Here is a 41,156-nt window from a genome sequence, read left to right as displayed (position 1 = left end):
TCTGGTACCGGCGCGGTTTCTGGCTGAGTCGTTGTGGCTGGTGCAACGGTTTCTGGTTTTGCCTCTGGTACCGGAGCTGTTTCTGGCTGAGCCGTTGTGGCTGGTACAACGGTTTCTGGTTTTGCCTCTGGTACCGGAGCTGTTTCTGGCTGAGTCGTTGTGGCTGGTGCAACAGTTTCCGGTTTTGCCTCTGGAGCCGGCGCGGTTTCTGGCTGAGCCGTTGTTGCTGGTGCAACAGTTTCAGGTTTTGCTTCTGGTACTGGCGCGGTTTCTGATTGAGTCGTTGTAGCTGGTGCAACAGTTTCCGGTTTTGCCTCTGGTACCGGCGCGGTTTCTGGCTGAGTCGTTGTTGCTGGTGCAACAGTTTCCGGTTTCGCCTCTAGAGCCGGCGTGGTTTCTGGCTGAGTCGTTGTTGCTGGTGCAACAGGTTCAGGTTTCACCTCTGGTATCGGCGTGGTTTCTGGCTGAGTCGTTGTGGCTGGTGCAACAGTTTCAGATTTCGCCTCTAGTACCGGCGCGGTTTCTGGCTGAGTCGTTGTGGCTGGCGCAACAGTTTCAGGTTTTGCTTCTGGTACTGGCGCGGTCTCTGATTGAGTCGTTGTGGCTGGTGCAACAGGTTCAGGTTTCACCTCTGGAACCGGTGCGGTTTCTGATTGAGTCGTTGTGGCTGGCGCAACAGTTTCAGATTTCGCCTCTAGTACCGGCGCGGTTTCTGATTGAGGATTTGATACTGGTTCAGTTTTAGGCTTAGATTTATTGTCTAAATTACTAAGATATACTGCTACTCGTGCATAATCATTGGCAAAATTCTCACCAGATGTCCTATCTAGCGCTGGTCCATTAATAAAATACTTACGATTTACAATAACAAGAGGCACAGAGTCGGGTTGCATCTCATTAATTGCATCAACTTGTTGAGCCATAAAGGCTTTTGCCAAAAAACTATCTACAGTTTTATCATACGTTTCTCCATTTACACCTAACGTTTCAAAAACGGCTTTAATATCCTCTAAAGATTTAATTTTGCGATCTTTTTGTACGGCTGTATAAAGTGCTTCTGATACCTCATCTTGCATATTTAAGACATTAGCAACAGCCCAAGCTTGTGATAAATCCAAACCTAAGGAACCATAATCAATTATATGATAACGCTTAAAGGTTACCCCTTCTGGCATAGCTTTACTTAGCACTTGAGAAAAATGATATTGTGTTTCGAATCTAAAACTGCTAGGACTATTAAATGAGAAGAACTCAATAACTTCTTTATTTGGTGATGGATAAGTTGGTAATGCGAAGTATTGTTTCCCAACTTCAATCGGCGCGGGTGCATTGCTTTCAGTTGCTACTTGTGCTGCATTATTTGGTTCATCAGCCAAACAATTTATAGAAAATAACAATGCACTTATAGCAAAAAATGTCTTCTTCATATATCCTTTCTCCCTATTCTTTAATAATCCCGCGTGCTTTTAAGAGGGCGGTTTTAAAATCTTCTTCGTAATCTTTTTTTAGTCCCGGAATAGCTTCATTTTTATCTGAATCACGCATTTTTAAATGATAAATTAAAATTTCATCACTTAAATCTTTTAATTCACCTTCGAAACCTGCTTCTTGACCTAATTTAATCAAAAATTGTAATAAGTTGAGATCAGACTCTTTTTCCCAAGCAGTTTGTAACAACTCCATTAACTCATCAATTCGATGACATTTCATAATTAATACCTTTTTTTAAATCTTCAACGCAATTGAAGATGATGATATAAAGTTTAATTTAGAGTTTACTCCAACCTAGAGCTTTTGGGGAGTAAAATATAATCCACTAAACCCCTTTCCCAACTTACAAAAACAAAGCAATAATAAATAATTAATTTTTTGAATATATACTTTTTTAAAAAATATAACCTATTACATTCACTATAAAATAAACAAACAACCCTACATAATCTAAACAATCGTGATTGTATTTTAAATGCTCTATCCTGCAAATTAAAATAATTTTGGTATATAGTAATGTTATTTTGTATTTTCGCAATGTAAAAGAGAAATAATTTATGGAAAAGCTATCTATTACAGCTATCGTTTTAGCTGGAGGCTTAAGCTCTCGCATGAATGGTAATGATAAAGGTTTATTATTATTAAACAATAAACCACTTTTTCAACATGTAATTGATAGTGTTAAACATCAGGTTGATTCAATTATGATTAATTGTAATCGAAATCTTGATCAATACCGCCTCGCTGGTTATCCCATATTTTCCGATGATTTCAAGGGTTATCTAGGCCCACTTTCAGGTATCTATAGTGGACTGCTACGCAGTACAACTCATTGGAACTTATTTGTGAGTTGTGACACCCCCTTTTTACCCAGTAATTTAATTACTCGTTTATCAATGTACACCACATCCAATACCGCTATTTACCCTTTTGATGGTAAACATGACCACCCGACAATTCTCCTTATCAATAAAAGGGTTATCCAACAACTTAAAGCTTACTTAGAACAAGGTGATCGAAAATTAATGCTATTTTTACAACAAATCGATGCAATTCCGGTTGATTGTAGTGATCTCTCATCCTGTTTTATTAATATTAATACCCCAGAAATTCTTAATAAAATTAATCAAATAAAAAATAAAAACTAATATCATTATATAGATTCAATAGTATTTGATTTTTACACGACATAATCTCAATAGCAGCTATATGGTGGTATTATTATCACTATTAGTAATGCTTTGTATCTGAACATAAAATATGATTAAAGCCACTTTTGAAATTGCTTAGCAAAACTATTTATCTCTTCCTCTTTAGTTGCCCAGGAAGTACAAAATCGTAAACAGGTATGCTGTGAATCAGTTTGCCCGAGACAATCCACTACATAATGATCTTGAATTTTTTTAGCCAGTTTATTAGGAAAATTAACAAAAAGTTGATTACTTTGTGGTTTGGCTAAAAAGGTTAATTTAGCCTTTTCAAAAATCATTTTTAGTTTATTGGCCATATGATTACTATGTTGACCTAGTGTTAAGTAAAGGTTATTTTGCATTAACGCATTCATTTGTACAGCAACAATCCAACTTTTAGCTAATATTGCACCTTTTTGCTTCATACTAAACCGGAAATCCTTATTTAGTTTAGTATTATTAAAAATCACGGTCTCACCAGCAAAAGCACCAACTTTAGTCCCACCGATATAAAATACATCGGTATACTTTGCTAAATCAGGAAAGGTTATATTATTTTCTTGTGCCGCTAATGCCATAGCTAAACGCGCACCATCTAAATAGAGATATAAATCATTTTTTTGACAAAATTGATATAACTTTTTAAGTTCTTGTTGAGTATATATAGTACCAAGCTCTGTAGTATTTGAAATATACACGAGCTTTGGTTGTACCATGTGTTCATCACTATGAAAGGTTAAAATTGGTTTAATCAGTTCTGGGGTTAATTTCCCATCGGTTGTTGTTGCTGTTAAAACTTTATGGCCGGTTGCTTCAATTGCGCCTGTTTCATGGACATTCACATGCCCACTATCGGCCGCAATAACGGCTTGATAAGGTTTTAAAATATGTGAAATTACTGTTAAATTGGTAATCGTTCCACCTGGCATGAAATGAATATCGGCGTTAGGTGACTTTAATTGTTTTCTTATATTTTCTTTGGCGTTATTACAATATTCATCGAAGCCATAACCAGTTAATTTTTGATTAGCTGTTTCACAAAATACTTTCAGTAATTCAGGGTGAGCGGTTTCATTGTAATCATTAGTAAAATTGTACATATTTATACCTTTATCTCTTATAATGAATATCATCATAATATAATCAATTATAAATAATGAGTATCTTATTTTGATGCTTTTAAGAGTTAACCATAATGATTAATAATAAACTACTTGCCTTCAGTGGTTACAGTAATAGTGGTAAAACAACACTACTTAAAACAATTATTCCACTACTATGTGAGCAAAACTTTAAAGTAGCGATGTTAAAACATGCCCATCATGATATTGAAATAGATATACCGGGTAAAGATAGCTATGAACTACGAAAAGCTGGCGCATTACAAACAATTATTGCATGTGATAAGCGTTATGCCATGATTTGTGAAACCCCGAATGAACCTGCCGACTTGAAATCATTGGTGAATAAATTTACCAATATAGATCTGGTGTTAGTGGAAGGATTTAAAGATGAAAAAATCCCTAAAATCATCTGTCATAGAAGCGAGACTAAAAAACCGCTTTTCATTGATGAATTTACAATTGCTGTGGCTTCTAATATAAAATTGGAAACGGCAGTTCCTCAATTAAATATCGATAAACCAAATCAAATTGTTGAGTTTATAAAAAATTATTTATTTAATAAATAATATATCGTATCTTGATTACTTACTTTTTACATTTACTTAACCAATATGAAACTACTATCAAAGAAGACTTTAAAAATAACTGCAAAAGTAATTATTGCACTTATGCTATTGTCGATTTTGTCAGTTTTAATTATGCGCTGGGTTAATCCATTTGGTTCGATGTTAATGTTAGAAAGAAAAATCAGCAATTGGAGTATTACCCAACAACGGATCTGGAAAGATTGGGATGAAATTTCGGATAATATAAAAGTTGCAGTTATTGCTTCAGAAGATCAAAACTTCCCAAACCATTGGGGATTCGATTTTGAAGCTATTAATAGAGCCATTAAGTATAATAAAAAAAATAAGAAACTACGTGGCGCTAGCACAATTTCTCAACAAGTCGCTAAGAATATTTTTTTATGGCCAGCGCGTAGTTGGGTACGTAAGGGATTTGAATCTTGGTTTACTATCTGGATCGAACTTATGTGGTCAAAAAAGCGTACCCTTGAAATCTATCTTAATAGTGTAGAATGGGGAGAGGGTATCTTTGGTATTGAAGCCGCATCGCAATACTACTTTAATGTCAGCGCCGATCAGCTAACAACTTATCAGGCAAGCTTACTGGCCGCCACTTTACCTAATCCAAGAAAATGGAATCCCGCCAAACCCAATTCTTATATAGGAACTAAAGCAGAATGGATCCGTACTCAAATGCAAAATTTGGGTAACAAAACTTATTTAGAGCAACTGAAATAACTGTTGCTAGTTATTAAATTAACGTGGTAATAAATTCTGGTACAATCTTACTTGCTGGCCCATATATTTTAGTTTGAAACAAACTTTGTCCTAGACTTGGTTCTAAATTAAGCTCAACCGTTTTCGCGCTAACTTGATTTGCTATTTTAACAAAGCCTGCTGCTGGATATACATTTCCCGATGTACCAATTGAAATAAAGAGATCCGCTTGTTCAAGCGCATCATAAATTTCGTCCATTTGTAACGGTACTTCACCAAACCAAACAATATGAGGGCGAAGTAATCTATTTTGATTATAGTCAATATCATTATAACAATCGATAATTTGCCCTGTTTGTTCATTACGAACCTTTAGCAATTCACCATGCATGTGAATAATATTCTTTGAACCCGCCTGTTCATGCAAGTTATCCACATTTTGTGTTACAATTAATACATTATCTGATCCTAACTTTTGTTCTAACTCAGCTAACGCATAATGAGCAGCATTTGGACGTACTTTAGGATCTTGCAATTTATTGCGCAACATATTATAAAATTTATGCACGCCAATAGGATCTCGACTATATCCTTCATAGGTCGCCACATCATTTACATCATATCCTTCCCATAAACCATTTTGAGCGCGAAAGGTAGATAATCCTGATTCAGCTGAAATGCCTGCACCAGTTAAAATTACTATTTTGGGTATTGCCATAATGGGTATTCACCTTTTCTTAAAACATCCATAAAAGAAGATAAAAATAGAAAAATAGTGTTTTAAAACCTATGTTACTTTTAATAATAAAACCATTTTTCTAAAACGATAAATCTATTATTGACTATATTCTGTTACAAACATTTGTAAAGCTGGTTTACTCAATTTTTGATATTTACTATATGCAGTCGCAACCTTTGATCTGATGCTAGACTTTGATTCATTTTTTAACCAAGCATCAATCATCGCATATATACTATAAGCTTCCGGAGCCATAAGTTGTGTCGTCAAAATAAGCGGGGTAATACCTAATCGAGATAATGCCGGTGAAAAATATTTCTGACTTTTACAAGCAAACACAGCTGCGTAACGAGATTTTTGTTGCTCTTGCTTCTCCTTTGATAAGGTTTCCCAACGCCAACTATCTGGTAAATATTTACTCCATGACCATTCCATTAAATAATCATGGCCAATATAAATAACCAGATCAGCCTTTCCTCCAGCATTTATTTTTACTTTACCAACCTCAAAAGTTTGTATATCTTTAGCTGCTGAATAAGTGAGAAAATCCTTAACTGTATCACCAATGTATTTACCATTATATGCTTGGGCAACTATATAGACATCTTGATTTTGATGTTTGTAAATTATTTCTTCTAATATTTTATCGTCATCTGGTTTATTGATCTGGACAACTTGCCACTCTTTTTGTTTTGCAAAATAAGTTTTAAAACCAAAACCAGCTCCCCAATAAAGATTGTTTTTAGGATCTTGACCATTACCAATTGCTTTTGGAACAGGAGCTATTGCTTGATATTTATTATCACATAATGCAACCAGTACATGAATCACTTTTGTTTCAGCCAAACATGAAAAAGAAAATAGCAAGAAGATAATTGGCATAAAAAAGAAAAATTTACTTGTTTTATTTATCAGAACTTTGTTTTTCATCCACATAATATTTCACAACCAATTAATTTTTATATATTATTTTTAATTAATCTAACCACATATTTTATTTCGCTAATAATATCGCGACAGATCACACTTTTTTACAAATTAAATCATGTTTTCTCACAAATGTTTACTTTTTTCATAAAAAAGGGATCTAGACTTTAAGCGCGAAGTGTAAATTGTAATTAAAATAAAGGATGATAACTAAAAAGTGGCTTATCCATAAAACAATATATTTTCCTATATATTATATAGTATTAAGGATAATACGGCTTATTGAACTAATGTTGATAAAGATAGTTAACGATGTTGAAAAAAATTAAGGCTTATATGTATGTAGTTATTTTAGCAATGTATTAATTTGCTTAAATTAAATATGGTTTTTACTCAATTGACTGAAAATAACTTTACATGTTTTAAAATAAAATTAACAATAAAAAAGTTTTTCACCACAAATATAAATTTTTAAGGGATTAATGATATGAAAACAATCGGTTTAATTGGTGGTATGAGTTGGGAAAGTACAGTTACTTATTATCAAGTTATTAACCAAATTGTTGCTAAATCACTGGGTGGTTTGCATTCAGCAAAAAGTATTTTATATAGTGTCGATTTTCAAGAGATAGAAAGTTGTCAAGCTAATAACCAATGGGATAAAAGTGCCACAATTTTAATTGATGCTGCCAAAAGATTAGCGTTGGCTGGTGCAGATTTTATCGTAATCTGTACAAATACTATGCATAAAGTTGCAGATCAAATTCAAAAAGCCATTACGATTCCAATTATTCATATTGCGGATGTCACCGCTAAGCATTTACTGAATCAAAATATTAAATCTGTTGCATTATTGGGTACTAAATATACTATGGAGCAAGATTTTTATAAATCAAAACTGATCGACAAAGGCTTAAATGTAATCATCCCCGATGAACAAGATAGAATTGTAATTAATAACATTATTTATGATGAACTTTGTAGGGGTGTAATTAAATCGTCATCTAAACAAGCCTATCTTACTATTATTGAAAAACTAGTTAAACAAGGTGCGGAAGGCGTTATTTTAGGCTGTACTGAAATCGGATTATTAATTACACAACAAGATTGTAGTATTCCTTTTTTTGATACAGCTTTTTTACATGCTCAAGAAGCAGCAATGTTATCAATCAGTTAATAGAGTTTATTCTTTTTTATTAATATACTCTAATATATCTCCAGGTTGGCAATCTAAATGTTCACAGATTGCCTCCAATGTAGCTAGCCTGAATCCTTTAACTTTTCCTTGTTTAAGTAATGACAGATTTTGTTCAGTAATACCTATTGCTAAGGCTAAATCTTTTGACTTAACCTTACGCTTAGCCAGCATCACATCTAAGTTTATAATAATCGGCATACTCAACTCCTTTTATATAAATTGTTTATTTTCTTCTGCAATTTGGCATGCTTTTTTCAAAATTTGACCAATAAGCATAATACTGATAGCCGGAAACAATGTCATAACATCATCGCCAGTAAATGAAAAAGAAATATAACGTTCTGCAGGATCTCTATTAAAAGTTAAAATAAAAGTTAATAATGGTTCAGACAAAATACCAAATATTGACCATATAACTAACATTTTCCCAAAAATATAACAATGATTAGACGACTTTTCTGAAAAATATTCAGATTGACTGTAGTTTAAAAAGAGTAATCTAAGTTGATAAAAAGCATAAGCTAAAATGAGTATCGATAAGGTATCGATCAATGTGGCCAACGTCGCTTGCCATAGGGATAATGTTTTAGGATCTACATCATCAAGCGCCCCGGAAATAAAGAAAGAGTATCCTCCAGAATCAAGTCCAATATTGGTAATATCGAAAAAATAAAACAGTAATGGGGATAAAGAGCCAATTAACATAGCTAAAATAGGAATAGCCGTTAACAATGCCATAAATTTACAATATAGATTTAATCGAGAGTAACTTTTAGTCATATCTGTGTTCATATTCATTTCCTTTCTTTTTATAAAAACTGAACACAGTTTATTCCTATTAAAAAATAAAAACAATAATTAATTAAAATAAAACGATAATAAATTATTTTATTATATTAACTTTAGTTGCTATATATTTTTTATATCATCAATTTAATATAATTAAAATCCTAATCTTAGTTAAGATAATTTAAGCTTATGCTTTCATGCTAAAAAATACATTATCTCTTATATTTTCAATGAATTAACTTGTCATATGATAAATTATAATATGAGCAGATTTGATAATAAAAAAAGCCTTACTTTTACGTAAGGCTTTGGGGTTTAGGAGTTAACAAGAAAAATAATTTATGCTTCAATTGCAACACGCAATTTTTTCATCGCATTTTTTTCTAACTGACGAATACGTTCAGCAGAAACACTGTATTTATCAGCTAAAACCTGTAGTGTTGATTTACTATCATCAGAATCTAACCAACGTGCTTTGATAATATCTTGGCTACGTTCATCTAATTGTGATAGTGCATCATGTAACTTATCTGTTGCATCTGTTTCCCAATTATCATTTTCAATTGATTTAGAAAAATCAGAATTATTATCTTCTAAATATAAAGCAGGTGCGACAACAGCATTATCATCATCATCGCTATCTACATCAAATGACATATCTTGTGCAGACATACGTGATTCCATTTCAAGGACATCTTTACGACTTACACCTAATTCGTCTGCCACCATATCTACTTCAGCATTATTAAACCAACCTAAGCGTTGTTTATTTTTTCTTAGATTAAAAAATAACTTCCTTTGAGCTTTAGTCGTTGCAACTTTAACAATACGCCAGTTTTTTAATACATATTCATGTATTTCAGCTTTTATCCAGTGAACAGCAAATGAAACTAGACGTACACCTAATTCTGGATTAAAACGACGCACTGCTTTCATTAAGCCGATATTACCTTCTTGGATCAAGTCAGCTTGTGGTAAACCATAGCCTGAATATCCTCGTGCAATGTGTGCTACAAATCGTAAGTGAGACAATATTAATTGTCGTGCTGCATCAACATCATCATTATAATAAAGTTTTTCGCCTAAAGATTGTTCTTCCTCTGCAGTTAACATCGGATAAGTATTAATCATGCGAAGATATGACTCAATATTTCCTTGTGGGATTAAAGCAACTGCTTGCATTTTCATTTCAGTACTCATTTAATTCCCCTTAAATTAAACTCATTTTGTTGCAATTTAAGTAACTGCAACAATTTAAAACTTACTGAGCATTTTAGTTATAGAGTTAGACCATTAAAAAGTGATTTAGTTCACACTTTTTAATTTTATTTGTAAATATAATATTATATTAAAAAAAATAATCTATTTATATATCATTAAATAGTTAAGCAATTCGCGCTATTTCTAAATATTTCTTTGTAGCAACTAATGCCGAAAGCCAGCCGATGATCATTGACAATAGAACAATCAGTATACTTTCGTCCCATAACAGTCCTTTAAGTGTAAACATTGTTCCAAAAATAGCTGAAACATTCAATATGATTGAATCTATTTGTAGGATAAATACTTCCGATAAAACTAAAGCTAAAATGGCACTGACAAAACCTATAAAAATACCATTATATAAAAAAGGACGTAATATAAAACCTTCAGTTGCACCTATCAATTGCATAACAACAATAGTCTGTCTACGTGCAAAGATATTCAATCTAATGCTATTACCAATAACAAGTGAAACAGCAATTATCATAAAGATAGAAATAACCCATACAATAGATTTTACCATATCAGTCAATGCGGTTAAGCGTGTAAACCAACTATCATCCAAATGAACATCATCAACTCCGTCAATTTTAGTTAGTTTTGTTTGTAACCCGTGTAGTATATCGGTTCGTTTCGCATTCTCTTTAGGAATAATAATTGCCACTGCTGGTAATGGATTTTCTTCTAACAAATCCAATGCACTTCCAAAACCTGACCACGATTTAAATTCTTCTTTAGTTTCGTCTCGAGAAAGATAATCCACCCTATCAATTTCGGAATAAGATTTAAATTTATTGATCAGTTCATTAGTCTGCTCGGGAGTTAATGTTTTATTGATATAAACAGTTAAATTAGGTGTAGGATCCCATTGCTGGGTAGCTTGATTAGCATTTTTCCACAACAAATAACCAATGGTTGGCAAAGTAATTGATATTGCGATAACAAAGATTGTTAATAATGACGCTAAAATATGCTGGCTAAAATTATTAAATACATTGTACCAAGCATAACCTATTTGCCTTTTCCAACGACCTAAAAAGCTGTTTCCATTTATAGTTTTTGATTTAGTCTGTTTGACATTAGAGTAGTTCATTAATTTTTATTCCTCTAAACGCCCTTGATTTAAATGCAGTATACGATGATGCTTGCGACGTATAAGAGCCATATTATGAGTTGCCATCAATACTGTTACACCAGCTTGATTAAATTCTTCAAATAGCTTTAGAATATCTTTAGAAAGTTTATCATCTAAATTACCTGTCGGTTCGTCTGCAAGCAATACACTTGGATGATTAACTATCGCACGCGCTATCCCTACACGTTGTTGTTCGCCACCTGATAACTGAATCGGGTAAAATTTCATTTTATCGATTAATCCCACTTTATCAAGTGAAGCTGAAACGCGCCGACGAATTTCCTCGGCGGGTTTACCTAAAATAATTAATGGAATTGCAACGTTATCATAAACAGTATGATCCATAAGCAGTTGATGATCTTGAAAAATCATACCAATTGAACGACGTAGAAAAGGCATATCTTGTTTGCGTAACCGCGAAACATCGATATTATCTAGCAAAATTTTACCATCATTGGCTTTTTCTAAACCACAAATTAAACGTAATAGCGTACTTTTACCTGCGCCTGAATGCCCTGTTAAAAAAGCCATTTCACCAGATTGCAAAGTAAAACTTATATTTTGTAAAGCAGGTTTACCACCGGAGTAGACTTTACTTACTCGCTGAAATTGGATCATGCTTTCTCTCTATTCTTCTATTTCATCAAACAGTGCATTGATAAAATCATCGGCAACAAAAGGTCTTAAGTCTTCAATTTTTTCACCTACACCGATATAACGAATAGGGATTTGAAACTGATCAGCAATACTAAAAATAATGCCCCCTTTTGCTGTGCCATCTAATTTTGTTAATGCTAATCCTGTTACACCAACTGCCTCATTAAATAATTTAGTTTGACTTATGGCATTTTGACCAGTACTGGCATCAATCGTTAACATAATTTCATGAGGCGCGGTTTCATCTTGTTTTTTAATTACGCGGACAATTTTTTTCAATTCATCCATTAAATGAGATTTATTTTGTAAACGACCCGCTGTATCTGCAATTAAAATATCTATCTTTTTTGCCTTAGCAGCTTGAATGGCATCAAAAATGACAGAAGCTGAATCAGCATTGGTATGCTGTGCGATGACAGGAATATGGTTACGTTCACCCCAAACTTGTAATTGCTCAACGGCTGCTGCCCGGAAAGTATCACCCGCAGCAAGCATCACTGATTTTCCTTGTTGTTGAAATTGACGAGCTAATTTACCAATTGTGGTGGTTTTACCGACACCATTAACGCCAACCATTAAGATAACAAAAGGATGATGAGTTTGAATATCTAAAGGTTTATCGACATTTGCTAAAATAGTTTTCATCTCTTGTTTCAAAAGTTCATGTAATGCATCAGCATCTTTTAACTCTTTTCTTGACGCTTGCTGAGTCAATGTCTCAATAATTTTTTGGGTTGTATCAAAGCCAACATCGGCAATTAGTAATTGCTCTTCTAATTCTTCAAACAGCGCATCATCAATCTTTTTTCCTTTAAATAAACTTAGGAAACCAGATCCAATATTTTGTTTGGTTTTGAAAAGCCCCTTTTTCAAACGAGAGAAAAATCCCTCTTTCTTTTGTTCAGACATAAATAAATTATCCTATGATCGAATCTAAAGATCATTTTATCTTATTTTATAATAAAGCCCAATGGATAGAATAAAAGAGAATACTATTATTAATCGAGTTGTTTGAATAATTGTATAAAAATATTGAGTCACGATTATTTTTAAATTAATTCGTTTATCTAACATTAGCCATTACCAATTTTACAATAAAATTAATAACACTAACCAAGTCGATTTTTTATGGTTTTTTACCCATACTTTTCAAAAAAATCTGTTGTTGTTTAAATAGTTCATATAGATTTATTTCTTGATAATCTAGGTGATATTGCTTAGCAATTTGTTGAATGATAAATGTTAAATTTTGATAGTGTCGATGACTAAATCCGGGATAAATATGATGAGTTAAATGTAGATTAAGTCCGCCAAGCCAATATTCTAAAATGGGTGATTTCAATCGCCAATTAAGTGTCGTATTAAATACATGTTGTGTTGGACCATGTGGCATACAATGATTTGCCGGCGCTTGGTAAAAAGTGGCTTTTGCCCAGTGAGAGCCAAGAATTAAAATGACAAAAATCAGTGATGCAAAGAATTGACTTAAACAATAAGTAAATAAAATAAACCACAAACTAAATTGAGGACAAATAACATAAGGAATAATAATTGCTATACTGACATGTAAAAATTTAATAATCAAAAATGCCATCCAACCACGAAATCCATTGTGACTAAATTTATTTTTATTAAATTTAAGTCCAAGCCTATCTTGCCAGTCAAAACACCAAATAATAGTAGGGAAGGTCATACCAGCGACAAATGGCCAATAATAGTGTTGGTAACGCATAAACCAATGATGAACTTGAAAAGGTGTTTGTCTAAGTACTCCATTATAATCAATATCAAGATCGTAGTATTCAATATTGGTATAAGGGTGATGTTGTATCACATGACGGATTCGCCAACATTCAGGATCTATACCTAAAGGGATGGTAATAATTCGATTAAGCCATATATTTGCTTTAGCGGTTTTGAAAAAGACTTGATGAGATGCATCATGTACAACATTAATCGCCAAAAGTAATGCCGATGTAATAAATAAAAAGTAGCATAAAAAGAATAAATAACCGGATTGTTGATGAAGTGCAACAACATAAAAAACGACATTAAATGTTAATAATAAAACAAGTTTTAAAAACATCCCCATATCGGCATAACGATGATCATTAGCTTTAAGTAAATAGTTTTTAGCAGCAGAATTTAACGCTTCACGTAGCGATTGATCTTGTTCATTGCAAAAAAGTAGTGTAACTGATTTATTATGCATTAATTTAGTTCCGCATACTGATATTATTCACTTGGTTCTCTATTATTTTTCAAATAATTTGTTGTTCGACATAACACAAAATAACTAATCTTTCGATTGGTACGTTAATATTTTTTAGCTAACGGTTAAAAATCCTTAGTCATGCTGGATAATAACTTTCCTTTTTTCACTCCAAAAATCTTGTTCTATTCATATTTAATGAAAAGCGCCTTCTTTAATCTTAAAATATCGAAGCTTACTTTGCATTGTATTTCCCCATAAGCCACAAAACAAAAGTAATTGTACCATGTACAGCAATTAACCACATAAACAGTAACCAATAAAACGCTGACCATTTCAGAAAGACAATAAAAAACAATGGAATAAACCAACAAAGCATAAACCATGTAATGATCCCCCAGCGTTTCCCTTCTGCAATCCCCCCCAATGCAATACTTCCTAAGACTAAACAACTGAATAAAAGATATTGTGTGATGCTAACATTATGATAACCGTAGCCATAATCAAAGATATAACTTAATACCAAAGCAAACAAAAATAACCCACCGGTGACTAATAATAAATTGGATATATGATAAGTAGCAGCTCGTTGTTTATAAGAGATATTTAATAATTTCATAAAAGGCAACATGCTTGCCCAAAATGGATTTTGTGACATGCGACCATAGCTACCATATTCAATTGTTTTATTGGTTGGACTCGATTCAAAAGTACCAAAAATCTTATCCCAAAAGATAAAAGATCCTGAGAAGTTATGGTTGGAGTAATATTTATCTTTAAGATGATGAACTTTATGGTGATTAGGCGTCACTATAATATTTTCTAAAATACCTAATTTAGGTGTAATAGCATTATGATTAAAAAACTGTATTGAATAATGAAAGATTGAAACTGCAATAAAAATAGGTGTAGGCACACCAATGACAGCAAGTACTGCAAAAAAAGGAATAGATGTTAATGATGAGTACCAAGAATTTCGGATAGCTAACGATAAATTAAAATGTTCACCTTGATGATGTACTATATGAATCGCCCACAGAAAAGGGATCTTGTGATGAAGACGATGTTCCCAATAAAATCCAAAATCCCAAGCAAACAAGGTAAATATCCAAGTCAAAATAATCGGAACATGAACAAATAAATTAAAGCTAAAATGTGTATAAACAAAATGGTAACATACTAACTCAAGCCCACGGAATAACCATAGCATCAGATGTCCGGAGTTTAAATTAAAGATAACATCTGACCAGTTAATTGTTACTTTCTTAATATATTGTAAAACGAAAGCTTCTACAGCAACCAATATTATCATAATGACAAAAGGTAAAATTAATTCAATCATAATAACAATTCCTGATGTTCTGTTTTTTTATCACAAGGCGACAAAAACAATAGCGAACAAACCATCCGACAAAAAGTGCCAAAATAACACCACCAATAAAATCAATGAAAAGATGTCTACGCAGTTGAATAACCGAAAAAACAATAGCAATTCCCCATAAAATCAATAATAGACTTCTTATAGGGTGAGTTGCTTCTAAGCATCCCCAAATTACAATAAATGTTAAAGTAACATGCAATGAAGGAAAACAATTCACCGGGACATCAACACTGATGAGCTTTTCAAGTAACCAAGAACTTATAAAAGTTGCTGTTGTATCAACAGGGCAAATCACGGTTGTTGGAAAAATAAGATAAAATAGACCGGCAAGACATCCACTGACAATAAAACACACACACATCCAGGCTACACGCTTATAAGGAGCAATAAAAAAACACCACGGAATAATCAAAAAAAACGAAAGATAAAACCAAATCGCATGAGGTGTAAAAGCTATCCATTCATCAATAATTGATGGTGAAAGCAAGGTAGGTTCACCTTGTAGATGAGCTGTGCCACTATAAATTATACCGACAATCAACCAACCCACTATTAAATAAACGAATCGCATAAAGATATATTTCATTATGTACCTCTAATACGAATTATTCGTCGCCTTTTTTGTGTAAACTGGTAAGGGATATTGTTAACTGGAGTTAGTTTCCAGTGCAATAGATTAATATTAACCCCTTGATGAGTAAAATGAGTAATTAATGCTTTTTGACATTGTATTAATTTTTGCTCAGAACAACACCCAATTAACTCAATAAAATGGTTAGTATGTTGAATAAGTCGATAGTCACTGGTTAATGGTAATGTATTTGCAATAATACGACTGCAATAATCAGCAAAAATAGTTAACGGTTTACCATGATGATCGGACAAAACTAACTGATCATCATGACGACCTTCAATATGCGATATTGCCATACCTTGCCGACCACATTGGCATGTGGTTTTACTACGAACTAAAATATCATCTAATTGATAGCGTACTATGGGTTGGGTTTCACGAGTAAAATCAGTAATAATTGGCATAAAACGGTCTTCATCTAACCACAAGGGTTCAATATAAATAAACTCTTCATTTAAATGTAGTGTCCCATATTGACACGTCGCCGCTAAAAATCCCTCTGTTGCTTGGTATACTTCAGCAAATTTATTAAATGCTTGTTCAATAAGTTGCCTATCTTGTTTTTCAAGAACTTCAGCTACCGAGATAACGAGTACCGGCGTAACGGTTAATGAACCATTAAGTTTTTCCTGAGCCAAAGCGCGAAGAACTTGTGCCGGCGCAACAATAATAGTCGGTTGGTATTGATTAAGCGATAAAATTTGTTGCTGAAAATTATCAAATAGTCCAAAAAATCGAAATGTTAATCTATTGCTATTAGTACTATGATAAAGATGATTATCAGCTCTTAAAAATAAAGCTATACGCTCTTTGGTTAATATTCCTCGTGGTAACATTTTTGCAAGAATAACGCCAGCCCAAAGTTGTTGCTCTTTAGGGCTTACCACAAAAAGGGCTCGTTGTCCTGAGGTACCAGAGGATAACCCGACGCTAAATTTACTTTTTTTAGCGGAAAAATCTCGCTGAATTTCACTTTGTTGAGCTAAAGCAAATAATTCCTGACAACTAAGATGAGCAGTATTCATTTGATCGAAATTTTGCATCATGATTTGTTTATTCATTAATGGCCAAAATTTGAAAGGTTGATCAATAAATTGTTTGAAATAAGGGCTTTTGCTTAAAACACGATGCTTAAATTTTTCTAATTGTTTTTCTTGATAATTTTCAAGCGCAATCCGATTTTTAAATCTTAACTGTTTTGTTCGCCAATAATACCAGAGTATTTTCAATAACCTCATTCTTCACCCTCATGACTTAAATAAATCGTAACATCAGGATGATAAGAAAGTTGATGTATCTGTTTAAGAGTTTGATAATATGATTTTGAATCAGACATAATCAAGTGTGCCAACCGAGAAGGCTTTTTCAACTCTTTATAATTCGCTTTAACCCATGCAGCATCACTTGCAAGTAATGTCCAGCCACAATCAGTTAAAATAAATGCTCCAATATGACCTACAGCATGACCCGGTAATGGAACAAGAATAATTTGTTTTTTACTATGCGGTAAAATATAACCAAAAGTAAATGGAGCCAATTCAGGCGCTAATTCACATTTTTCAAACTGCTCTAAAAAACTAACTCGTTTTTCAAAATCAATTGGAAGAAGATCCGGTACAAACCCTTGCCTAAGCGCATTAAATCCACGTAAATATTTGACTGTTTGCCAACCTTCTTGGGAACAAATAAATTTGCTATGGATAAAATCTTTTAAACCAGCAATATGATCGCCATGAAAATGCGATATTATGATGTTTTGAATACTGGCAAGATCAATACCCAATGAATCAAATTGCTCTTTTAAAGACTCGCCTTTATTGAGATAAACAGGTGTGGTTTTTTGATAGAGTTTAAAGATCCCTGTTTGTGTGTATTGGTTAAAATAATCGGCATAACCAGTATCCCATAGCCAGCGATATCCATCAATTTCAATAAGCCAAGCTCGTGCAGGAAACTGACACACCTTAAGACCTGCACCACGCATAGCCATACAAGCAATATGTGTGCAATAACCAGCTTTAAAAGTTGTAATTTTTGCCATATTAAACCATGCCATTTTGTTGTAGCCAATTGGCTGTAATATCAATGCTTTCGTTTAAATTGTATTTTGGTTTATAGCCTAAATGTTTAATAGCATGTTCTTGACTCAATGTCATATCAAAATATAGCGTACCAATACTATAGCGCGTTAATGTGGGTTCTTTGTTTGTTAATTTCGCTAAACCTTCGAGCATGGTAGCCACACCATATAAAAATTGATAAGGCAAAGTACGGATTTTATAATTGATATGTAACCGATCACTTAGCAATGCTTTCAATAAATCTTTAAGATGACAAGGTTGTTGATTAGTTATATTGAATATATCACCTGATTTTATGTTTTGATTTATGGAAGCGAGATATAAAGCATAAACTACATTAAGAACAAAAGTGAGGTCGATATAACTTTGTCCCCCACCGGGTAAATAAAGACTCCCTTTCGTTCGTTTTAATAAAGCTAGTATTCGAGGGATGATCACCCGATCATGTGGACCAAAAATACCTCGAGGTCTTAATATTAAATAAATTGTATCAGGATAACTTTTTACACATTCTTGAATACATTTTTCTGCTTCATATTTTGTTATTACATAATTATTAGCAAAATGTTTAGCACGATAATGCTCAGTAATATTTTGATGAGATCTAAAATCGAAATAGATTGAAGGTGTTGATACATGAACAAAACGTTTAATACCGAGCTTTCCACAACAAACCGCCAATCGAGAAGTTACAAGAACATTTATTTGATAAAACCATGAGTATTTACCCCAAGGTGAAGATAGTGCTGCACAATGCCAAACAGTATCACAATCACTGAGTAAGAAATTGTAATCAACATCCGTTGCGGTAACTAAATCAAGTTCAGTAAATTTCGCTCCAAGTTTAACTAAATGTTTGCCAACCTCTTTATTACGCCCTGTGGCATGGACACAATGACCTTCTTTTAACAACCATTCGACCGCATTACGACCTAAACCGCTTGTTGCTCCGGTAACTAAAAATCTCATGGTAATAAAATCATCCCTCCCAAAGTAAGTCCTGCTGCTGTGCCAATTAACATCGCCGGATCATCAGGTTTAAATCGTTGAGTTATTATGGCTTCATGTAAGGCGCTAGGAATAGATGCCGCCACTTGATTACCTCTAAATCGATAAATATCAATCAATCTATCGTTTGATATTTTTAGCCGTTTACGCATATGTTCTAGAGATAAATGACTCGCTTGATGAGGGATCACCGTTACAATATCTTCCAATGTTAAATTAGCTTGCATTAACAAACGATGTAAATACGACTCTATTAACAAAGAGGCTAATTTGAAAAGTTGTTTTCCCTGCATATGGAAAAGAAAATCACTTTCATTCATCGCTGTTTTTACATTACACCTAGTTCCACCAGCGCGAATTTCACAAAGCTCGATGCCTTCAGGATATGTTTCAAATAAACAAGAAAGAATACCACTAGTACCATTACCTTTTTCAACAATTGCACAAGCCGCCCCGTCGCCAAAAATCAAAGACGATTCCTCATCTTGCCAATCTAAACCGCGTGAAGCCAGATCAGCAGACACAATTGCAATTCGTTTATAAGTACCACTATTTAATAAACCGGCTGCGACTTGCAATGCACAGATAAAACTAACACAACTACAATTAATATCGAAAGTGGTTAAAGTTTTGGGCAGCATACTGGCTTTTAAAATATGTGCAGCATTATACGGTAAGGCTTGAACAGGTATTGCGCAAGAAGAAATTAATAAATCGATTGATTGAGGATTGATACTACTACGAACTAAAGCATCATTAATTGCTTGTGCTGCTAAATCCGCTTGATTAAGATCTTCATTTGCATAATAACGGTAGAGAATACCAGAACGTTTAAAAGAGTAACCAGCGGGTTTATTAAGTTTTTTATCTAACGCTAAAGCCTCGATTTTTTCAGATGGTAATGCAACACCGGTTGAAATAACCTTAATAGGTATTAGTGTATTATTTGGCAATACATTATTTTTTAACAAAATAGATGCCCTTGATCCATTCAAAATAGTTATTTACTGTTCAAGTATAATACAGCCATTAACTTTGTACTAGCTCAAACCTAATCTGACAGTTACCTATTTTTATTAGGTGTCTCTCAGGTTAAATTTGGTTCAGGTTTTTCTCTTCCCAGATTTTTCCATCAAATCATGTTCCTATTGATGTTCTTCCACTGCGCCTTTTCTCTGATGCGTTCGTTCATTATTGTAATAATGCAACTTATTGTTCAGCTCTCTTTGGCGTGCTTCTAAATCTCAATAGCGCTTTTACGGAGTGTTACCATATAAAATTCATAAAAAATTGTCTTATGAAAACGTTCACAGATCCCATTGGTTTGTGGCGAAATAACTTTTGAAATGTATTTCTATAACCTAAATAACCGGTGTAAATATCCCCCTAAATTATCAGCTTCAACAATTCCTCTTGTCAATTTATCACGAGCAGATTGCATATTATTTCCCTTTTCTATATTTAATAATCTTGGTATTAGATAAATACTGGAAAAATCGATCGAGGGTACTGTAACTCATCCCACATTATTAGTCATTTTATATAGTATCAACTCATGATGACATTGAACTTATTATAGGAAATAAGTTTAATTAGGCATCCTCAAAGTAATCACTATCAATTTGCTTAACTTCATAAGCCTGCCTTGTTGAAACCCCAACATTGTGATCTATCATTAACTCAGCTAATTGACTACCGTTAATTAAAATAATTTTAGAATCTAAGTGTTTTACATACTCAATTGCTTCACAGCTAAAATTAGAAGTAGTAATAAACACGCCTTTTCTAGCTCTTTCGCCCTGTAGGGCCCCTACAAATTTCTGTATTTCAGGTCGGCCAACAGTGCCTTCCCACTTTTTAGCTTGTAAATAAATCATGTCCAGCCCAAGCTTGTCTTCGCGAATGATCCCATCAATGCCACCATCTTTGGCTATGCGTGTTGCCTCCCCGGCATCACGGCGAGAACCGCCATAACCTAAAGCTAGCATAACGTCCACAACTAACCGTTCAAAAAAAGCAGGTGAACAATTTTTAACCGCGCTAAGCACTTCGGTGGCAAGTGCATCTCGAATTCTTTGATAGGATAAATCCATTAGTTCTGTCGGAGTACTTTCAGATTCAACTTTAATTTGATTGGCTTGGCTTGAACTAGAATGCGATGATTGTTTAAATGATAAAAATTCAGGTATATGCATTAAGTCTTCGTTCGTGATTCGTGTAGGCTTATTTTTTAAAAACTTTAATCCTAATTCACTTATTTGCCAAATTCCTCGTTTAGAGTTATCAACCAAGCCTGCTTTTTTCAAATAGGTTTTAGCCCAACCAACTCGATTTTCAATAATTGGTTGATTACTATTAGGGAGTAATTGATTTGCCTCATCAGGTGTTAAGTTAAATAGCTGAATCAAATGGTCATATGTTTGCCTGGCAGTATGAACTTTGCCATCGGATAGCCATTCTAAAAGCGGTAGCATAAGCGTTTGATAATCAGGAATAGCCATTTATTTCTCCTTAATATAATGGATTATTTTTTAAACTTATCACAATCATGTAGGTTAGTTTTAGCCAATCCAACTCCTTTATATTCATGCAAAAAACACTTTAGCAAACTATGGTATAACGTTACAAAAACGTTATGATCCGAGTTGAACCTAACAGCCAAAGTTTGTAGTAATGGTCAAACCAAAGCTTATTGAAAAAACTAACTTAGTAAAATTCTATACTAACGACATCGCCTTACAGATCATTTGTTCGTGAAAAAATAAACTGTTTTAAAAACTGTTCAATACGAATATTCAGCTTAAATAACGATATTGTGATGCCGTCTTGTTTTTCAAAGTAGGCCTTCGCTTTTGCTTTATCTACCGTTTCTTTTAATGCATCGAATCGGCCAAAATCATTAAGATTTTTCTCATTTACACTATCGCTCAATAACGTTAAGAGCAGTTTTTTATCTAAACCAAGTGCATCAACCACCACATTAACTTGTGCATTTTCAGCATTATCTTTGTAAGTATTGATATAATCCCTAAAAGTATAACTATCAATTAACTGCGCATCACCGCGTTGTAAATCATGTAAAAAGAGTTTAGCGTACTTTTGCTCACTTTGGGTGAGCGATGCAAATGACTTATGTAGCTCATTTAAGGTGGTTTCAATACTCGCCACATCTTGATTATTATTTAGCTCTTTTAAATATTTATCAAAGCGACTATTCATATAGTTAGCATCGATTTTACCGGTATCGATTTCTGTTAAATAACCATTAACATCAAAAGGTACATCACCACCGCTCACCCCAATACGTTCACCTTTTCCTACTAACTCTTTATAACGCAGAGCGAGACTCAAGTATGTTTGTTCGTCGATAACTACGGTTACCTCATACTTTTTACCTTTTTCATCAAAGGAATAGATCGACTGTTTCCAGTCAAAGCCTTGTATTTTAGCCGCTTCTAAGTGTTGATTAAATAGATTAAATAATTTAGCAAATTTAGCACAAGCATCGATATCATCTGGCAGTTTTTCAAAATTATCAATGCCCGCGTTAATAAACAGCTCACTAATATCGGCCACTAATTTATTCATGGCTTCAAGGTTACTTGCCAACTTATCAACAAATAGGCCAATCGGCTTATCACCAGAATAGAGTTTTACAGCATCGTTGATGTGCCGCTCCATGGTGTGTGGGTAGCGGTAATAACGAATGATGCCATGAGGTTTATCAGGCCCAAACAAACGATTAGTACGCGAGAACGCCTGAATAATATTTTGGTATTGTAACACCTTATCTAAATATAAAGTATTGAGCCACTTAGAATCAAAACCGGTAAGCATTTGGTCTACCACAATCAGTAAATCTAATTGTTTTGCAGGCTCAGTATGAATGCGTTCATAAGGTTTTTTATGAGCAAGGCGTGCCGCTAAATCTTTTTTAAAGGCAGCGTGGCGGGCAAAATCAAAATCATGACCATAGCGTGCATTATAGTCGGACATAATTTCCTCTAAGCCATCACCTTTAAAAGTTGGACCGCGGTCATCATCACCATTATTATCAATATGTGGATCAAATAAGGCGGACACTTTCAGTTCCGGTTTAACTGCTTTTAAGCGCCGATAATAATCAATGGCTTCGGCAATGCTGTCTGTAGCAAAAATAGCATGAAACTTACTGCCTTGACTGAGCACATTCCATTTATCTAAGATGTCACTGACAACCTTTTCTTGATGCGCTTCGGTTAAATATTGGCTTTTCGGTATATAGTCTTCAATGCCTTTGTGGTATTTACCCGTAGCATCTTGATAGCCAGCCATCGGCACATCATTCATAAAATAATTAAATTTTTTCTTTTTTACCGGATCATTTATGGCTTCAATAACAGTGGTGGCTTTAGCTTGTTCAAGTGCCACCTTTTCCCTCAAGTCGCTATATCTAAACGTCGAAACTTTATAAGGGTCAAAACCCAGTACGTTGCCATCGCGTATACCATCAGCAATACTATAACGATGCAGTTCATTGCCAAACACGTCAGCGGTAGTATTGCGATTAATTTTGTTTTCTTCATGAATCGGCGTGCCGGTAAAACCAAAAAAGAGGGCTCTAGGGAAGGTTTTTTTTATTCTTACCAACATACCTTCTTTATTTTCTTTACCACCACTCATCGTTGAACGGTGAGCCTCGTCAATAATAAATACCAAACGCTTGGCTCGGATTTTTTCAATATCAGCTGAGTTTGTGGCAGTGCCTTCATCGTCTACCGCTTCAAAAATATTACTCATTTTTTGGATGGAGCTAACTATTAAGGTGTCAGCAGAGTTACTACTTTTTAATTTGGTAATGAGCATATTGGTATCTTCCGTAGCTTGAACGTCTTCACCTTCATTGGCAAAATTACGATACTCTGCAAGGGATTGCGTACCGAGTTCAATACGATCCATTAAAAAAATCACTTTATCGGCATCTTTGGATTGGGCAATTAACTGTGCCGATTTAAAACTGGTCATGGTTTTACCTGACCCCGTGGTATGCCACACATAGCCACCGAGGCGATCTGGATTATTAGCTACATTACCGAGTTGTTGCCAATTGGTTTTAGCTACTTTATCTGATATTGCATTGGCAGCATAATACTGATAACTACGCATCACTTTAAGGGTGCCATCGGTATCGTCGGCGACAGTGTAAAAGCCAATCAACTGGTGTGCCATAGGAATAGACAGTAAAGTCGAAGCAATGTCTTTCCAATAATTTATGGGTTCATTATTAAAGTCGGCCCAGTTAAATTGATAATTAGGATTAAACTTGCCATCTGGCCCAGGGTTGGCAAAGTATTTGGTCTCCTCTGGCGCCATCGCCACAAATACTTGGATAAGCGAAAACAGGCCGCTAAATATCCCTTCTTTACTGTACTTTTCAATTTGGTTGACGGCTTGGCTAACCGGAATACCACTGCGCTTTAGCTCAACGTGGATCACCGGCATCCCATTGATAAGTAGCATAACATCACCACGGCGGTCATTACGCAAAGGGCTACCACGTTCAAATTTGGGTTGCTGCACAATTTGGTAACGACTTTGACCGGCGGCAATTTCTTGGCGATCATAAATTTTTAAGCTGACTTCTTTACCTAGATGCAAGGTATCAGCTGGGTTATCACGCTTAATGGCGACGGTTTTACCATTTATTAAACCGTTTAGCTTGAGTGGGGTTTTAAGTTCTTTGATTTGCTCAATGATTTGCTGCATTTCGGTATTGGTTAATGGCACATCGTTTAGGCGATCTTGCTGGCGGTTATTTTCAAACAAAATAGAGGCCCAGTTTTGTAGTAATTCCGCCTCAGTTTTGTTTTTAAGTATCTCAGGTTCCCACCCTTTTTGGGTGAGTACATCTATAAAGGCCTGCTCAAATTGTGCTTCAGTTTTAAAGGTTATCATCGTTTCTCCTTAAACAAACATTTTGCTCAAGCAGGCTTGCTTGATGTTTTTGAGTTTGGTAATTTGTTGCTGGTGTTGGTTGATCAAATTGTCAAGTTTTTGGAAGTAATTACCGATTGCTATTTGTTCTTGTTTCTTTGGAATAAATACTTTTTTTGATTCCATAGCCGTTTTTGTAATATGGATCATTGTAGAGCCATTAGACCCTGATAATATCTTTGCTCTGTCATAGTCAAGAAGATGTAATAAAAACAACTTGTCAATATTTTCAGAAATTTCTAACTTCCAGATATGATAATGATAGATGACTTTATCACCGTTCCAGATATGTGGGCCAAAACTGGCAGACCACGTATAAAGTAAGTCGCCATAGTCAGCGTAATATTTATCACCAAGTTCCATATCTGAGTAGTACCACGAGGAATTGGTATAAAAATTACCAACCCTTAAAACAGGGTACTTTCCTTTATCTTGGAGCTCTTCTTGGCTATAAGCTCGACCATTAAGAAAAGTAACTTCGTCACTTAACTCAATTTCCCCCCACTCCCCACTAAACCCTTTAAAACGAATTTCTGGCATAGTTTTGCCTTGTTTAGGGAACATTTTTTCGAGCATGGCTTTTTTAATGTTACAAAGCTTATCATGCTTATTTTGGTGTTGGTTGATTAGGGTGTCGAGTTTTTGGAAGTAGTTGCCAATTTGGGTTTGTTCTTTTTTATTTATTGGGCTGTTTAAAGAATATTCCCATAAATCACTAATTGCTATATTGGCTTGGTTTGCATTACCTCTCTGAATATCTTCAATAAATTTAGCATATTGCTTTCTCAATAGTTGATTATAAAGAAATCGACTATCATTATTAATTAAAGGGGTTACTTTTACTAAATTTTGATTTAGAAGATAATCTTCACTTTTTGTAAAAAAAATAGCTCTACCTACTGCAGATTCTCTCATTTCAGCTTTTGAACCAACTGTCGTAATTACAATATCTCCATTATTAATTACATATTTTGAATATAAACTTGCTTCAGTCCTACTTATGTATATTTTATTTGATGATTCTGAAAGGTTATTTTGAGTTAAATCTGAAACTCTAATAATTCTTATTCCATAACTTTGATAATCACTTGATTTAAAAGCGAAACCTTTGGTATACGAAATACTAGCGCCTAACGTTGTTGACTTCCACTCTTCATGAAACCCCTTAAACCGAATTGCTGGCACTTTTTTATCCGCACTCATATTATTCACCCTTTAACAAACTAGCGAGTTCAGCCAAGCCTTGCATATCAAACTCATTACCAGTAAGTTCGCTCAGCATCTGCGCTAGCTCTTGCTCGGTGGTTTTGATGTCATTGGCCACTTGCGAGTAAGTAACTGCGTATTTATCAGCCAGAGATTGCACTTGATTAGTCAACTGGCTAATCACTGCGTTTGGCAATGTTGCCAGTTCACTGCATAGTGGGGTGATCCATTTAAGGTACAGTAAATTGTTCACCTGTTCATCAGTTAACGCTTCAATGGTGGCTTTAGTTTTTAGGTGCAATGCTGTAGCTGCCTCTTTAGCGGCTTTTTTCAGTGTTTTTTCTTCGTCAATTAGCCGACTAGTTTGAATCATTTTGTACTCATAGCTATCTTCAGTAAACTTGATTTTGCTGTCTTTTTGTTCTTTCAAGAATATTTTAGCTACTTTGCTCACTTCAGCATTAGCAAAACCATCTTGGCTGTCTTTAATGGTATCTTGCTCTTTTTCTTCCTCAGTAAGTGATTCTAATATCTCTTCTAGTGTGCTGGCGATTTCTGCTAAGCGAGTTTCCTTTTCAGCTAATGCTTGTAACGCATCATTCAAATAAGTCTGTTGCACTAAATCAAACGGTAATATGTGGCCTCGCCAACCTTCTTGCACTTCTGTGTCTTGACCGTTTTTCTTCTTAATCACCATATTTGGGTCAACTTGTTTAGTGGCGGCAAACCCTTCCGTTTGCATCATTTCTAAATCAGCGCCGATGATTTGCCATTGATCACTTAAAAATTGATAAGCTTGATATTTGTCGATTAGGTTGATTGACGTTAAACGGTTAAATAATTCCGTACTTAATGCCGATTCACACTGATTACGTTTAACACTCTGCCAATTTTCAATCAATTGCGTATTTAAATGTGCATCAAAACCATTAAAAGCTTGATTGTAGGCGTCAATAAATGCCAACACTTGTGGATGCTTGGCAATCGTTCGGTTAACGTCTTTTTTATCTATAGCTAGCTCGCTATAAGCCGCTGATTTGGCTGTAAACAGCGTGCTACGCAGCTCTGGAAAGGTTTGCCAATAGTGCTGTAATTCAGCAATTTCACTGTTAGGAATACCACCCAGCATAGTGGCATGTAAATCCCAGCTTTGTGGCGCTTCCGCAGAGTCCACATAGCGAGGAATATTAAGATTATAGTCATTATCACGCAAGGTCTGTTTGCTAACCAGTTGTGAGAACTTGTCGATACTTTCACGGTTAATTACCGCATCCGTAATACGTTTGATATCACTGGTTTGCAGTTTGTTATTTTTACCTTCTTTAATAAAGTGTTTCGAGGCATCAATCACCAATACGTCAGTATTTTGGCGTTTTTGTTTAAGTACCAAAATTACCGTAGGAATACCAGTACCAAAAAAGATATTTGCCGGTAAACCGATAATCGTATCAATATGGTTCTGCTCAATAAGTTGCTTACGAATCTCGCCTTCTTCCCCCCCTCGGAATAAAACACCATGAGGCAGCACAATCGTCATAATACCATCAGGTTTTAAATGGTATAGGTCATGCAATAAAAAAGCGAAATCGGCTTTGGTTTTGGGGGCAAGCCCAAAACGAGAATAGCGCGGATCGTTCTCTTTAAAGCTCGGATCCCAGTTTTGGGAATAAGGTGGATTCGATACGACTGCATCAACATGCAAAGCATGATATGTGCCTTGTGGGTCACTGTCATCAAAATAAGGCCAATCATCTTCCAAGGTGTCGCCATTACGAGTTTTTATGTTGCTGGCTTTAATACCACGCATAACCAAATTCATACGGGTTAAATTATAAGTGTTGGCTTTTAACTCTTGAGCATAATAGGTAATACAGTCTTTATTTTTGGCATATTTCTGGAACGCCTCACCGATATTTATTAATAGTGAACCAGATCCCGATGTTGGGTCGTAAATTTCAATCGTGTTTTTATGTTTTAATTCATGAGCAATGATGTTTGACATCAGTACTGAAACTTCATGCGGCGTGTAAAATTCACCGGCTTTTTTACCCGCATTAGCCGCAAATTTTCCAAGCAAATATTCGTAAATGTAACCTAGCACATCGTATCCTTGATTGGCATTCATCGGGATACTTTTAATCAAGTCCAGTAAATCGCTGATGGCTTTGGTGCGTTTCCCGGCACTTTCACCGAGTTTACTTAAACCCGTTTCTAAGGTGGTAAAAATACCTTCAAAGAGCTTTTTATAGGTTGGTGAAATTAAACGGCTAAACGCTGATAGTGCATCACGCACATTAGATTCGTCAAATTCATATTTCGGATCAATCCAAGTTGAAAACAGGTTATCATAGGCAATAAAGTAACCTAAGTTACTTTGCACAAATTTAACCGTATCTGTATCTTTTTCAGTCAGAGATTTAATATCGTCCGCTGTCATGCCTTCTTTAGAGACAAATTGTACTAACTGATCACTTAAATATTTATAAAAGATAAAACCAAGTATGTAATCTTTATATTCATTAGCTTCTATTTTAGAACGCATTTGGTTTGCCGATTCCCAAATCTTAGCGGCCAATTGTTGTTTATTCATTTTTACCCTGTTTTATAACGTTACCGAAATCAGACACCATCTAACAATTATCTATACAATATAAATTTTGATAATTTTTATCAAAATGGACTCAAGTGTTTTTAATTGAATCGCTTAGGTGCCATAATGCCTATGCTTAATGTTTTACCTTGCTAGCCGAGCTAGCCCATACACCTAATTGACTTATTTTGAGTATAATCATACAGGTGAATACCTCAAAAATCTATAAACGTTATCGTTAGCCATATACCATAAATAAGTTATGCTCTATGTCGCTATTATCGTTTTTTTCTAAATTATTGTTTGAACTTTTTACATGGTTATTTATTAGTTAAGATATCACTTGAACTCGTTTGTTTAATTTTCTCTTTATTCTTGCTCATTATTCTTATTTCCTAAACACTTCCCGCAAATGCCATTCAATAAACCGATCATGCAAATAATCTTCTTTTGAACGAGGTAGTAGGATGTTTTTACCTTCAAAATCCCAGAACAATTTTTCAACCATTTGATGACCATTAACTCCATTTGATATTTTAATTTTTAAACTACTATCAAGCCCCATCGCACCCATATCAAAAGCCGAATAATGTAATGAACAAAGTGCTAAACCATTATTGACAAGGCACGGTTCACCATGTTGTTTCCATTTAACATGAGCGGCTTCAAGGCCGATTGCAATTGCGTCATGTCTTAAATCAAAACCACAAATGGCACATTGGTAGTTATAAGCACGCAAAACCAATTGTCTAAACTTAGGATCACGCTGGCGATTAAATTCAGTTAGACCAAAATCAAGCTGATTAATTAAGTTATCCTGCACACTTTCGGGGAAGTATTGACTTAAAATTTGTTCAGCTAATTGATCGATAATTAAAGGATGTTTTTTTAGATAGTGGTAGGTTTGTTCATCAAAGCCGTCGCAAACCTGACAAGAGGCAAGCTGCTTACTTGTTGGTTCTTTGCTTGGCTTTTCAAGATTAATACAATTTTCAGTATTAATTAATTGCCAAAAACCATCGCTTTTTAAACGCCAGAAAGGCATATTAGGGTAATAATGAGTACGTTGTGGTCCAAAACGTGTTAGTAAATCAAGCAGTGGCGCTTCAATTTCAGCTTCATAATCAAATAGCCGTTTATGACCTTGCTTATATTGTGATAAGACATAAAGCAATAGTAATGGTTTATGAGGAGCACGCTGATCTCCCTTTTTCCAAATGGTGATATCGGTGATTTTCTGTAAATAAGTTTAGAAATTTAGTAGCAAGTCTTAAATTTTTATAATCATCATGCACTCTACCTTTTAGCAGAGTGCATGGTAATAGTCTTTATATAAATATTAAAAAGCGAGCAAAGTTCACTATTGTTTTTGTTTTGGCGATGCTAACCAAGCAACGATAATGAGCAGAATAAAAGCAGTACCTAGCATGCTAAAATAATCAATAGTTGATAACATATAAGCTTGAGTATTCACTATATTTTCTAATTTGGCGTAGCTTTCAACTGATTGCCCACCTAATTGATTTAGGGCATATTGTGTGGTTGGATCATAAGGCGTTATGCTTTCGCTAAGGTAAGCATGATGTAAACTAGCATTCCTCGTCCAAATCCATGAGGTTAATGACGCTGAAAAGCTACCGCCTAAGGTACGTAAAAAAGCCGCTAAGCCTGAGGCTTCAGCAATTTGATGCTGCTTAATATTGGATAAAATAATAGACATTACCGGCATAAAAAATAGTGCCACGCCAAGCCCCATAAAGAGCTGAACAAAAGCGATATGCTGATAATTGACTTGCGTGTTAAATCCCGCTCGCATAAAGCAACTAATACCAATAGCGGTAAACGCTAAACTAGCCAATAAACGCATATCAAAATAATGTGCGTAGCGCCCTAAAAAAGGCGTTAATAAAATAGGAATAAAACCAATCGGAGCTGCAGCCAAACCGGCCCAAGTGGCGGTATAACCCATTTGGGTTTGTAACCATTGCGGTAACAGCAAGTTAATACCAAAAAAGCCAGAATAACCACATATCAATAAAAAACAACCAATGCTAAAGTTTCTATTAATAAACAGTTTTAAGTTAACAATAGGGTTGGCATCGGTTAATTCCCAAATGATAAAAAAGGCAATACCAATAACGGCAATCACCGAACCAAATATAATAAAGTTTGATTCAAACCAATCCAGATCATTACCCTTATCTAATACAATTTGTAGCGCGCCAACACCAATCACCAAACTGATTAATCCAATATAATCAATAGGTAGACGTGAAGTTGTTTGTGGTTTAGCTTTCATCTGTTGATAAGCAAAAACAGCCGCAAAAAGGCCAAAAGGGATATTGATAAAAAATATCCATGGCCAGGTATAATTATACGAAATCCAACCGCCCAATATTGGTCCAGCAACAGGAGCAACAACGGTGACAATACTTAAAATAGCCAGTGCCATCCCCCGCTTAGCAGGTGGATAAATGGCTAATAACAGCGATTGTGCAATTGGATAGAGTGGCCCCGCCACAGCACCTTGTAGGCAACGAAAAATAATCAGTTCGGTCATACTGGTGGCGATACCACATAAGAAAGAAGTAATAACAAATAACAGCACCACACTAATAAATAATTTAACTTCGCCGACTCGTCTTGATAACCAGCCAGTAAGTGGCAGTGTGATGGCATTACATACTGCAAACGAGGTAATAACCCAAGTTCCTTGTTCAGAACTGACGCCCAGATTTCCTGCAATCGTGGGTAATGCCACATTCGCGATTGTGGTATCAAGCACCTGCATAAAGCTGGCAAGCGAAATAGCGATTGTGGCTAAAACAAGGTTTGCAGGTCTAAATAAAGCTTGTTGTGAATTCATCATTATTTATCTGTATTCGCGTTTTGGGCAATAATCTGCTTAATCATGTTTTTGGCTGCAACCAATTGTTGATGATAAATATCGGTTGAGAATACCGGTGTAGCCGGTGATTGCTGTGTCAGAACCGCCCCATCTTGGTTATGTAAATCAACTTCCACATCCATTGATAAGCCAATTCGTAGCGGATGCTGTTGCAGTTCTTTAGGATCTAATTGGATTTTAACTGGCACGCGTTGTACTATTTTAATCCAATTACCCGTGGCATTTTGAGCCGGAAGTAAAGCAAAAGCACTGCCTGTACCCGCACCTAAACTTGCAATTTTGCCATGATATACCACATCACTATAGATATCTGCTTTTAAAGTAACCGGTTGGCCAATACGCATGTATTGCAATTGGGTTTCTTTAAAATTGGCTTCAACCCATACTTGATCAAGTGGGATAACCGCCATTAATGGTTTACTTTTTTCGACATGTTGCCCAACTTGAACAGAACGTTTAGCGATATAACCTGAAACTGGCGCAATTAAATCACTTCTTAACCAGTTTAAGTAAGCTTGTTCTAGTTGCGCCGATGCGGTAACAATATCCGGATGGGTTTCTATCTTGGTATTATCAATTAACACCTTATTACTTTGCAGTTGTTGTAAGATGCTATTAAAATTAGCCTGTGCTTCTTGGAGTGTCGCCCGTGAATGTGTTAGCTCTTCATGAGATATGGCACCTTGTGCAATCAGTTTTTTACGGCGCTCATAATCTTGTTCAGCCTTCTCTAAGGTTGCTTGACTACTATTAAGCTGCGCTTGATAGCTATCGACAGTGCGATATAAGCTCCGCACTTTTCTTACACTATTAGCTAAATTCGCTTTAGCTTGTTGCAGCGCTATCTCGGTATCATTAGGATCGAGTGCCACAAGGATCTGCCCTTGCTTGACCAAATCCCCATCATCGGCAGTTATACTCACTACCGAACCGTCAATCAACGGCGTGATTTGCACAATATTACCATTTACATAAGCATCGTCAGTGCTTTCATACCATCGTCCATAAAACCAATACCACGCGAGGATGATTAAACCACTTAATAAAATAATCACCAGTAAAATAGTGAGCGTTTTTTTGCGTTGTTGCGTCATTTTTTGTTTATCTTTTATTTGTGCTGTTGTCATTGAGTTCGTCTATGTTGTTATGTTCAAAGTTGTTGGCTAAATAGCTGTTAGTGAGTAACATTTTTTTAAGCAATGCTTCTAATTGCATTATTTCTGCATGACTTAATTGGCTGGTTAATTGATTAAAGCATTGACCAAAATTGAGAGGATTTTTTACTTATTTGTTCACCTTGTTGAGTAAATACGATATTAATTTGCCGTCTATCTTGTTTACCTCGGATGCGAATAAAAAACCTGGTTGTTCTACGATCGAGCCAACGCCTTATTGCTGCATTATCAATAGGTAATGCTTGACTAAGTGCCATCGGTGTTATCAAATTTCTAAAAACAATATGAAGTAATGTTTTATATTACGCGGATGTCAGTCCATAAGGCATGGCATTTTGATCAATGATTTTATCTTTACAGTTATTGGCAAAATGCAGCAATTGACCTCAAATGCCCCCTTTGGCAATAATTTCTGAGATGTCATACATAATCTTCAATGCAGAAAAATTATGGAAGCGACAATTTAATTGACCTGCCAATATTTGTCAAGTTAACGATATGTTAAGTGATAGTAAACGCAATAATTTGAATTTTAAAAATATTTAACACTTGTAAGGAAATTGTTTATCGTTTGGTAATGTTCTATGGTTTGATGGGTTACCGGCATGCTGACTCATTAGTTTCCATAACCATCTTCAAAAAAGGCTTAGGGCATAAAAAACCAGCTTTAAGCAGGTCTTAGAACTTGGTGATTGGACCCGGACGCGGAATCGAAGATACAGCATAAAGCCTTGAGATTATTAAATTGGGGGATTTAGGTAGAAGATGTATCCGAGGCTGTATCCGTATATCATATAAGTCGAATTCGAGTTATATGATTCATATCTGAAAACCTATCGCTCTTTTGTTGATTACGAAAAAGTAATTTATTTATAAAATAAATTGCCCTCCGAGATTAGCAACAGTACATTTGAATTTTGAATAAAAATAGGATTGACGCATTTATCTATATTTAACATAATTGTAATAACCTATTTTAACAGAAACTTACTTTAGAAATAAATATCAGATATTTTTATCTATAAATGTATTTTAATCGAGTAGGAAGACCACAAATATGGAAAAAGTAAAATCAATCGTTTACAGATGCTTAACAAATGCGGATTTCTTCAATATAAATAAACCACCAGGCATGGAGTCTGGAGGGGGGGGGCAAGCTTACATAGATTTTCCAACAAGCACAGTTAGTCTAGAACAATGGAGTAATTTTTTTTCAGGAGTAAATGAAGTAAAGATACAGCAAGAAACACAAGGTCCAAGTTGGACTTTTCCAATTTACAGTCTAAAATTAGATAAAGCAAACGATTTAGCTAGTCAAGAACTGAAAATATATCAAAGGAGACCTCAGTCGGTCAGCATAACTAGTCAAAAACTTTTGTCTTCTCGTTCAAACCGAGTTAGAGCTTGGCATCCGGATGCTGGCTTTCCAGTTCCGATTGATAACACGGATAGAACACAGTGTCCTGCTGGATTAATAGTTTATCTTGTTACAACAGATGCACATAAAGTTTGGGCGGGCTGGTTTTTGAATGACGGAACAACTCTCCTACCAATAAAAGGAATACCTCCTAAATCGATTAACTCCATGTTTTTGAGTATTGAAGGCAATAGTGGAATAATAAATTTTAGAGATAACGATAACATATATATAAATTCAGCAGACAAAAACTACCCTCTTCAGTCTCATGGGGAAGAAACTTATATTTCAGCAATATCTAATCCAATTAACGATGAATCAAACTTTATAGATACTCTATTCAACAATGATAGTAGTTCTAGAAATGTCTTCACCAAAGAATATTTAAATATGATAAGGGTTAGAAATAAGTCCCTTGTTAATAATTTAAAACGTGTTTACGACAATACGTGTCAAATTACAGGAAAAGAATTTGCTTTTCAAAAAAAAGATGGTATCGATTACACAGAAGCCCATCATCTTATCCCTTTAGGTGAAGGAGGGTCTGATGAAATAAGTAATCTTATTGTTGTAAACCCACTTATACATAGAATGCTCCATCATGCAGAAGTTGAAGGGATAGACTTGAAAAATATAAAAGTAGATAGCAATGGATATGGACATTTGACTATAAAAATCAATAAAAAACAATATACAATTACTTGGTCACCTGAACATTTAGCTTCAATCCACAGATAATGAGCCATATTAATATGGCTCTTTTTTCTATTTCGTCTGAGATTTATTTTTGAAGGTATATGAGATATTCAGTTAACTCATTTTTCAAACGACTGTTATTACTTTTAAAACGCTTATGTATAAAACTATCAATATAGATATCTCCAAAATTTGATAATAATGTTTGGAAATCTTCAATAGATAATAATCCATCCTCACTATAACTAATTAAAAAATTGTTACAATTCATATTTTCAACGATATCTTTCATTGATTGCCTTATTTTTGTTTTAGTACAAAAATTTGAATATTGATCTCTCCATGGTCTTAAACCACTAATCCCAATAGCTTCAGGCTCATCGCCTCGAGCTAGTGTTTCTAAAATGTGATAATTAGCTGCATATTGCCTTTTCATATAAGGAGGATCTATATAGCACAAATCACACTGAATATTACTAGCAATTTTTTCAGCATACCCCTGCATGACAATATGATTATCAATATCCTCTTTCAAAAATAAATTAGAACATTCCAACCGAATAGCAGATAATGCTCTTCCATTCAATTTAGCCATATAATGACCATACGTTCCAGCTATGTTTGCAACATCATTAGACGCCATAATCAAATCATGTTGTAATAAACTATACTCATAGTTACTTAAAAGTTCTTCTTTCCAAAATATATTAATTATATATCTTATCCCATCAATCTTTTTCGCATTTTCAGGATGAAAATAATTACGGGATTTCCCCATATTAGAAGGAGTACCTTCAACCGAAAACTCTTTCCAAAAGTAGCCTTGAATTGGTTTTATATTATTCAAAAAATTAATCACATTTTCATAAGGTGATTTGTTTGAATCTAACTCATACTTATTTGAGATATAATTTATTAATTTATTAAATTCAGGTTGCTTTGAGAATTTAAGATTAACTATTGAGTGATGGTATGAATATGTCATAAGATCATTTGCAATAACTCTATATTCTCTTTTTCTAAGCTCACTAGATACAACACCAGTTCCCGACATTAAATCACATACAGTTCCTCCCTCCATACATAATTCAGATATTTTATTAATTACTTTATCAACTATTTTTACTTTAGAACCTATATATCGATATCCCATAATTATTCCTTAATTCCGAAAACATCATTAGCACTTATATTCTTTAACACCTTGACAGCTATCAGTTCTTGCGCTTTATCTAAAGCTTTAAAAATAGCCTGATAATTTTCAAAATCCAATCCATAAAGTTTAGCCACTAATTTTTCAATACGAGCATCTAAATTTGGAGAAATAAGCTTATTTTTTTTAAGATTATCCTTTAAACAATTAGATAATTCGTATATTGAACATATGTCTTCATAATGTAATTTATTCAAATCAGGAATGGGAACATTAATAATTTGCTTTTGAGTTAAATAAGGATGACTCTTCCACTCAATTTCTCCATTTGACATAGATATGAAAAAGAAAATTGCTCTGGAATTCAATATTGCTAATAGAAACTCTAGAGGGATTTTTTTTTCAAATTCCCTTTTAAGCTTAAATATATATACTACTTGATTAGTATAGCTTGAAGTATAATCAATCGAAGCCGAAATGCCTATACCAGTCTTTCGCACAACAATCTTATCTCCATTATAAATTGTCGCTTTTTTATAATTCACACCTGAGTTCGATATGTCTATCCAGAAATTATGATTAATTTTATAACGATTAATATCCTCACCAACTATAATAGAATAGAAATCTTTATCAAATGTTTTGTGTATAATCACTTTTGAAATTAAGGTATCAATAGACCTTTTTTCCCCACAGATTTTACATGTAAAATCTAATCCTTTAGGAAGTGGACTCCATAATTCACAAGATGAACATTTGATTATTTTCCCTTTTTTAGATAACTCTACACCTCGATGATTATCTAAATAATCACCAAGTTTATTCTTATTTGATGCTATTTTTTGGTATGTTTTTTCTAAAGTTGAGTCAATATCTAGATTAAATAAATAATCGGGTTCTACATTAAAACGAGAAAAGGCCACCTTATGTAGGTATTTTTTCTCAACAGCACTTAAAGTAGTAGTACCATTAATTACATTATTTCTCTCCTCAGTAGGTAAACGAAAACAATCAATCTCATAAGGTTCATTGAAGTTTGTTCTTTTTTGAAAGATTACTACAGCACAAGCACGATTAATATCTTTAAATATTTTTTCACCAAATCGCCCTATAAATAAAATTTTAGTATTATCTAACAAAAGTTTCCGCAATTGAGCTCGATCATGAGAAAAAAGTGAATCAGGAATAATCAAACCAGCAACACCATTTTCTTTTAATAATGAAATAGATAATTCAATAAATAAGTCTGATGTATCGTATCGCCCATACAACATTTTAAAATCTTCTTTGTTAATCCACTTTTTATAATTTGATACATCAGCGCCCCAGGGTGGATTAGCAATTATAAGATCAAACCCATTACCATTACCTAAGCTATTATTAATTTTATCCCAACCTATAAATCTATTAGTGTTAAACGGACATAAGGCATTTGTGTGAAACCCATAAAATTTTTTTGTCAAATTTTTTTTGGCTTGTTTTAGAGCAAAATTATCTATATCAATACCAACATATTTACAATCTATTTTTTTATTTATTAATGAGGTTTTGATAGACTGGAGTAAAATGCCTTCACCACATGCAGGATCGAGAACATAACAATTAGTTACCTTGGTGCATGATATATTTACATCAAAATAATTTGTAATTTTATTGGAAACATATTCTGCAAGATATTTAGGAGTGTATACCACTCCATTTTTTCTTCTCTTATCAACTTCTTTTATTGATTTTTCTAACAAGTCTCGAATTACCTCTGAACGATTTTTTCCATTAACAACTTTTTCTAAATCATAAAAAAGTTTATGAGGCAAAGAAACAGACACTTGAATTTTTTTTGATTTCTCACCCATCAAAAACACCTATATGTTTGAAAAAATTGTATTTATAATTTTTGTCATAAATGACAATTAATATAATTATCTCATAAAGGAAAAATTATTTCTACTCAATTTAATAAACTTATCTTTATTTTAAAATAACTCTATTCTCAAAAAAGAAAATATAATTTTTACTAAAGCTCAATGATAACGAATTCATAATTAATACCATCAATACCAATTTTTTCTAAGCATTGTTTTACTTGCTCGTTTGTTGTGGATAACTCAAGCCATTCACCAACTAGCTCTCCTTCGTTATATTTACCTAAATCGGTGATAAAAACTTAAATCGAACTCGAACCCACCACAGTAGATTCCAGACATGGCGATGCATGAGGTAATGTTTGCATTGTAAATATCCCCTAAAATAATACAGCAAACAAGTAGAAAATTCTCTATGATAAAAGCAAAAGAGGATTTGTATATGAAAAAAATGACTGAACACCAAATTGTATCTATTTTAAAAGAAGCTGAAGCCGGCATTCCGGTTAAAGAGCTTTGCCGAAAATATGCCATAGGTAACTCAACTTTTTATAAATGGCGAGAAAAATACGGCGGTATGGAAACCTCGGATATCAAGCGATTAAAGGAATTAGAAGCAGAAAATCGTAAGCTTAAACAAATGTTTGCCGAATTGAGTTTAAAATCACAGTTGCAGGAAGAAATCATAAAAAAGCTGTAGTGCCAACTGAGGCTCGTAAGGCATGGGCAAAGGAATTACAAACCACTGAATGCCTTACTATAGCCCTGAGTTGTGCCATTGTTGGCTTAAGTCGCTGTGCTTATTATTATCAACCTAAGTTACAGGATGATTCGATGATTATTTCAATACTCAATACGATTACCGACCAACATTTACGTTGGGGTTTTCCTAAATGTTTTAACCGCATCAAAAAGTTTGGTTATAAATGGAATCATAAACGAGTATATCGGGTTTATTGTGAATTAAAACTGAATATCAGGATAAAGCAGAAAAAACGTATTCCACCACGAAGTCCGGAAAAGTTATCCGTTGCAGATAAACAAGGTAAATGTTGGTCAATGGATTTTATGAGTGACAGCAGTTAAAATCAACGGAGATTTAGGACTTTCAATGTTATTGATGACTTTAACCGAGAGGCATTAGGTATTGATATAGCGGTGTGTTTACTAGCCAGAAGAGTGACCCGTTATCTCGACAAACTGGCTGAGTATTATGGTTATCCATTAAAAGTAAGAGTAGATAATGGACCAGAATTTACCGGAAACGTATTCAATAACTGGGCTGACGCACACGGCATAACTATAGATTACATCAATCCGGGTAGTCCTTATCAAAATGGTTATATTGAACGATTTAATCGTACTTATCGAACAGAAGTATTGGATTTATATCTTTTTAACAACCTGAAACAAGTAAGGAAAATAACGGAGGAGAGGTTAACCATTTATAATACCGAAAGACCCCATAAGACATTAAATAATATGACGCCGATTGAATATAAAACACTAAAACACCCAGAGTAATTTTCTACGTGAATTGTGTACTAAGAATGGGGTATTTACAAAAGTAATTTCAAAATATTTTGAAAATAAAAAAATAGAAAAAGATAGTTTTATTAAAAAATTAAAAAATGTTTTTTTTGTGCGAGTTAAAGTTCCTAAAAATATAGATTTGAATCATTATTTCGAGGTGATGAATACTCGAGGTGAGCAACTGGAACTTCATCAGATAGTAAAGGCTAAATTGTTAAGTGCACTAAAAAGTAAAGAAGATAAAAATATAGCATCAATGATTTGGGAAAAATGTTCCGATATGAATTCATATGTACAGATGAATTTTTCTGTTGATGTACGTAATGCTATATTTACGGAAAATTGGGATGAGCTTTCTACTCAAGTGATTAATTTTGATTCGTTAAAAAAGAAAGCATCTATAGGGAATGACTCTATAAGTAATAAAACCTTACTTGACATGATAAATAAGAATAAGTTGGGTGATATTAATAATGCAAAAGAAGATGAAGAAAAAGAACGTTTTGAATCAATAATTTCATTTCCCAATTTTTTGTTACAGGTAAATGTAGCTCTTAAAAAATCCATGGAAGAAGATGCAAACCTAAATGATAATAACTTTCTCAAAAATTTAACTTGGACATGGTCAAATACTGAAAATGCCAAAAACTACCTTTTTCACCTGTTAAAATGCCGAGTACTATTTGATCAATATATTATAAAACGTGAATTTATTGGGGATTACAAAGATATTGGGAAATGGTCTCTACAACGTTTAAAAAAATATAAAGATAATAATAATTATGATAAAGCTGAATATGTAGGTACTTTTAACAGTAAAGAAGAGCTTAATAAACAATTTAGGACACTTCAATCTTGTTTGCGGATAACCTACACATCACCAAAAACGATGCATTGGATCTCAATAGTTATGTCAGAATTACTGAAAGAACAAAAACCTATTCTTATTAATCTTATTAATTTATTAGAGAATTATTGTAATGAAAAGATAGTTGAATCTGATTATAAAAATATGAGTGGGTTTGCATTTGAGCGAATCATATTTTCTTACCTCGATTATTTACTTTATCGGGATGGCTATACATATAATAAAAATCAATATATATCACCTCTTCAAGATAATTGGCAGTTTCAATTCAGAAACTCAATCGAACATTTCCATCCACAAAATCCAACAGAAGTTGAAACTTGGGATGAAAAGTCTTTAAACCGATTTGGTAATCTAGCCTTAATAACAATTTCTGGCAATTCTAAATTTTCAAACTTACCACCAATAGGTAAAATCAATTCATATCCTAGTATAATTAATCAAAGCTTAAAATTAAAAATTATGGATGAGTTAACTAAGTGTAGTAATGACGGGTGGACGGAAGAAAAAGCAAAGGCCCATGAGAAAGAAATGTTTAAGATTTTGGAGAACAATTTATAGGAAAATATGGTACTAATGTCGTGGATAGATCTGTATACTTAATTTTAGGTATTTAATGCAGTACATATATTTTTTTAAAAATATTTAGTCATCATAATGGTT

At 34.1% G+C, this 41,156-nt stretch carries 33 protein-coding genes and 4 pseudogenes; 7 read left to right on the top strand and 30 right to left on the bottom strand.

The window, feature by feature from the left end; genetic code table 11:
* A partial coding sequence (locus A9G11_RS12125) for a DsbA family protein (RefSeq protein WP_176701272.1) occupies nucleotides 1–1,427 on the bottom strand: 1,427 nt, incomplete at its 3' end.
* Nucleotides 1,428–1,440: 13 nt separating this feature from the next.
* Complete coding sequence (locus A9G11_RS12120; protein ID WP_065619862.1) at nucleotides 1,441–1,710, bottom strand: YihD family protein; 270 nt, start codon at nucleotides 1,708–1,710, stop codon at nucleotides 1,441–1,443.
* A gap of 338 nt (nucleotides 1,711–2,048) precedes the next feature.
* Between A9G11_RS12120 and mobA the strand changes: the two genes are divergently transcribed.
* Nucleotides 2,049–2,639 (top strand): molybdenum cofactor guanylyltransferase MobA, encoded by a 591-nt coding sequence (gene mobA, locus A9G11_RS12115; protein WP_065619861.1) that lies wholly within the window; start codon nucleotides 2,049–2,051, stop codon nucleotides 2,637–2,639.
* Between the two features lie 116 nt (nucleotides 2,640–2,755).
* On the opposite strand, the gene A9G11_RS12110 is transcribed toward mobA, so the two are convergent.
* A complete protein-coding gene (locus tag A9G11_RS12110) occupies nucleotides 2,756–3,781 on the bottom strand; it encodes a threonine aldolase family protein (RefSeq protein WP_065619860.1) in 1,026 nt (341 codons plus the stop codon).
* Between the two features lie 95 nt (nucleotides 3,782–3,876).
* Here A9G11_RS12110 and mobB point away from each other — a divergent pair, with 95 nt between their 5' ends.
* Entirely contained in the window at nucleotides 3,877–4,371 is a 495-nt protein-coding gene (gene mobB / locus A9G11_RS12105) for a molybdopterin-guanine dinucleotide biosynthesis protein B (protein WP_065619859.1), read from the top strand.
* A gap of 45 nt (nucleotides 4,372–4,416) precedes the next feature.
* Nucleotides 4,417–5,109: a monofunctional biosynthetic peptidoglycan transglycosylase gene (gene mtgA / locus A9G11_RS12100; protein WP_081298565.1), complete on the top strand. Its 693-nt coding sequence runs from the start codon at nucleotides 4,417–4,419 to the stop codon at nucleotides 5,107–5,109.
* 13 nt (nucleotides 5,110–5,122) lie between these two features.
* Here mtgA and cobB read toward each other — a convergent pair whose 3' ends face one another.
* Complete coding sequence (gene cobB / locus A9G11_RS12095) at nucleotides 5,123–5,806, bottom strand: Sir2 family NAD+-dependent deacetylase (protein WP_065619857.1); 684 nt, start codon at nucleotides 5,804–5,806, stop codon at nucleotides 5,123–5,125.
* A gap of 117 nt (nucleotides 5,807–5,923) precedes the next feature.
* The gene (locus A9G11_RS12090) at nucleotides 5,924–6,757 is read right to left on the bottom strand and encodes a hypothetical protein (protein WP_141674423.1); all 834 of its coding nucleotides are present in this window, start codon (nucleotides 6,755–6,757) and stop codon (nucleotides 5,924–5,926) included.
* A 484-nt stretch (nucleotides 6,758–7,241) separates the two neighbouring features.
* Between A9G11_RS12090 and A9G11_RS12085 the strand changes: the two genes are divergently transcribed.
* On the top strand, nucleotides 7,242–7,931 hold the full coding sequence (locus A9G11_RS12085) for an aspartate/glutamate racemase family protein (RefSeq protein WP_065619856.1): 690 nt from the start codon (nucleotides 7,242–7,244) through the stop codon (nucleotides 7,929–7,931).
* A gap of 6 nt (nucleotides 7,932–7,937) precedes the next feature.
* Here the strand turns inward: A9G11_RS12085 and A9G11_RS12080 are convergent, their stop codons facing one another.
* The 22 genes and pseudogenes from A9G11_RS12080 to A9G11_RS11980 all read right to left on the bottom strand — a co-directional run bounded on the left by A9G11_RS12080 (nucleotide 7,938) and on the right by A9G11_RS11980 (nucleotide 33,221).
* Nucleotides 7,938–8,150 carry a helix-turn-helix domain-containing protein gene (locus tag A9G11_RS12080; protein ID WP_065619855.1) on the bottom strand — a complete coding sequence of 71 codons (213 nt, stop codon included), beginning with the start codon at nucleotides 8,148–8,150 and terminating at the stop codon, nucleotides 7,938–7,940.
* Nucleotides 8,151–8,162: 12 nt separating this feature from the next.
* On the bottom strand, nucleotides 8,163–8,744 hold the full coding sequence (locus A9G11_RS12075) for a DUF2975 domain-containing protein (protein WP_065619854.1): 582 nt from the start codon (nucleotides 8,742–8,744) through the stop codon (nucleotides 8,163–8,165).
* A gap of 336 nt (nucleotides 8,745–9,080) precedes the next feature.
* Nucleotides 9,081–9,929, bottom strand: a complete 849-nt coding sequence (gene rpoH, locus A9G11_RS12070; RefSeq protein WP_065619865.1) for an RNA polymerase sigma factor RpoH — start codon at nucleotides 9,927–9,929, stop codon at nucleotides 9,081–9,083.
* Nucleotides 9,930–10,125: 196 nt separating this feature from the next.
* Nucleotides 10,126–11,097: a permease-like cell division protein FtsX gene (ftsX, locus tag A9G11_RS12065; RefSeq protein ID WP_065619853.1), complete on the bottom strand. Its 972-nt coding sequence runs from the start codon at nucleotides 11,095–11,097 to the stop codon at nucleotides 10,126–10,128.
* A gap of 6 nt (nucleotides 11,098–11,103) precedes the next feature.
* Nucleotides 11,104–11,757, bottom strand: a complete 654-nt coding sequence (gene ftsE, locus A9G11_RS12060) for a cell division ATP-binding protein FtsE (protein ID WP_065619852.1) — start codon at nucleotides 11,755–11,757, stop codon at nucleotides 11,104–11,106.
* A 9-nt stretch (nucleotides 11,758–11,766) separates the two neighbouring features.
* Nucleotides 11,767–12,690: pseudogene (gene ftsY, locus A9G11_RS12055) on the bottom strand (signal recognition particle-docking protein FtsY); the annotation flags it as partial.
* 232 nt (nucleotides 12,691–12,922) lie between these two features.
* Nucleotides 12,923–14,008 (bottom strand): fatty acid desaturase family protein, encoded by a 1,086-nt coding sequence (locus A9G11_RS12050; protein WP_065619851.1) that lies wholly within the window; start codon nucleotides 14,006–14,008, stop codon nucleotides 12,923–12,925.
* A gap of 235 nt (nucleotides 14,009–14,243) precedes the next feature.
* Complete coding sequence (locus tag A9G11_RS12045) at nucleotides 14,244–15,350, bottom strand: sterol desaturase family protein (protein WP_065619850.1); 1,107 nt, start codon at nucleotides 15,348–15,350, stop codon at nucleotides 14,244–14,246.
* Nucleotides 15,343–15,975 (bottom strand): phosphatase PAP2 family protein, encoded by a 633-nt coding sequence (locus A9G11_RS12040; protein ID WP_081298561.1) that lies wholly within the window; start codon nucleotides 15,973–15,975, stop codon nucleotides 15,343–15,345. Before A9G11_RS12040 ends, A9G11_RS12045 begins: the two co-directional genes overlap by 8 nt.
* On the bottom strand, nucleotides 15,975–17,261 hold the full coding sequence (locus A9G11_RS12035; protein WP_065619848.1) for a F390 synthetase-related protein: 1,287 nt from the start codon (nucleotides 17,259–17,261) through the stop codon (nucleotides 15,975–15,977). The genes A9G11_RS12040 and A9G11_RS12035 overlap by 1 nt, the downstream gene beginning before the upstream one ends.
* On the bottom strand, nucleotides 17,258–18,064 hold the full coding sequence (locus A9G11_RS12030) for an MBL fold metallo-hydrolase (RefSeq protein WP_065619863.1): 807 nt from the start codon (nucleotides 18,062–18,064) through the stop codon (nucleotides 17,258–17,260). Before A9G11_RS12030 ends, A9G11_RS12035 begins: the two co-directional genes overlap by 4 nt.
* 1 nt (nucleotide 18,065) lies before the next feature.
* Nucleotides 18,066–19,073, bottom strand: coding sequence for an NAD-dependent epimerase/dehydratase family protein (locus A9G11_RS12025; RefSeq protein ID WP_065619847.1), 1,008 nt, complete (start codon nucleotides 19,071–19,073; stop codon nucleotides 18,066–18,068).
* A complete protein-coding gene (locus A9G11_RS12020; RefSeq protein WP_218056139.1) occupies nucleotides 19,070–20,083 on the bottom strand; it encodes a 3-oxoacyl-[acyl-carrier-protein] synthase III C-terminal domain-containing protein in 1,014 nt (337 codons plus the stop codon). The genes A9G11_RS12025 and A9G11_RS12020 overlap by 4 nt, the downstream gene beginning before the upstream one ends.
* 166 nt (nucleotides 20,084–20,249) lie before the next feature.
* Nucleotides 20,250–20,457 (bottom strand): annotated as a pseudogene (locus tag A9G11_RS14700) (integrase core domain-containing protein); the annotation flags it as partial.
* A gap of 247 nt (nucleotides 20,458–20,704) precedes the next feature.
* Entirely contained in the window at nucleotides 20,705–21,613 is a 909-nt protein-coding gene (locus tag A9G11_RS12015) for a restriction endonuclease (RefSeq protein WP_065619846.1), read from the bottom strand.
* Between the two features lie 235 nt (nucleotides 21,614–21,848).
* A complete protein-coding gene (locus A9G11_RS12010; protein WP_065619845.1) occupies nucleotides 21,849–25,046 on the bottom strand; it encodes a type I restriction endonuclease subunit R in 3,198 nt (1,065 codons plus the stop codon).
* Nucleotides 25,047–25,055: 9 nt separating this feature from the next.
* A complete protein-coding gene (locus tag A9G11_RS12005; RefSeq protein WP_065619844.1) occupies nucleotides 25,056–26,288 on the bottom strand; it encodes a restriction endonuclease subunit S in 1,233 nt (410 codons plus the stop codon).
* A gap of 1 nt (nucleotide 26,289) precedes the next feature.
* Entirely contained in the window at nucleotides 26,290–28,881 is a 2,592-nt protein-coding gene (locus A9G11_RS12000) for a type I restriction-modification system subunit M (RefSeq protein WP_065619843.1), read from the bottom strand.
* Nucleotides 28,882–29,269: 388 nt separating this feature from the next.
* Complete coding sequence (locus tag A9G11_RS11995; RefSeq protein ID WP_065619842.1) at nucleotides 29,270–30,115, bottom strand: phosphorothioated DNA-binding restriction endonuclease; 846 nt, start codon at nucleotides 30,113–30,115, stop codon at nucleotides 29,270–29,272.
* 126 nt (nucleotides 30,116–30,241) lie between these two features.
* On the bottom strand, nucleotides 30,242–31,750 hold the full coding sequence (locus A9G11_RS11990; protein ID WP_065619841.1) for a DHA2 family efflux MFS transporter permease subunit: 1,509 nt from the start codon (nucleotides 31,748–31,750) through the stop codon (nucleotides 30,242–30,244).
* Nucleotides 31,750–32,916, bottom strand: coding sequence for an EmrA/EmrK family multidrug efflux transporter periplasmic adaptor subunit (locus tag A9G11_RS11985; RefSeq protein WP_065619840.1), 1,167 nt, complete (start codon nucleotides 32,914–32,916; stop codon nucleotides 31,750–31,752). The genes A9G11_RS11990 and A9G11_RS11985 overlap by 1 nt, the downstream gene beginning before the upstream one ends.
* Nucleotides 32,917–33,038: 122 nt before the next feature.
* Nucleotides 33,039–33,221 carry a hypothetical protein gene (locus tag A9G11_RS11980; protein WP_065619839.1) on the bottom strand — a complete coding sequence of 61 codons (183 nt, stop codon included), beginning with the start codon at nucleotides 33,219–33,221 and terminating at the stop codon, nucleotides 33,039–33,041.
* A gap of 800 nt (nucleotides 33,222–34,021) precedes the next feature.
* Between A9G11_RS11980 and A9G11_RS11975 the strand changes: the two genes are divergently transcribed.
* Nucleotides 34,022–35,119 carry an HNH endonuclease gene (locus tag A9G11_RS11975; RefSeq protein ID WP_065619838.1) on the top strand — a complete coding sequence of 366 codons (1,098 nt, stop codon included), beginning with the start codon at nucleotides 34,022–34,024 and terminating at the stop codon, nucleotides 35,117–35,119.
* A gap of 43 nt (nucleotides 35,120–35,162) precedes the next feature.
* Here the strand turns inward: A9G11_RS11975 and A9G11_RS11970 are convergent, their stop codons facing one another.
* From A9G11_RS11970 to A9G11_RS14835, 3 genes and pseudogenes are all read right to left on the bottom strand, one after another.
* Complete coding sequence (locus tag A9G11_RS11970; RefSeq protein WP_065619837.1) at nucleotides 35,163–36,230, bottom strand: DNA adenine methylase; 1,068 nt, start codon at nucleotides 36,228–36,230, stop codon at nucleotides 35,163–35,165.
* Between the two features lie 2 nt (nucleotides 36,231–36,232).
* Nucleotides 36,233–38,083, bottom strand: a complete 1,851-nt coding sequence (locus A9G11_RS11965) for an Eco57I restriction-modification methylase domain-containing protein (RefSeq protein WP_065619836.1) — start codon at nucleotides 38,081–38,083, stop codon at nucleotides 36,233–36,235.
* A 182-nt stretch (nucleotides 38,084–38,265) separates the two neighbouring features.
* Nucleotides 38,266–38,460 (bottom strand): annotated as a pseudogene (locus tag A9G11_RS14835) (antirestriction protein ArdA); the annotation flags it as partial.
* Nucleotides 38,461–38,534: 74 nt separating this feature from the next.
* On the opposite strand from A9G11_RS14835, the pseudogene A9G11_RS11955 reads away from it, so the two are divergent.
* Nucleotides 38,535–39,616 (top strand): annotated as a pseudogene (locus A9G11_RS11955) (IS3 family transposase).
* 13 nt (nucleotides 39,617–39,629) lie between these two features.
* On the top strand, nucleotides 39,630–41,054 hold the full coding sequence (locus A9G11_RS11950) for an HNH endonuclease family protein (RefSeq protein WP_065619835.1): 1,425 nt from the start codon (nucleotides 39,630–39,632) through the stop codon (nucleotides 41,052–41,054).
* The last annotated feature ends 102 nt before the right edge of the window (nucleotides 41,055–41,156 follow it).

The organism is Gilliamella sp. wkB108, from assembly GCF_001690195.1.
Classification (GTDB): Bacteria; Pseudomonadota; Gammaproteobacteria; order Enterobacterales; family Orbaceae; genus Gilliamella; species Gilliamella apicola_L.
This window is presented reverse-complemented; position numbering and strand designations above follow the sequence as displayed.

What these genes read in the sequence shown, in the direction of transcription:
- A9G11_RS12120 (WP_065619862.1), bottom strand. Translation starts at nt 1,710, where the DNA reads ATGAAATGTCATCGAATTGATGAGTTAATGGAGTTGTTACAAACTGCT.
- mobA (WP_065619861.1), top strand. Translation starts at nt 2,049, where the DNA reads ATGGAAAAGCTATCTATTACAGCTATCGTTTTAGCTGGAGGCTTAAGC.
- A9G11_RS12110 (WP_065619860.1), bottom strand. Translation starts at nt 3,781, where the DNA reads ATGTACAATTTTACTAATGATTACAATGAAACCGCTCACCCTGAATTA.
- mobB (WP_065619859.1), top strand. Translation starts at nt 3,877, where the DNA reads ATGATTAATAATAAACTACTTGCCTTCAGTGGTTACAGTAATAGTGGT.
- mtgA (WP_081298565.1), top strand. Translation starts at nt 4,417, where the DNA reads ATGAAACTACTATCAAAGAAGACTTTAAAAATAACTGCAAAAGTAATT.
- cobB (WP_065619857.1), bottom strand. Translation starts at nt 5,806, where the DNA reads ATGGCAATACCCAAAATAGTAATTTTAACTGGTGCAGGCATTTCAGCT.
- A9G11_RS12090 (WP_141674423.1), bottom strand. Translation starts at nt 6,757, where the DNA reads ATGAAAAACAAAGTTCTGATAAATAAAACAAGTAAATTTTTCTTTTTT.
- A9G11_RS12085 (WP_065619856.1), top strand. Translation starts at nt 7,242, where the DNA reads ATGAAAACAATCGGTTTAATTGGTGGTATGAGTTGGGAAAGTACAGTT.
- A9G11_RS12080 (WP_065619855.1), bottom strand. Translation starts at nt 8,150, where the DNA reads ATGCCGATTATTATAAACTTAGATGTGATGCTGGCTAAGCGTAAGGTT.
- A9G11_RS12075 (WP_065619854.1), bottom strand. Translation starts at nt 8,744, where the DNA reads ATGAACACAGATATGACTAAAAGTTACTCTCGATTAAATCTATATTGT.
- rpoH (WP_065619865.1), bottom strand. Translation starts at nt 9,929, where the DNA reads ATGAAAATGCAAGCAGTTGCTTTAATCCCACAAGGAAATATTGAGTCA.
- ftsX (WP_065619853.1), bottom strand. Translation starts at nt 11,097, where the DNA reads ATGAACTACTCTAATGTCAAACAGACTAAATCAAAAACTATAAATGGA.
- ftsE (WP_065619852.1), bottom strand. Translation starts at nt 11,757, where the DNA reads ATGATCCAATTTCAGCGAGTAAGTAAAGTCTACTCCGGTGGTAAACCT.
- A9G11_RS12050 (WP_065619851.1), bottom strand. Translation starts at nt 14,008, where the DNA reads ATGCATAATAAATCAGTTACACTACTTTTTTGCAATGAACAAGATCAA.
- A9G11_RS12045 (WP_065619850.1), bottom strand. Translation starts at nt 15,350, where the DNA reads ATGATTGAATTAATTTTACCTTTTGTCATTATGATAATATTGGTTGCT.
- A9G11_RS12040 (WP_081298561.1), bottom strand. Translation starts at nt 15,975, where the DNA reads ATGAAATATATCTTTATGCGATTCGTTTATTTAATAGTGGGTTGGTTG.
- A9G11_RS12035 (WP_065619848.1), bottom strand. Translation starts at nt 17,261, where the DNA reads ATGAGGTTATTGAAAATACTCTGGTATTATTGGCGAACAAAACAGTTA.
- A9G11_RS12030 (WP_065619863.1), bottom strand. Translation starts at nt 18,064, where the DNA reads ATGGCAAAAATTACAACTTTTAAAGCTGGTTATTGCACACATATTGCT.
- A9G11_RS12025 (WP_065619847.1), bottom strand. Translation starts at nt 19,073, where the DNA reads ATGAGATTTTTAGTTACCGGAGCAACAAGCGGTTTAGGTCGTAATGCG.
- A9G11_RS12015 (WP_065619846.1), bottom strand. Translation starts at nt 21,613, where the DNA reads ATGGCTATTCCTGATTATCAAACGCTTATGCTACCGCTTTTAGAATGG.
- A9G11_RS12010 (WP_065619845.1), bottom strand. Translation starts at nt 25,046, where the DNA reads ATGATAACCTTTAAAACTGAAGCACAATTTGAGCAGGCCTTTATAGAT.
- A9G11_RS12005 (WP_065619844.1), bottom strand. Translation starts at nt 26,288, where the DNA reads ATGAGTGCGGATAAAAAAGTGCCAGCAATTCGGTTTAAGGGGTTTCAT.
- A9G11_RS12000 (WP_065619843.1), bottom strand. Translation starts at nt 28,881, where the DNA reads ATGAATAAACAACAATTGGCCGCTAAGATTTGGGAATCGGCAAACCAA.
- A9G11_RS11990 (WP_065619841.1), bottom strand. Translation starts at nt 31,750, where the DNA reads ATGATGAATTCACAACAAGCTTTATTTAGACCTGCAAACCTTGTTTTA.
- A9G11_RS11985 (WP_065619840.1), bottom strand. Translation starts at nt 32,916, where the DNA reads ATGACAACAGCACAAATAAAAGATAAACAAAAAATGACGCAACAACGC.
- A9G11_RS11980 (WP_065619839.1), bottom strand. Translation starts at nt 33,221, where the DNA reads ATGGCACTTAGTCAAGCATTACCTATTGATAATGCAGCAATAAGGCGT.
- A9G11_RS11975 (WP_065619838.1), top strand. Translation starts at nt 34,022, where the DNA reads ATGGAAAAAGTAAAATCAATCGTTTACAGATGCTTAACAAATGCGGAT.
- A9G11_RS11970 (WP_065619837.1), bottom strand. Translation starts at nt 36,230, where the DNA reads ATGGGATATCGATATATAGGTTCTAAAGTAAAAATAGTTGATAAAGTA.
- A9G11_RS11965 (WP_065619836.1), bottom strand. Translation starts at nt 38,083, where the DNA reads ATGGGTGAGAAATCAAAAAAAATTCAAGTGTCTGTTTCTTTGCCTCAT.